35 protein-coding genes and 2 tRNA genes are annotated in these 42,082 nt (G+C 60.5%); 8 read left to right on the forward strand and 29 right to left on the reverse strand.

The features are described 5' to 3' along the window. Positions 1–3,936, reverse strand: a 3,936-nt coding sequence (gene gltB / locus AB5767_RS07665; RefSeq protein ID WP_368153312.1) for a glutamate synthase large subunit, incomplete at its 3' end; no start/stop codon positions are given. Between the two features lie 362 nt (positions 3,937–4,298). Between gltB and AB5767_RS07670 the strand changes: the two genes are divergently transcribed. Beyond that, on the forward strand, positions 4,299–5,555 hold the full coding sequence (locus AB5767_RS07670) for an Nramp family divalent metal transporter (protein WP_368131316.1): 1,257 nt from the start codon (positions 4,299–4,301) through the stop codon (positions 5,553–5,555). 151 nt (positions 5,556–5,706) lie between these two features. On the opposite strand, the gene AB5767_RS07675 is transcribed toward AB5767_RS07670, so the two are convergent. The 6 genes from AB5767_RS07675 to AB5767_RS07700 all read right to left on the reverse strand — a co-directional run bounded on the left by AB5767_RS07675 (position 5,707) and on the right by AB5767_RS07700 (position 8,291). Further along, the gene (locus tag AB5767_RS07675; RefSeq protein ID WP_035137395.1) at positions 5,707–5,850 is read right to left on the reverse strand and encodes a rubredoxin-like domain-containing protein; all 144 of its coding nucleotides are present in this window, start codon (positions 5,848–5,850) and stop codon (positions 5,707–5,709) included. Between the two features lie 88 nt (positions 5,851–5,938). Further along, positions 5,939–6,442, reverse strand: a complete 504-nt coding sequence (locus AB5767_RS07680) for a flavin reductase family protein (protein ID WP_117746556.1) — start codon at positions 6,440–6,442, stop codon at positions 5,939–5,941. 206 nt (positions 6,443–6,648) lie between these two features. Further along, positions 6,649–7,119 carry an SsrA-binding protein SmpB gene (gene smpB, locus AB5767_RS07685; protein ID WP_006235325.1) on the reverse strand — a complete coding sequence of 157 codons (471 nt, stop codon included), beginning with the start codon at positions 7,117–7,119 and terminating at the stop codon, positions 6,649–6,651. Next, complete coding sequence (locus AB5767_RS07690) at positions 7,109–8,026, reverse strand: tetratricopeptide repeat protein (RefSeq protein WP_271759129.1); 918 nt, start codon at positions 8,024–8,026, stop codon at positions 7,109–7,111. The genes smpB and AB5767_RS07690 overlap by 11 nt, the downstream gene beginning before the upstream one ends. Positions 8,027–8,123: 97 nt before the next feature. After that, a tRNA-Glu gene (locus tag AB5767_RS07695) sits at positions 8,124–8,200 on the reverse strand. A gap of 17 nt (positions 8,201–8,217) precedes the next feature. Beyond that, positions 8,218–8,291 (reverse strand) — tRNA-Gln (locus AB5767_RS07700). Between the two features lie 276 nt (positions 8,292–8,567). Between AB5767_RS07700 and AB5767_RS07705 the strand changes: the two genes are divergently transcribed. Then, a complete protein-coding gene (locus AB5767_RS07705; RefSeq protein ID WP_006235322.1) occupies positions 8,568–8,978 on the forward strand; it encodes a hypothetical protein in 411 nt (136 codons plus the stop codon). 196 nt (positions 8,979–9,174) lie between these two features. Here AB5767_RS07705 and AB5767_RS07710 read toward each other — a convergent pair whose 3' ends face one another. The 20 genes from AB5767_RS07710 to AB5767_RS07805 form a co-directional block, all read right to left on the reverse strand. Further along, positions 9,175–9,534, reverse strand: coding sequence for an arsenate reductase family protein (locus AB5767_RS07710; protein WP_006235321.1), 360 nt, complete (start codon positions 9,532–9,534; stop codon positions 9,175–9,177). 92 nt (positions 9,535–9,626) lie between these two features. After that, a complete protein-coding gene (locus AB5767_RS07715; RefSeq protein ID WP_195919690.1) occupies positions 9,627–10,679 on the reverse strand; it encodes a MupG family TIM beta-alpha barrel fold protein in 1,053 nt (350 codons plus the stop codon). 117 nt (positions 10,680–10,796) lie between these two features. Beyond that, the gene (locus AB5767_RS07720; RefSeq protein ID WP_035137407.1) at positions 10,797–12,227 is read right to left on the reverse strand and encodes a PTS transporter subunit EIIC; all 1,431 of its coding nucleotides are present in this window, start codon (positions 12,225–12,227) and stop codon (positions 10,797–10,799) included. Between the two features lie 57 nt (positions 12,228–12,284). Next, positions 12,285–13,208, reverse strand: a complete 924-nt coding sequence (murQ, locus tag AB5767_RS07725) for an N-acetylmuramic acid 6-phosphate etherase (RefSeq protein ID WP_368131315.1) — start codon at positions 13,206–13,208, stop codon at positions 12,285–12,287. Positions 13,209–13,218: 10 nt separating this feature from the next. Continuing rightward, positions 13,219–14,070, reverse strand: a complete 852-nt coding sequence (locus tag AB5767_RS07730) for a MurR/RpiR family transcriptional regulator (protein WP_055310345.1) — start codon at positions 14,068–14,070, stop codon at positions 13,219–13,221. 204 nt (positions 14,071–14,274) lie between these two features. Then, positions 14,275–14,856 (reverse strand): VanZ family protein, encoded by a 582-nt coding sequence (locus tag AB5767_RS07735; RefSeq protein ID WP_368131314.1) that lies wholly within the window; start codon positions 14,854–14,856, stop codon positions 14,275–14,277. A 104-nt stretch (positions 14,857–14,960) separates the two neighbouring features. Further along, on the reverse strand, positions 14,961–15,566 hold the full coding sequence (locus AB5767_RS07740) for a recombinase family protein (RefSeq protein WP_195919687.1): 606 nt from the start codon (positions 15,564–15,566) through the stop codon (positions 14,961–14,963). 176 nt (positions 15,567–15,742) lie between these two features. Then, on the reverse strand, positions 15,743–17,878 hold the full coding sequence (locus AB5767_RS07745; protein ID WP_368132783.1) for a ribonuclease R family protein: 2,136 nt from the start codon (positions 17,876–17,878) through the stop codon (positions 15,743–15,745). Positions 17,879–18,013: 135 nt separating this feature from the next. Then, the gene (gene ftsX, locus AB5767_RS07750; protein WP_368131311.1) at positions 18,014–18,934 is read right to left on the reverse strand and encodes a permease-like cell division protein FtsX; all 921 of its coding nucleotides are present in this window, start codon (positions 18,932–18,934) and stop codon (positions 18,014–18,016) included. Next, a complete protein-coding gene (gene ftsE, locus AB5767_RS07755) occupies positions 18,921–20,141 on the reverse strand; it encodes a cell division ATP-binding protein FtsE (protein WP_022094244.1) in 1,221 nt (406 codons plus the stop codon). Before ftsE ends, ftsX begins: the two co-directional genes overlap by 14 nt. Before the next feature lie 504 nt (positions 20,142–20,645). Beyond that, positions 20,646–21,587, reverse strand: coding sequence for a transketolase family protein (locus AB5767_RS07760; RefSeq protein ID WP_117769460.1), 942 nt, complete (start codon positions 21,585–21,587; stop codon positions 20,646–20,648). Between the two features lies 1 nt (position 21,588). Further along, a complete protein-coding gene (locus tag AB5767_RS07765) occupies positions 21,589–22,419 on the reverse strand; it encodes a transketolase (RefSeq protein WP_035137416.1) in 831 nt (276 codons plus the stop codon). Between the two features lie 207 nt (positions 22,420–22,626). Continuing rightward, on the reverse strand, positions 22,627–23,517 hold the full coding sequence (locus AB5767_RS07770) for a YitT family protein (protein WP_368131310.1): 891 nt from the start codon (positions 23,515–23,517) through the stop codon (positions 22,627–22,629). Positions 23,518–23,682: 165 nt separating this feature from the next. Continuing rightward, positions 23,683–24,831 (reverse strand): peptide chain release factor 2, encoded by a 1,149-nt coding sequence (gene prfB / locus AB5767_RS07775; RefSeq protein WP_035137418.1) that lies wholly within the window; start codon positions 24,829–24,831, stop codon positions 23,683–23,685. Further along, complete coding sequence (secA, locus tag AB5767_RS07780) at positions 24,831–27,638, reverse strand: preprotein translocase subunit SecA (RefSeq protein ID WP_368132782.1); 2,808 nt, start codon at positions 27,636–27,638, stop codon at positions 24,831–24,833. The genes prfB and secA overlap by 1 nt, the downstream gene beginning before the upstream one ends. Before the next feature lie 340 nt (positions 27,639–27,978). After that, complete coding sequence (rpmE, locus tag AB5767_RS07785; protein ID WP_006235303.1) at positions 27,979–28,404, reverse strand: 50S ribosomal protein L31; 426 nt, start codon at positions 28,402–28,404, stop codon at positions 27,979–27,981. 367 nt (positions 28,405–28,771) lie between these two features. Further along, positions 28,772–29,116 carry a hypothetical protein gene (locus AB5767_RS07790; protein ID WP_006235302.1) on the reverse strand — a complete coding sequence of 115 codons (345 nt, stop codon included), beginning with the start codon at positions 29,114–29,116 and terminating at the stop codon, positions 28,772–28,774. Between the two features lies 1 nt (position 29,117). Beyond that, entirely contained in the window at positions 29,118–30,806 is a 1,689-nt protein-coding gene (locus tag AB5767_RS07795; RefSeq protein WP_368131307.1) for an ABC transporter ATP-binding protein, read from the reverse strand. 279 nt (positions 30,807–31,085) lie between these two features. Beyond that, entirely contained in the window at positions 31,086–31,826 is a 741-nt protein-coding gene (locus AB5767_RS07800) for an ABC transporter ATP-binding protein (RefSeq protein WP_117769450.1), read from the reverse strand. Between the two features lie 5 nt (positions 31,827–31,831). Further along, complete coding sequence (locus AB5767_RS07805; RefSeq protein ID WP_349100652.1) at positions 31,832–34,054, reverse strand: hypothetical protein; 2,223 nt, start codon at positions 34,052–34,054, stop codon at positions 31,832–31,834. 135 nt (positions 34,055–34,189) lie between these two features. Here AB5767_RS07805 and AB5767_RS07810 point away from each other — a divergent pair, with 135 nt between their 5' ends. The 6 genes from AB5767_RS07810 to AB5767_RS07835 all read left to right on the forward strand — a co-directional run bounded on the left by AB5767_RS07810 (position 34,190) and on the right by AB5767_RS07835 (position 38,799). Next, a complete protein-coding gene (locus AB5767_RS07810) occupies positions 34,190–34,702 on the forward strand; it encodes a DUF2975 domain-containing protein (RefSeq protein WP_006235293.1) in 513 nt (170 codons plus the stop codon). A gap of 9 nt (positions 34,703–34,711) precedes the next feature. After that, positions 34,712–34,963 (forward strand): helix-turn-helix domain-containing protein, encoded by a 252-nt coding sequence (locus AB5767_RS07815; protein WP_006235292.1) that lies wholly within the window; start codon positions 34,712–34,714, stop codon positions 34,961–34,963. 18 nt (positions 34,964–34,981) lie between these two features. Next, on the forward strand, positions 34,982–35,689 hold the full coding sequence (locus tag AB5767_RS07820) for a site-specific integrase (protein WP_227789884.1): 708 nt from the start codon (positions 34,982–34,984) through the stop codon (positions 35,687–35,689). 396 nt (positions 35,690–36,085) lie between these two features. Continuing rightward, the gene (locus AB5767_RS07825) at positions 36,086–36,373 is read left to right on the forward strand and encodes an ACT domain-containing protein (protein ID WP_006235289.1); all 288 of its coding nucleotides are present in this window, start codon (positions 36,086–36,088) and stop codon (positions 36,371–36,373) included. A gap of 77 nt (positions 36,374–36,450) precedes the next feature. Continuing rightward, the gene (locus AB5767_RS07830; RefSeq protein ID WP_148331859.1) at positions 36,451–37,869 is read left to right on the forward strand and encodes a citrate synthase; all 1,419 of its coding nucleotides are present in this window, start codon (positions 36,451–36,453) and stop codon (positions 37,867–37,869) included. A gap of 87 nt (positions 37,870–37,956) precedes the next feature. Further along, a complete protein-coding gene (locus tag AB5767_RS07835) occupies positions 37,957–38,799 on the forward strand; it encodes a Cof-type HAD-IIB family hydrolase (RefSeq protein WP_195920061.1) in 843 nt (280 codons plus the stop codon). Between the two features lie 139 nt (positions 38,800–38,938). On the opposite strand, the gene AB5767_RS07840 is transcribed toward AB5767_RS07835, so the two are convergent. Both AB5767_RS07840 and AB5767_RS07845 read right to left on the reverse strand, forming a co-directional pair. Then, positions 38,939–39,733 carry a Cof-type HAD-IIB family hydrolase gene (locus AB5767_RS07840; protein WP_148331862.1) on the reverse strand — a complete coding sequence of 265 codons (795 nt, stop codon included), beginning with the start codon at positions 39,731–39,733 and terminating at the stop codon, positions 38,939–38,941. A gap of 198 nt (positions 39,734–39,931) precedes the next feature. Further along, a complete protein-coding gene (locus tag AB5767_RS07845) occupies positions 39,932–41,752 on the reverse strand; it encodes an adenine deaminase (RefSeq protein WP_368131306.1) in 1,821 nt (606 codons plus the stop codon). Positions 41,753–42,082 lie beyond the last annotated feature (330 nt).

Genomic DNA, 42,082 nt, shown 5'->3' on the forward strand with positions numbered 1-42,082 from the left:
GGCCGAACCATCGCAATCGATGGTGATGGAGCCGGCGGGCAGGCCCTCGGGATGCGCCTTGGTCACCGCGTTACCCAGGATGGTGCCCACGCAACGGTTGACGTTGGCGATATCGGCGCGGAAGCGAATCGGACGCAGGTGCGCACGGGCATCGGCCGTATAGGGCACAAACAACGTGGAGTCGAGCGTCTTGTCGAGCTCGCTGTCCGCGGCCATCTGCGGCAGGAAGTGACGGCCGTCGGCACCCGGGATATGGGCACCAAACTCACAGGTCGCACTCGCCAGCACGGGCGACAGATCGAGCAGGTTGGCCTTGCGGTTGCCCGGGACCTCGATCTGGCGCAAGCACTCGGGATGGCCGACCATCTCATCGATGGTGCGGAAGCCCAGGCTCGCCATGACCTCGCGCAGCTGCTCGGCAACAAAGAGCATAAAGTGCTCGACGTGCTCTGGCTTGCCGCGGAAGCCGCGACGCAGGCGGCAGTTTTGCGTAGCGATGCCGGCCGGGCAGGTATCCTGCTGGCAGTCGCGCTGCATGAGGCAGCCCATGGAGATGAGCGGCATGGTCGCAAAGCCAAACTCCTCGGCACCCAGCAGGCAGGCGACGGCGACGTCGGTGCCGTCCATGAGCTTGCCATCGGCCTCGAGCACCACGCGTGAGCGCAAACCGTTTTGCAGCAGCGTCTGCTGGGCCTCGGCAAGGCCAAGCTCCAGCGGCAGACCCGCGTGCCAGATAGAGTCGCGCGCAGCGGCACCCGAGCCGCCATTGTGGCCGCTGATCAAAATCTTGTCGGCAGCGCCCTTGGCCACGCCGGTGGCGATGGTGCCGACGCCGGCCTCGCTGACCAGCTTGACCGACACGCGCGCGCCGGGGTTGGCGTTCTTAAGATCGAAGATAAGCTCCGCCAGGTCCTCGATGGAGTAGATGTCGTGGTGCGGCGGAGGCGAAATCAGGCCGATGCCGGGCGTGGACTGACGGACCTCGGCAATCCAGGGGTAGACCTTCTTGCCGGGCAGGTGACCGCCCTCACCGGGCTTGGCGCCCTGGGCCATCTTGATCTGAATCTCGAAGGCGCTGCACAGGTAGCGGCTCGTCACGCCAAAGCGCGCGCTTGCCACCTGCTTGATGGCGGAATTCTTGGAGTCACCGTTGGCCAGCGGGGTCTCGCGACGCGGATCCTCGCCGCCCTCGCCCGAGTTGGAACGACCGTGCAGGCGGTTCATGGCGATGGCCATGCACTCGTGTGCCTCTTTGCTGATGGAACCGTACGACATGGCGCCGGTGTTAAAGCGACGGACGATGTTGAGCGCGGGCTCCACCTCGTCGAGCGAAACCGGCGTGCGACCGTTGGCATTAAAGTCCAGCAGGTCACGCAGGCGCACGGCACGGCCGGTGCGGTGCAGGCGGGCGCTGTACTCCTTAAAGGTGTCGTAGCTGTCCTCGCGGCAGGCGGTCTGCAGCAGGTAGACGGTCTGCGGGTCGATAAGGTGATCCTCGCCGCCGAGCGGGCGCCACTTGGTCAGACCCAGCGTGGGCAGCTGATCGGGAGCCGGGCTCTTGAGGATAGCGAGCGCGGCGTCGTAGTGCTCATTCTGCTCGCGCTCGACGTCCTCGACACCCATACCGCCCACACGGCTCACCGTGCCGGCGAAGTACGCGTTGACGAACTCCGGCGTAAAGCCCACGGCCTCGAAGATCTGCGCCGAATGGTAGCTCTGCACCGTGGAGATACCCATCTTGGACATGATGGAAACGATGCCGGCGGTCGCAGCCTTGTTGTAGTTGGCGATGCCCTGCTCGGCCGTCACGCCCAGGTCGCTGCGTGCCGCCAGATCGCGGATGCACGCATGTGCGTTGTACGGATAGATGCCGCTCGCGGAGTAGCCCACCAGTGCCGCAAAGTCGTGCGGAGACACGGCGTCGCCGCACTCCACCACGATGTCGGCAAAGGTACGCACGCCGGCGCGGATCAGGTGGTTGTGCACGCAGCCCACGGCGAGCAGCGACGGCACGGGCACCTCACCCGCAGCGGCGCGATCGCTCAACACCACGATGTTCACGCCGTCGCGGACCGCAGCCTCAACATCCTCTGCAAGCTGCTTGAGCGCAGCCTGCAGCGCGCCCTCGCCGGCGTCGCGGCGGTAGACGGCACGGAAACGGCGGGTCTTAAAGCCCACGCGGTCGATGGCGCAGATACGCTCGAACTCCTCCTCGCTCAGCAGCGGACGCTCCAAGCGCACCAGCTGGCAGGCCGTGCGGGAATCCTCGAGCAGGTTGCCGTGGTTGCCCAGGTAGAGCGTGGTCGAAGTCACCATGTGCTCGCGCAGGGCATCGATCGGCGGGTTCGTGACCTGGGCGAACAGCTGATAGAAGTAGTCGAAGAACGAACGCGTCTTCTTGGACAGGCAGGCCAGCGGCGCATCGATACCCATCGAGGCGAGCGGCGCCTTGCCCTGCTGGGCCATGGGACGCACGACTTCGTCAACATCATCCCAGTGATACCCGAGCTTGGCCATGCGCACGGCGGCGGGCACCTCGGCGTCCTCGGCGGGCGTGGGCGCGACGGGCTTGTCGAGCGCGTCGACGGTCAGCGTCTCTTCGGCGATCCAGTCGCGATAGGGCTTTTCCTTGGCGTAACGGGCACGCAGCTCATCGTTGTAGATGACGCGCCCGCGGGCAAAGTCGACCTCGAGCATCTGGCCCGGTCCTAGGCAGCCGCTCGTCAGGATGTTCTCGGGGCTCACCTCGATGGTGCCCACCTCGCTCGCCAGCATAAAGCGACCGTCGCGCGTCACATAGTAGCGGGCGGGACGCAGGCCGTTACGGTCGAGGGCGGCACCCAGCGTGCGACCGTCGGTAAAGGCGATGGCCGCCGGGCCATCCCACGGCTCCATGAGCATGGACTGGTAAGCGTCGTAGGCGCGGCACTCCTCACTCAGGCTGTCGTTGTGGTCCCACGGCTCGGGCAGCAGCATGGATGCGGCACGCGTGAGCGGACGACCGTTCATGACCAAAAACTCAAGCACATTGTCCAGAATCGCGGAGTCGGAGCCCTCGCGGTTGATGATGGGCATCACGCGCTCAAGATCGTGCTGCAGCACGGGGCTGTACAGGTTGGGTTCGCGGGCGCGAATCCAGTTGACGTTGCCCTTGAGGGTATTGATCTCGCCGTTGTGGATGATAAAGCGGTTGGGATGTGCGCGCTCCCAGCTGGGCGTGGTGTTGGTGGAGTAGCGCGAGTGGACGAGCGCCACGGCCGTTTTGACGGCGGCGTCGTTGAGGTCGATGAAGAAACGGCGCATCTGCGTGGCCACAAGCATGCCCTTGTACACGATGGTGCGCGAGCTCATGGAGCACACATAGAAGATCTTGTCGCGCAGGGCGAACTCAGCGTCGGCCTTCTTTTCGATGGTGCGGCGGCACACGTACAGGCGACGCTCAAAGGCATCGCCGGCGGGCGTGTCGTCCGGACGGCCCAGGAAAGCCTGCAGGATAGTAGGCATGCAGGCGCGGGCCGTCTCGCCCAGGTCGTGCGGGTCGACCGGCACCTCGCGCCAGAAGAGCAGCGGCACGCCGGCTTCGGCGCAGCCCTCCTCAAACACGCGGCGGGCATCCTCTACGCCCTTGTCGTCCTGCGGGAAGAACAGCATGGCCACGCCATAGTCGCCCTCTGCCGGCAGAATCTGGCCGCACTTTTGGGCCTCTTTACGGAAAAAGTGATGCGGAACCTGGAACAGGATGCCGGCGCCGTCGCCGGTGTTCTTCTCGAGTCCCGTACCGCCGCGGTGCTCCAAGTTGACCAGAATGGACAGTGCGTCGTCCAGAATCTGGTGATGGCGCTCGCCGTTGATATCGGCAAGCGCGCCGATGCCACATGCATCGTGGTCGAATTCGGGGCGATAAAGGCCCTGCTGCTGAGCGAAATCTGCCTGCATCGCGATCCTCCCCTAGCTATTAGACAGTCAGTTGACTAGGCATACTAGGTGCATCGCCGGCCCGTTGTGTTTCCCGCCCGTTTCGAAACAATCGCGTAACGCACGCCCTACGAGTGGACACCGCCGACCTCAAGGGCGACAACATAGGCCCCAAGTTCGGCCTGTAAGCTCACCGCTTCAAACATCTCAATCCGTAACAGTAAGACCCAATTTCCATCCCTAGTTGTTACAGATCAAGACATTTCAGCAATCCCCTTTCACCACCCTATTCAAATACAACAATTTTGTTAGTCTTAGTTAACTTTTGAGCCTAAAACGGGTATCCTTTGCGGCGTCAAACAAACGGCACGCAGGAGCTCACCATGCTCAACCATCTCAAACAACACTTTGGCTGCCGACGCACCGGTGGTCACGGAGGCCTAGACATTGCGCGGCACATCGGCCCCGGGCTGCTCGTGACCGTCGGCTTTATCGACCCGGGCAACTGGGCCTCCAATATGGCCGCGGGCTCGCAGTTTGGCTACGCGCTGCTGTGGATCGTCACACTGTCCACGATTATGCTCATTGTGCTGCAGCACAATGCGGCGCACCTGGGTATCGCCACGGGCGCCTGTCTTGCCGAGGCCACGACCCGCTTTCTCCCCCGCATCGTGGGACGCGCGGTGCTCGGCAGCGCCTATCTCGCGACCATCGCCACCGCCATGGCCGAAGTCCTGGGTGGCGCGATTGCCCTTCAAATGCTCTTTGGGCTGCCCGTGCGCGCGGGCTGCGTCATCGTGGCGGCAGTATCGATGGCGATGCTCATGACGAACTCCTACAAGCGTGCCGAACGCTGGATCATCGCCTTCGTAGGCGTGGTAGGACTCTCGTTTTTGGCCGAGCTTGCACTAGTCAAGGTCGACTGGCCGCAGGCCGCCGCAAGCTGGATCACACCCAGTATGCCCACCGGCTCGGCCGCGATTATCGTAAGTGTCCTAGGCGCGGTCGTTATGCCTCACAACCTCTTCCTGCACTCCGAGGTCATCCAATCCATGCACTTCGAAGGCCAAGGCGAGCAGATTATCGAGGAACGTCTGCGCTACGAACTCTTCGACACGCTCTTTTCGATGGGCGTGGGCTGGGCGATCAACTCGGCCATGGTCATCCTGGCCGCAACGACCTTCTTTGCGCATGGCATTGTCGTAGACGACCTCGCCGTCGCAGCGGACACGCTCTCCCCCATTCTGGGCCCGGCAAGCTCGACCATCTTTGCGGTGGCACTGCTGTTTGCGGGCATATCGAGTAGTGTGACGGTGGGCATGGCAGCAGGCACCATCACCGCGGGCATGTTCGACGAGGAATACGACATCCACGACCGACATTCCTCGATCGGGGTGGCGGCCTGTTTCGTCGGCGCAGTGACGGCGTGCCTGGTCGTCCCAAATCCTTTTGAAGGTCTCATCTGGAGTCAGGCATTGTTGTCGCTTCAGTTGCCGATTACGGTCTTTGTGCTCATACGACTCACCAGTTCGCGCCGCGTCATGGGCAAATACGCCAACTCGCGCCCGCTCAACGCGCTGCTCGTAGGGATCGGCGTCATCGTGACGATTCTCGACATCGTGCTGCTAACGGGAATGTAATTGGGATGGCGTGACTGTCCAGATATAACGTCTTAATCTGTAACACGTGAGACCGTTTTAAACCGTCAGATAAATCAAAAGGGTCCCGGCCGAGAATTCGACCGGGACCCTTGGACAGAGCTATGTTCGGCTTTCGCCGTGTGCCTGCGAGTTACTCCTCGACGAGCTCAAACTGATCGGGACCGACGCCGCACACCGGGCACACGTAATCCTCGGGCAGCTCGGGCGTGTCGACCTCAACCTCGTAACCGCAAACGGTGCACACAAACTTATACGTCTTCTTTTCCTCAGCCATGATGTTCTCCTCTCGAACGTGACTGCTGGTGTACTTACTTATTAGTATATATTCTCAATAACATAATGCAAGTATTTTTAGAACATTTCTAGCCTTGATACGACGAGGCTTTGGGCGGCGTCTTGCCCTTTAGCACCTTGTGATAGTAGTCGTACGTCAGCGGCGTCTCGTCGCTCAGGCGCTCGGCATCCTCGACCTCGCCAATAAACAGCAGATGCGTGCCCACATCCACAGTGTCGATCAAACGGCAGCTAAACAGGGCCGCCGCGTGCTCGGGCACATAGGGCATGCCCAGAGCCGTCTCGCGGGTCTCGTATTTGGCAAACTTGTCATAATCGCTGCTGGTGCGGAACCCAAAGTTACCGATGTAGAGCATGTCGGCGGTCTGATCGATCACGGTCAGCGCGAACGCTTTGGCCGATGCGATGACGCCCGAGGTGACATTGTCCTTGTTCACGGCAACCGAAATACGCGGCGGCATGGACGTCACCTGCACCGCAGTGTTGATGACGCAGCCGGCGCGCAGCCCGTCTGCCGCGGCGCTCACCACGTACAGGCCACTCGGCATGGTAAAGAACGCAGTTTTGTCCATAACGATCACTCCCCTAGCTCGGGTTGGAACCTCATGAATGTATGTACCCACAAAAAAGGCGGCACCCATAACGGACGCCGCCTTTGAGACATATGTGTCAGAACAGTAAGAAAGATAAGACGCCCGCAGTTGCGGTGAAATAGGGACTGAATAGCCCCTCAAACAGGCAAAACAGTCCGTATTCCACCGCAACTTATACAGAGTGCCTAGCGGTTGCGTTCCTTAAGGGCGCGGTCGATCTCGCGTTGGACATCACGCTTGGCCATGTCCTCGCGCTTGTCGTAGAGCTTCTTGCCGCGGCCCAGACCCAGCAGCAGCTTTACGCGGCCGTCGGTATTAAAGTAGAGTTCCAACGGAACCAGCGCATAACCACGGTTGCGAAGTTTGCCGTCAAGAAAGTCGATCTCCTTGCGGTGCAGCAGCAGACGACGCCGACGGTCGGGATCGCGATTCCACACGCCACCATGGCTATAAGGGTGGATATGCAGGCCGACGAGCCAGCACTCGCCGCCACGAATCAGCGCAAAAGTGTCAGTGATCTGACAGGCGCGCTCGCGAATCGACTTGACCTCGGTGCCGCTCAGCTCAATACCGCACTCAAACGTCTCATCGATAAAGTACTCGTGATGTGCCGAGCGATTCTTGGAAATGAGTTTGCGCTCGCGCTTACTGGGCATCGCCGGCCTCCTTGGCGCCATCGGTTCCCTTGTCGGCACCTGCGCGCTTTGCCTTGCGCTCGGCATTGAGCTCGGCATCGCTCTCGCGCACCAGTTTGATAATCGCCGCGCAGGCCTCCTCGCCCACCAAGTCGCGAGCACGCACCGTCAGGCGCGTCGCCTCCTGCTTGTCGCCGTCGCTTGCAGCATCGGTCGCACACATGATCAGGCAGATGGCGATCTCGGCCGAAGGTGAGGTCGGCACGCCCTGCAGGGCGAGCTCACCCATCACGTGGTCGTCGCTCTCATCGGCGGCATCCGGATAGGTGGTATGGATCTTGTTGAGCAGGCGCGTCGTATGCGCATCGTTGGGCGCCAGGCGCAGCGCCAGACGCGCGCAGCCCACGGCAGCCGAAACGTTCTCGGTCTCGGGCTCCAAGAAGTACTGACCTAGATTGGCGTAAGCGCGGGCGGCGCACTTGCCATCGCTTGCACGCTCCAGCACCGAGAACGAGAGCGATGCCCATTCCTGCTTGTCCTCGAGAGCGCGGAACAGCTCGGCCAGATCCAGGCGGTAGTTGCAGTTCATGGGGTCCCAGCGCACGGCCTGCATCAAGGCGTTGCGAGCACTCACATAATCCTGCTGGCGAATGTAGGCAAACGCCATGTCAGAGTACAGGCGGTCAAACGGCACCTCGACCTGCACGAGCTCGCGCGGATCCTTCTCCACGCGGCGATAGGCCAAGCGCTCAAACTTGCTATCGAAGCTAAAGTATTGACGCTTCTCCTCCGTCTTGCACTCAGCGTCGATATACTCCTCGGCGAGCTCCACCAGACGCTCCAGCAGCGGCGTCGCCGTAGCCAGGTCGCCCTGCGCCAGATAGTTCTCGGCATACGTGATGTCTTGCAAGCTGATGGGCAGATCCATGGCTACTCCTCGATCCGGGCGGCAGACTCAACGCGCGCCTTAAGCATCGGTCAATACACAAAACCCGGGTCTCTTACGAGGCCCGGGCATTCAATTTTGGTAGCCCGTACCAGATTCGAACTGGTGATCTCCGCCTTGAGAGGGCGGCGTCCTAAACCGCTAGACGAACGGGCCATATGTAGCAAATGCAATGGCTGGGATGGAGGGAGTCGAACCCCCATTGACGGAACCAGAATCCGCTGTCCTGCCATTAGACGACATCCCAATGACTGCATCGCTGCGCTCGGCTGTGCCTTTGCGCAAGAAAGAAATATACGGGAAGTCTCGCCGTGACGCAAGCCCCAATTTTGACTTTTTTGAAATTCAGTCAAATTGGCCTAATTTAGTCCAACCCGTGAAGGACCTGTGAAGCCGACCGCTGTACACGAAGGGCAAAACACCGCGAGCGGTAGCCGTCAACCGTTGGCAGATTCTACCGCGAAAACGATAGCACCAGGCAACACAATCGAAGTATCAATGATCGCGTAGATATCGAGGTACCATGGACGAAGAGCTTGATTACCTATGGGAGACCCTGGGCCTCGAGATCACTGCCGACCTTTGGCCCGAACGGGACAAAATCCATCCCACACTGCGCCCCGCCATTACTGTGGTGCAGGCAAAATACCGCCGTGCATCCTTTTTGATCATGCGGATGTCATGGCACGCGGGACTCCCCGACCTTAAGCGAATCCAGGCAAGCCTCGTCGAGTTGTCCGGTATGCCGACCGTCATATCCGAGGCGCACCTGGAGCAGCGCCAGCGCGAGCGACTGCAACAGCAGCGGATTCCCTTTATCTGCCCCGGCGTTCAGGCATATCTGCCCTTTATGGACGAGGAGTACTGGAGCGGCAAGCCCAACAAACACGTAAAGGTCTACGATCCGCACGAATGGGCACAGCTGGCGGACTGACTGGGGCAGGCCCGCCGGCGGAAAGTGCGTCCCAGATTTCAAGCTCAAACTGGTCCCCACTTTCCCGTCGAGCCCTCAACCGGAAACCGTGTCCCACAATCGAAGCTCAGAATGGGACGTGCTTTCCGCAACCGGCCACTTTGGGAAAGCGCATCCCATTCTGGAAGCGAATTCCGGGTCGCACTTTCCGCAGCCGCTACAGCAACGCCTCGGCCCAAGCCGCTTCCCTAAAGCCGGGAATCGCAAAGTCGTCGCCCACCAGCAGCGGACGCTTGACCAGCATGCCGTCGGTCGCCAGCAGCTCGTAGCACTCCCGATCCGTCATGCCCGCATCCAGACGCGCCTTCAGGCCCAGCTCTCGATATTTCATGCCCGACGAATTAAAGAAGCGCCGCACCGGCAGCCCCGAACGAGCAATCCAGGTCGCAAGCTCATCAGCCGTGGGATTGTCCAAAACGATATCGCGATCGATATACTCTACCCCATGTTCGTCCAGCCATGCCTTGGCCTTCTTACAGGTCGAGCACTTGGGATATTCAACAAACAGTACAGTCATGGGAATCCTCCGAATATAGATCGGCCAACGCAGGCACACGCCACACGAGGCGCCTTCGTATGATGGGCCAATTGTAGCCCGCGGGTCACACGTTAAACGAACCGTACCCCGAATCCGCGCTTGATAAACGGCAGCAGTTCCATTGCCTCGGGCGTGATATGGCCCGCAACGTTCATGCGCTCGTCACCGGGAAGATCGACCCGCGCAATCTCAAGCTCGCCTTCGTAGCGCCCATATCCGCTATTGCTCACAGCGATCGACCCCGCCTTTCGCGGCAGGCCGGCTCCGGCATCCGTCGGCACGGAATCCGGCTTAAGCTTCGTACGTGACTCCTGAGACCTAAAGATGAGGACACTCGAGTCGGGCCGGTCGTGATGAATCTGCCCGCGCACATAGGCATAACTGAGCTCAAGCTCGCATTGCAGGTCCACGTATCCGGCGGAAACTTGAGCAAACTGCGCCCAGCCCGCATCGGAAAGATCGGGGTCGCCGACCAACACAATGTCGCAATCGGCGCCATGTGCAAGCTCAAGCATATTGAGGGCAACCTTTGACGCGCGACCGCGCTGCGCCTCGACCGTCGGCAGTCCCTCGAATACCGGCCCGCGAACGTTAGCATCACCCGGCACAAAAGCCATGATTTCGAATCCAAGCGCCGCAAGACGAAGATTCACCCGAGCAATGTCCTCCAGAGCTAAACCGGTATAAGGCTTGGGGTAAAAATTGTGGCAGGCGGCAAAACGAGTCACATCGGCACCGGCCTCACGCCACGATGCGATTTCATCAGAACTCACTGTCGATGCATTGACCACAATGCGAAATACACCGGACAGCTCCGCGACCCGCTGGGCGCTAAAGCCATAGTCCAAACGAAGGTATTCCAACCCCAGATCGCGCAAGTCCTCGATGCGCTCAAGCCCGAGCAAATCGCACGTGCGAGGCCCCACATCGGCAATGAGCGCAATGCCGCGGGCGGAAAGCAGCGACAGCACATGACGGACCTTATCGGCATACGCCGCTCCCCCATCCTCGGGAATATGCAGCGAGGTGAACGCATAGCGCGCACCCGCCGCGGCACCACGCTCAATCGTCCGCTCAATATCCTGCAGAGGGCTGGAAAGATAAATCGAAATACCCGTTTTCACGCTTCAACGCTCCTTTAAAAAAGGCCGGCGGAGCAGTTAGCCCCGCCGGCACAACCATAGCGTCAAGAAATCTGCCGCGCACCGCGAGCCCCGAGCAACACGGCTCGCGATATCAAACTACTCGCCAAAGAACTCGTTGATCTTCTGCTCGTCGACGCCAAAGAACCACGTCAGGACAAAGCCGGCGGCATAGGCAAGCAGCATAGCGGCAACGTAGCCGAGCTGCTGGCCAGGAACAACGATCAGCAGGCCAAACAGACCGGAAACGCCCTGAGAAACCGTGCCGATGTGAAGCAGCGCCGCGAGCGCGCCGCCAAATCCGGCACCCAGGCAGGCCGTCACAAACGGACGAACGAGCGGCAGCGTAACAGCATACATCAGAGGCTCTCCCACACCCAGGATTCCAACGGGAATGGACTCTGCGACGTACTTCTTGAGCTTGGCGTTCTTGGTCTTAAAGTACAGCGCCAAACCGGCACCGACCTGGCCGCCGCCAGCCATCATAAGGATGGGAAGCAGGTAATTGATACCCTTGGTAGCGCCGTCGGGATCGTTGAGCATAGCGTGGATCGGCGTGAGCGCCTGATGCAGGCCGACGGAAACCAGCGGCAAGAAGCCTGCCGACAGGATATAGCCGCCCAGGACGCCCAGCTTCTCGAAGATAAAGGTCAAAACGCTAAAGATGGCAGTCGTCAGCCATGCGCCAACCGGCTGGATGACGAGCATCAGAGCAAAGGCGCCGATGATGAGCACCAGCAGCGGAGACAAGAACGTGTCGAGTGCGTTGGGCATAACCTTGCGAATCTGACGCTCCATCCAGGCAAAAAATGCGCCAGCGATGAGAGCCGCGATCATGCCGCCCGCTGCGGGGTTGTACTGCGCATTGGTGAGCGGCAGCAGAATGGCAGTGGCAGGATCAGCCGCGCCAGGCGCAAGCAGGGGCATGGCACTGTTGGCGATACACATCATGCCGGCGATGCCGCCCAGCGCAGCGGAGCCACCAAACTCACGTGCCGCGTTATAGCCCACCAAGATGGGCAGATAGGCAAACAGGGCCCAGCCCATGGAACGAATGCCCTGGTACCACCACTCGCCTGCAAGCGCGCCTGCCGTCGAGACGTTAATGACGTTGCAGATACCGTTGATGAGGCCAGCCGCAATGATGCCGGGAAGTAGGGCGACGAAGACATTGGAAATCTTCTTGAGGAAGGCCTGAACCGGCTTGGACTCGTACTTGGCCTTCTGCGCGGCCTTGTTTGTGGCCGCAGCGTCAACCACGCTCTCGTCAGCAACGCCTTTCGCAAGGCCGGTGAGCTTGGAGAACTCCTCGAGCACCTTATTCACCTTGCCCGGACCCAGCACGATCTGCATCGTGTCGTCCTCGACCAGGCCCATCACGCCGTCGAGTGCCTTAATGCCCTCCGTGTCGACGTTGCCCGTGTCTTTGACGGTCACGCGCAGGCGCGTCATGCACGCCGCGTTTGCGAGCACGTTGTCTTTACCGCCCAAAAGGTCCAGCAGCTTTTGAGCCAGCTCTTTGTTCGTCATAACTCCTCCTTGTATTGGGTATCTCGTCTGAATGTCATATCAGCTCACGCCGCGCACCTATTGGGCATCGGCATTGCTCTTCTCATGGCCACTCACCGCAGCACGGACATGGCCTCGCGCCCGCTCAAGAGCTACCGTAGCCTGCTCGGCATCGCAGTCCAGCAGTACCGAGACAATAGCGGTTTTTACGTGGCCGCCGGCATCTGCAAGCGCCTGAACGGCGCGCTCGCGCGTGCAGCCGGTCGCCTCCATCACGATGTTCTGGCCGCGCACCACCAACTTCTCGTTCGTCTGCTGCACATCGACCATCAGGTTTTGGTATACCTTGCCGATCTTGACCATGGCACCGGTCGAAATCATGTTGAGAATGAGCTTTTGAACCGTTCCCGCCTTGAGCCTCGTTGAGCCGGTCAGCACCTCGGGACCGGGCACGGGCTCAATGGCAAGATCTGCGCTCTCCCCGATCTTCGACCCTTGGTTGCAGGCAATTGCAATGGTCTTGCACCCAGTTGCCTTGGCGTACACAAGGCCGCCCACCACATAAGGAGTACGACCGCTTGCCGCCAGGCCAACGACAAGATCCTTGTCCGAGAGTCCACGCTCTCGCAGGTCGTTCGCGCCAAGCTCCTCGCTGTCTTCGGCACCTTCGACAGCCTTGATAAACGCCGTCTCGCCTCCGGCAATGAGCCCGACAATCAGATCGGGTGACACGCCAAACGTGGGCGGACACTCCGAAGCGTCGAGTACGCCCAGACGACCGCTGGTGCCTGCGCCCATGTAAAAGACGCGCCCGCCGCGCTCGAGTGTCTCAGCAGCCCAGTCGATTGCTGTGGCAACCTGGGGCAACACTTTCGTGACCGACTGGACGGCACGAAGATCCTCATCGTTCATCGTCGTGACGATTTGCAGCGATGTCATCGTATCGAGGTCCATTGACCTTTGATTACGCTGTTCGGTCGTGAATTTTGTTAAATCGAGCATTTCATTCACCTCATCTTTCCTGTTTCTCGATGTAGTTTTGCTTAATGACATGCGTCGCCCGTTCGTAGTCGCTGGCAACGTAAGCAGCGTACAGGGCATCGACAACCATAAGCTGGGCCATACGCGAAGCCATGGCACCGCTGCGGACCAAGGGTTCACTCGCAGCGACGCCGAGCACGGCATCGGCCATGGTGGCAAGCTTGGATGATCCATCTACTTTGGTAACGGCCACTACGGGACAGTTGTGGCGTTGAGCCTCGGCGGTGCAGTCCAGCACCTCTTGCGTCAAGCCCGAGTAACTAAAGGCGATTGCCATATCGCCCTCATGCATGTTCTTGGCACATAAGAGCTGATCATGCCAGTCGTCGTACAGATGGCACTCTTTGTCGACACGCATGAGCTTTTGCGCCAGGTCGTGCGCGACCAAACGAGAAGCACCAATACCGAACAGATTGACCGCGCGTGCCCGCTTAAGACGGGCCGCGCATCGCTCCAAGACGGTGTAATCGAGCGTTCGCGCCGTCGCCTCGATCGTGCGCACGTTGCTTTTCATCACCTTCCCCACGATGCGTTCGACGCTGTCATCCATGGAGATGTCCTCGAGAGCTACGTCTTTCTTGTCACCTAAGAGCGCCAGCTCGGCAATCAGTTCGCGCTGGAACTCCTTGTAGCCCGCAAAACCCAAACGCTTGCAAAAGCGCAAAATGCTCGAGGGCGAGGAGAACGTGACATCGGCAAGACCGCGGACGGACAGCCCGACCACCTCGTGCGGATGAGCGCTTACATATGCGATGACATTGCGTTCCGCCGGGCTCGCGCTGAGCTCACGCTCGCGAAGCCGCAAAAGCAATCCGTTTGCCATCTCAAACACCTCCGTTGAGAAGAATTAAAGACCAACGAACGATTAGTACCGGATACAAACAGCTTTTGCGGTACATTGTGCCGCATCGTGGCGCACAAAGGGCGAGCGTTCTACCGCTCGCCCCTCAAATCCGACCGCTCGGAAATACGCGCGACACAAAATAATTCAACAAGGTCGCATTATCAGAAACGGGTTTGTTACCGGCTAGCGCCTCGCATGGGCGCCGATCGGCCGAGTCGCATGGCGCACCAACGCCGCCGTCAGCAATACCAACAGCATGGCGATGACATAGCCCGCAGCATCGAATCCTAAATCGATAACGTCGAAATGCCTGCCGGGAACAAAGATCTTATGTACCTGATCGCCAACGGAGCAGGCGGCGCAAAAGAGCAATACGGGCACGCAACGGGAGCATACGCTCCACGGACGCCTGGAAAAGCAAGCCACGACCACCGAGGCGAACAATCCGACGAAGAAAAACTCTACGGTATGGGCAACGCGACGGACGTTCGTGCCCACCCACATGCGAATGGAAGCAAGTCGGCCAGACCGGACATTCGAGGCAGCCGAATCGGTGCCCCCGGTCATTCCGTTCTCCGCCTGAGCTTCACCCGTGGCATCGACAGCCTGAACGCCCGTAGCCTGACCCTCCACCACACGCGCGGTGGACTCGCTCAGCAACGACGTCTCCACCGCATTTTGCTCCGTCAGCACCCAGATGCCCGCCAGCGTTGCAGCGAACAGAACGATCGCGGTCCATCCGATTATTTGTTTTACGCGCGCCAAGGGTCAACCTCCTTTTTTGAATATCAGCGAGTGTAGCCCCAAATGGCATCGTCACCGTATCAAAATTTGAATCGCAACAGGAAGCGACAAAGCGACGCAAAACCCTACCCCGCCTCGCGCATCCAGCGATCGAACGTCCCCACGCACACGCCCAGGCACTTTGCTGCCTGGCTGCGGGTAATATCGCCCGCCTCATAGCTATCGCGCACCAGCTCAAACTGAGGAGGGCATGGCTTGCGAGGTCGACCGAAACGGACCCCTCGCGCCCGCGCCGCTGCAATCCCCTCCGCCTGGCGCCGATGGATATTCTCGCGCTCCACCTGCGCCACGTAGCTCAGCAGCTGCAGCACAATATCAGCAATCAGGGTGTTAGTCACATCCGGCGCGCCGCTGGCCCTGGCGCGCGTGTCAAGCAATGGCATATCCAACACCACAATGGCAACCCCGAGCACCTTGGTAATGCGTCGCCATTCCTCAAGAATCTCGGAGTAATTACGGCCAAGTCGGTCGATAGAAAGCACCACCAGCACGTCCCCGTCTCCCAGGACGTGCAGCAGCTCGCGATAACGCGGTCGATCGAAGTCCTTGCCGCTCGCATGGTCGGCATAAATATTCGCCGAGCCCACGCCATAGGCGCCCAGCGCATCCAGCTGCCGATTAAGATTCTGATCGCGCGAACTCACCCGCGCATAACCGTACACCGTCGCCATCTCATCCCCGCTTTCTTGTAAACCTGCCAAAAGGGACAGGTTTATTTTGGTAGGTTTTACCTCTCAAATAGCAGGTAAGCGGGCGGCCGAGCAGACGGCAAGGTAGCCACGATTCAAATGCGAAGGGCGGTCCCGAAAGGCCGCCCTCCGCTCCCCCACCATGAGTCGGGATTTGGCTAATGGATAAGCTTAAAGTCCAAGTGCCCACGCGTGGTATTGACGCGCGAGACCTCGATAATCACGCGCTGCCCCAGCTCGTAACGGGTGCCCGTGTCGGCACCTGTGAGCGTGAGCGCGTCCTCGTCGAACTCGAACCACTCGTTGCCCAGACTCTTGATCGAAACCAAGCCTTCGACCTGCGTTAGGTCCAAGCGCACAAAAAGGCCCATGCTGCTAACCCACGAGACGGTTCCGGCATAGCGCTCGCCCAGACGGTCCTCATAGTACTGGGCAATCTTGATCTTTTGCGTCGCATGGCTGGCGGCATCTGCCGCGCGCTCGGCATCGCTGCATGCGCGGCAGATCTGCGGCAGAATGCGCGGCAGTGACTCGCGCCCCTTGCCGATCAGGCGCGGCATACGGACCAGGGCGTCCTTGCCGCCCAGCTGCTCATAGGCCAACTGCAGCTTGAGTACGCGGTGCACCACCAGATCGGGGTAGCGACGGATGGGACTCGTAAAGTGACAGTAGCACGGCGCGGCGAGCGCAAAGTGGCCCTCGTTGCGCGGCTTGTACAGCGCGCGCTGCATGCTGCGCAGAAGCAGCGTGTTGACGAGCGGTGCGTTGGCCGTACCGGCGGCAGCATCAACTGCAGCCTGCAGCTCATCGGGGCTCCCCAGGGCAATACCGGCAGCACGGCGATCGTCGATGATGCCTAGCTGCGCCAGCGCAACGGCGGCACCGTGCAGGCTATCGGGGCTCGGATCTTCATGCACGCGATAGCAGGCCTCGATATCACGGTCTGCCAGCCACTCTGCAACGCACTCGTTGGCGAGCAGCATGGCTTCCTCGATAAGCGACGTGGCACACGAACGCTCACGCGCCACAATCTGCACGGGCACTCCGTCCTCATCCAATAGAGCGCGAATCTCGGCTGTGTCAAAATCGACTGAGCCGCGGGCGCGACGAATACGACGGCGAAGTTCGGCGAGTTCGTTAGCGGAGACAAGGAAATCGCCGAGGTCGATGTTGTAGCCGCGGGCGGCCTCCTCGCACGCAAGACCGCGCTCAAGCGCTTCCTCGCGCGAGGTCTCGGCAGCCGCAACATCCTCGGCTGCACCCTCCAGCACCGAATACTCAACCGCGCCGGCACGCACCAGCAGCGCCTCGGCGCCGTCATAGTCCATACGCACACGCGAGCGAATCACGCTGGGATACGGATCGTAATGCCGCACGCGACCCTGCGCATCGAGCTCGATATCGACGGTAAACGCAAGACGGTCCTCGTCAGGGCGAAGCGAGCACAGGTCACAGGACAGGCGTTCGGGCAGCATGGGAAGCACGCGATCGGCCAGATACACCGATGTCGTACGATGGCGAGCCTCAAGATCGATATGCCCGTCCCAAGCCACATAGTGTGAAACGTCGGCGATATGCACACCCAGCTTGTAGCCACCCTCGGGCGTGCGCTCCAACGAAATGGCATCGTCAAAGTCGCGCGCGTCGACCGGGTCGATCGTGATGACAAAGCGGTCGCGCAGATCGCGGCGGAGCGGGTCCTTAAGCGCCGCGGACACATCGAGCGAAAGCCCCTCGGCCTCGTCCAGCGCGGCCTCGGGATAGCTATCGGTATAGCCGTAACGCGCCATCACATATTGAACGCCCAAATCGGGCGCGTCATCTCCGCCAATGCGGCGCTCGATCGTCACGGTACCCGATTCCAGGCGCGTCGGGTAGGTCAAAATGCGCGCGACAACAGCGTCACCCGGGTGGACACCCAGACGATCCGCCGAGGTATCCTCGGGCAGAATGAAGAAGTCGGCCTTCAGACGCGAATCGAGCGGCTCGATCACACCGAGCGGACCGGCGGTCTGGTACGTGCCCACCACGCTTATGGCTGCACGCTCAACCACGCTTTCGATCACGGCGCGCCGCTCACCGTGCGGGCTGTTCTTAATGCTCACGGCAACGGTATCGCCATCCATGATCTCGCGCTTACCGCGGCCCATGACCTTGTAGTCGCCGTTTTCGGTTACAACGTAGGCGCTATGCTCATGGAGCTGCACGCGCCCGGTCAGGCTCGGACGGCGTTCGCTGCGCACCGGCCCGCGCTGATTGCGAGCTCCACGCTTATGCTTGTTATTGCGCCCCATGGCGCCTCCTAACTATCGATTGCGAACTCCAAAGAGTCTACCCAAATGATTCGCTTTCCTGCCGTCCCCTAGGGATCAAAAAACGGGCCGCCCCATAAGAGACGACCCGTTGGAAGGGATGAATTCCAAGCATGCCTACACGCGCAGGTAGCGGCGCATGGCGATGGCAGAACCAAAGAGACCGATAATCACACCGACCAGAATCAGCGCAGCATAGGTCACCAGGTAGTACTGCATCGGCAGGGCAAACGACATCCAGCCGATGCTCTCCTGCAGACGCGGAATCATCAGATTGCGCAGCAGCTCCAGAACGCCGATGGAAAGCAGCGAGCCCAAAATGGCCTGCAGCACGCCCTCGGTGATAAACGGGCCACGAATGAAGCCGTTGCTGGCGCCGACCAGACGCATAATCGCAATCTCACGACGACGCGCCGTGATGGACAGGCGAATCGTGTTGTTGATGAAGATGAATGCGATAAAGGTCAGAAGACCAACGAGCACCACGGCGGCGATGCGGATGTAGTTGGTCACCTGGAACAGGCGGCTCACTTCCTCCTGGCCGTACAGCACGCTCGCGTTGACGTCGCCGTCATCCGCGATCTTCTGGAAAACGGCATCCTTCTTGAGCTTCTTTGCCGTGCTCTCGACCTTGGACGGATCGTCCATCTCAATAGCGAAGGAAGCCGGCAGCGGGTTCTGGCCATCGAGCGCGCTCATGGTGGCGTCGGCGTTGCCCGACATCTTGCTCGTATACTCGGCCAGCGCGTCGTCCTTGTCCTTATAGGTCACGGACTTGACGTTATTCCACGTCTTAAGCTCGGCCTCAAAAGCCTGAACATCGGCCTGATCGGCGTCATCACTAATGAACGCGTTGATGACAACCTGATCCTCGACGGTGCCGATCACGGAGTTCAGCATCGCAGAGCCCATGATGAACAGGCCGATGATAAACAGCGAAAGGAAGATCGTGATGACGGCGCCGAGCGAGGTAGTCCAGTTACGGAAGAAGTGGCTGATTGCCTCTTTGAAGGAGTAGCCCACGTTAGTTGGTGCCATAGTTGCCGTAACCTCCCCTCTCCTGGTCGCGGATGACGTGGCCGCCCTCGAGGGCGATCACGCGGCGGTGCATGCTATCGACCATCTCGCGGTCGTGCGTGGCGACGATCACGGTGGTGCCGGTGCGGTTAATACGCTCAAGCAGCTTCATGATGCCCAGCGAGATCGCCGGGTCGAGGTTGCCCGTGGGCTCGTCGCAGATCAGCAGCGGCGGACGGTTGACCATAGCACGGGCGACGGCAACGCGCTGCTGCTCGCCACCGGAAAGCTGGTCGGGCAGCGAGTCCATCTGATCGGCCAGACCGACCAGGCGCAGCACCTCGGGCACCTGGCTGCGAATGACGCCCTTGGGCTTGCCGATGCACTGCAGGGCAAACGCCACGTTTTCGTAGGCGGTCTTTTGCGGCAGAAGCTTAAAGTCCTGGAACACGGCGCCAATCTGGCGGCGCAGGAACGGAACCTTGCGGTTCTTGATCTTCATGAGGTCCTGACCGGCAACCAGGATGCGGCCGCTCGTCGGCTTGACGTCGCGGTTGAGCGTCGACAGCAGCGTGGTCTTACCCGAGCCGGAGTGACCGACCAGGAAGACGAACTCGCCCGGATAGATCTCGATGTTGATGTCGTCGAGTGCAGGCTTGTTGGGCTGTGCCGGATAGATCTTGGTGACATGCTCCATAAGGATGACGGGCTCGACACCGGCCTGCTTGGCCATCTTCTTGCGGCTGGCCTGCGGATCGATGGGCGCAAACACCGACGTAAAATCGGGGTTGTTGAGCGCGTTATCGAGGCTTGCGACCTCGGCTGCCTGATCGCTCTCGACCACCGGGGCAGCAGGCTGCGTGGGGTCGGGAATAGCGGCAAAGAGACCGGACTGCGCAGGCTGAGGAGCCGGCGTCGCAGGGGCCAAGGGGTCGGGAATGCCGGCCATGGTAGGCTGCGGCGTGGCGGCACCAGCCTGAGGCTGCTCCACGCGAGCGGTCACGGCCTGAACGGGCTCAAAACCCGCCGTGCCGGAAAGCGCGACATCGCTGGTTGGATTGTAGGCAAAGGGATCGGATGCCGGCTGTGCCTGATCTGCCGGCTGAGCGGGGGCCTGAGCAACAGGCTGGCCCTCTGAATCCGGAGTGGCGAAACGACTGCCCTGGACGCCTGCCTGCGTCTTGGGGGCATCATCGCCCGCACCGGAGGTACGGAAGTGGTTACCCACTGGTGCTCCTTATCGTCGTGCGTTTAAACTACATGAGCGCTTTGTATTTTAGCAGCATTAGCTTTGCTGCACATAAGAAGCATGGCGTGGTTAGGGATCCCGTCGGCCGGACACAGGGTTACTCTCCAAATCGTCCTCGGACATGTCGGAGCCCCCGCTGCGCGCTTCGCGCGGCGGGGGCTCCTCCGTCCTGCGGAAAGATTTGGAGAGTAACCCTGTGCCCGGCCTGCGATAACTAAGGGGTCGCCGCGTTTATCTTGAGGTGCTGCATATACAAAGCTGGAAGGGTCTGAATTGCGCTTTGTCGATATATGCCCTTTTTCCTGATGGGACCGTGCTTGAGGGGCGTCTTCATGAGTTGCGGTGAAATAGGGACTGTTTTACCAGTTAAAAGGTCTAATCAGTCCCTATTTCACCGCAACTGAAACAGGGGCGCTCTCCAAGAGAGCGCCCCTGCCGGGTTTCCATAGTTCTGGCGAAGCAGTCCTTGAGATCCGCCTTGCCTTATGCCAAGAACTCCTTGGTGGTCGCCACGATGTTGGCGGCGTCCAGGCCATACTTGTGCAAGAGCTCGGCACCCGGGCCGGACTCGCCAAAGGTGTCGTTGACGCCGATCTTCTTGAGGGGCGTCGGGCACTGCTCGCACAGGACGTCGGCAACGGCGCTGCCCAGGCCACCGATTACAGAATGCTCCTCGACGGTCACGACGTGGCCGGTCTTGGTGGCGCTCTTGACGATCAGGTCGGCATCGATGGGCTTGATGGTGTGCATGTTGATGACCTCGGCGTCGATGCCCTCGGCAGCGAGCTGCTCGGCGGCCTCGAGAGCCTCGCCGACCATCAGGCCGCAGGCGATGATGGTGACGTCGGCGCCCTCGCGCATGACAATGCCCTTACCCAACTCGAAGTTGTAGGTCTCGGGGTCGTTGATAACCGGCGAGGCCAAACGAGCGAAGCGCATGTACACCGGACCGTCGCACTCGTAGGCGGCGCGCGTCACGGCGCGGGCCTCGACGTCGTCGGCAGGAACGATCACAGTCATGCCGGGGATGACGCGCATGAGGGCGATATCCTCGCAGCACTGGTGCGTGGCACCATCCTCGCCCACCGAGATACCGGCGTGCGTGGCACCAATCTTAACGTTGAGGTGCGGGTAGCCGATGGAGTTGCGGACCTGCTCAAAAGCGCGGCCGGCTGCGAACATGGCAAAGGTGCTCGCGAAGGCAACGCGGCCGGTGGTCGCGATACCGGCGGCGACGCCCATCAGGTTGCTCTCGGCGATACCCACGTCGAAGAAGCGGTCGGGGCAGGCGGCCTTGAACTTGCCGGTCTGCGTGGCGGCGGCCAGGTCGGCGTCGAGGACCACAAAGTCATCGTGCTCGTTGGCGAGCTCGACGAGGGCCTCGCCGTAGCTTACGCGCGTGGCGATTTTTTTGACGTCTGCCATCCTAGAGCTCCTCTCCGGCGGCCGTGAGCTCTGCCATGGCCTGCTCAAACTGTTCATCGTTGGGGGCCTTGCCGTGCCAACCAACCTGGTTCTCCATAAAGGACACGCCCTTGCCCTTCAGGGTCTCGGCGATAATGGCGGTCGGCTGCCCCTTGGTGGCGCGAGCCTCGGCAAAGGCGGCGCGGATCTGGTCGAAGTCGTTGCCGTCGGCGAGCTCCACCACGTGGAACTTGAACGCGCGGAACTTGTCGGCGAGCGGCATGGGGTCGTTGACCTCCTCGACGGGGCCGTCGATCTGCAGGCCGTTGTGGTCGACGATCACGCAGAGGTTATCGAGCTGCTGGTTGCCGGCAAACATGGCGGCCTCCCAGACCTGGCCCTCCTCGCTCTCGCCATCGCCCAGCAGGGCGTACGTGCGGTAAGTATCGCCCCAGTGCTTGGCGGCAACGGCCATACCCACGGCGGCGGAGATACCCTGGCCGAGCGAGCCGGTGGACATGTCGACGCCCGGGGTGTCGTTCATGTTGGGATGACCCTGCAGGTGGCTGCCGATATGGCGCAGCGTCTCGAGATCCTCCTTGGGGAAGAACCCACGCTCGGCGAGCACGGCGTACAGGCCCGGAGCGCAATGGCCCTTGGAGAGCACAAAACGGTCGCGATCGGCCTTGCGGGGATCGGCCGGGTCGACGTTCATTTCCTCAAAGTACAGATAGGTCATGATGTCGGCAGCGCCGAGCGAACCGCCCGGATGGCCGGACTTGGCAGCGTGCACGCCGGTGACGATGCCCTTCCTTACCTCGTTGGCAACCTTTTTGAGCTCTTCGTCGCTCATTGTGCCTTCCTTTCATCCTCATTAGACAAAATGCGCACGGCACCGAAGGTAATCCCAACACAGCCGCAATGCACGTACGTCATTCATTATGCTGGAAACTGATGGCTTTACCAGAGTTTTTATCATTATTTGAACAATTTAGCAGGCAGAACCGCTGATGAAACGGTTTATCAATGTGAACGTCTTTTGGATGGAACGCAGTCGACCCTACGCGCTAATGTCCTTGAATCCCTCGCCGAAGGCTTCCGTAACGTCAGCGACCGTCACAATGGCGTGAGGATCGCGCTCGCGCACGATCGTCTTGAGGGTATTGAGCTCTCGACGGCTCACGATGACCATAATCACCGGCTTCTCGGCACCCGAATACATGCCAGTCGCCTTAAACTTGGTACAACCACGACCCAGGCCATACATGATATCGGCAGCGATATCAGGGAACTTATCCGAGATGATGAGTACCATACGGCGTTTGTTGCCGCCATCGACCACGGCATCGATCACATAGCCGCTAATGACCATCGAAAGGCCTGCATATAGTGCGTTTTCGATTGAAAAGACCGGAGCCGACAGCGCACACACGGCAACGTCGATTGCCATGACGGTCGAGCCCACCGGCAGCGAGGTGTTACGCGAAATGATTTGGCCAATCGTGTCCGAGCCGCCGGTGTTGGCGCCGGCACGCAACACCATGCCGTAACCGATGCCCGTAATAATGCCGCCCCACATGGCGGGAAGCATCAGGTCCGCATCCGCCAGAGGTGCTACAGACGGGGCGAACAGATCGGTAAAGAAGCCCAGCAGCACAAAGCCCGTCGCGGTCTGCACCACGTAGAACATGCCGCCCTCGCGCATAACGACCAGCAGCAGCAAGGCGTTCATCACGATGGTCTGGATACCGACGGGAAGCGACACGCCTCGCGCCGCGCCGACCGCCTGGATAATGGTGGCAAGGCCCGTAACGCCACCGGCGGCAAGACCATTGGGAATCAAAAACAGGTCGGTCGCGATGGCGGCCAAGGCACACCCCAACATGATCTGGGGCAGGTCGTGAAAGAAGTTCATCGAAAGAATGCGCTTGATGTCCAGACGATATGCCATGCTGCCTCCCTCAAAAAAGCGCACCCAAACGGATGCGCTTTGAACTTCTTCTTGTATTCGATTCTACCGATTCGCCGGACAAAAACCACCCCTGCGCAGGGTTTATTCTGGATACAAACCCGTCCAACCGTTGGGCTTAGCATCGGTTTGAAGCCGCCCGATGTTTTAGACCTCCGAGCCTTCTGCATCGGCGTTGCCGGTGGCCCAGCGATGGTAGCCAATAACAAACGGGTCCAGGTCGCCATCGTCAAGAACGGCCTCGACATTGCTGGTCTCCACGCCCGTGCGTAGGTCCTTGACCATCTGGTACGGGTAGAGCACGTAGCTGCGGATCTGGTTGCCAAAACCAATCGTGGTCTTGGGTCCGCGAATCTCATCGAGCGCCTCGGCACGCTTCTCGAGCTCAATCTCGTACAGGCGAGCCTTGAGGATCTGCATGCACGCGGCCTTGTTCTGGATCTGGCTGCGCTCGTTTTGGCAGGTGACCACAATGCCGCTGGGGAAATGCGTCACGCGCACGGCGGAGTCGGTGGTGTTGACGCCCTGACCGCCCGGGCCGCTCGCGTGGTACACGTCCACGCGGATGTCATCGGGACTGATCTCGATGTCGATATCATCGGGTAGCACGGGGATGACCTCGACGCCGGCAAACGTGGTCTGGCGGCGCTTCTTGTCGTCGGTGGGGCTAATGCGAACCAAGCGGTGGACGCCGGCCTCGGCGCGCAGCATGCCAAATGCGTCCTTGCCCTCGACGGTAAAGGTCGCGCGGTCGATGCCGATGACCTCGGCTGCGGGACAGTCGTTGATGGTGACCTTCCAGCCGCGACGCTGGCAGTACTTCATGTACATCTTAAAGAGCATGAAGGTCCAGTCCTGGGCCTCCAGACCACCCTGTCCGGGCTTGATGGTCACAATGGCATCGCCGTGATCGAACTCACCGGTAAACCAGCTCGAAAGCTCAAGCTCATCGATGGCCCGGGCCAGGCGCTCTGCCGTAGCCGCAGCCTCCTCACGAAGGGCAGCGGCGTCGGGGTCATCCCCCATCTCCTCGGCAAGCTCCAGCGCCGCACGGGCGTCGGAAAGCTCGCCGCGCGCGGTGTCCACGGCAGCGATATCTTCCTTGGTGCGCGCAATCTCCTCCATGGTGGCACGGGCGGCGTCGGCGTCATCCCAAAAGCCAGGGGCAACACTTTTGGCCTCGAGCTCGGACACGCGGGTACGCTTCTCGTCCAAATGAAGATACGACTCGACCTCGCCGAGCCGGTCCGCAAACGCGTCCAGCTCGGCGGGCGTTACCTCTAAAGCCTCAGCCATTAACGATTCCTGCCGTGGCAGTACTTAAACTTCTTGCCGCTACCGCAGGGGCACGGGTCGTTGCGGCCCACGTTGACGTACGGATCGTCGCTCTCGGACTTGCGGTAGGTGGTCACCTTGCCACCGTTGTTGACAGCAGCCGGACCACCCTGGACAGCCGTGCGGGCCTGCACCTGCGCCTGCTTGCGCAGCACCGAGTCGCCGTTGTCACCATCGACATCGGCGGGGCCGGAGAAGCGCGCACCCTCGAGCGCGGGGTCCTCCTTGTGCTCCACGGCGTGCGGGGCGGCCTTGATCTCGATGCGCAGGACGGTGCGCAGGTAATCCTCGTACATGGTGTCGACGAGCATCTGGAACGCGCTGTAGGCCTCGGTCTTGTACTCGACCAGCGGGTCGCGCTGGCCAAAGCCGCGCAGGCCGATACCGGTCTTAATGTAGTCCATCTCCTGCAGGTAGTTCATCCAGCGGGTGTCGATGACGCGCAGCATAACCTGGGTGTTGAGCTCGCGCATCAGGTCCTCGCCCAGACGCTCGGCCTTTGTGTTGTAGCACTTCTCGACGTAGGCCAGGACATCGGCAGCCAGGGCCTCAAAGTCCTCGTCGGGGAACTTGGGCGTATCGATATGCCCGGTCAGCTCCACGACCCACTTGCGCAAGCCCTCAAGATCGCGCTCGCCATCGTGGCTGTCCTTGGTACAGAACTCCTGCACGCAGCGGTACACGGTGTCGTGCATGACCTCGGTGATGTGGTCGGTCAGGTCCTTGCCGTCCAGAATCTTATTGCGCTCGGCGTAGATGACCTGGCGCTGCTTGTTCATGACGTCGTCGTACTCAAGGACGCTCTTACGCATGGAGAAGTTGATGCTCTCGACCTTGTGCTGGGCGCTCTCGACGGCCTTGGAGATGATCTTGTGCTGGATGGGCATGTCGTCGCCCATGTCGGCCGTGACCATCATCTTGGAGACGCGGTCCATCTTGTCGCCGCCGAACAGGCGCATGAGGTCGTCCTCGAGCGACAGGTAGAACTGGGTCTCGCCCGGATCGCCCTGACGACCGGAGCGGCCGCGCAGCTGGTTGTCGATACGACGGGACTCGTGGCGCTCGGTTCCGATAACGGTCAGGCCGCCGGCGGCAAGCACGCGCTCGCGCTCGGCCTTGCAGGTCTCCTTGGCCTCGGCGTTAAACTGCTCGAGCTGCTCGGGCGTCACGTCCTCCATGGTCAGGCCCTCGTACTCCAGGCGCTCGCGCACCAGCTCGTCGGGGTTGCCGCCCAGCAGGATGTCGGTACCACGACCGGCCATGTTGGTGGCGATGGTCACGGCGCCGTAGCGTCCGGCCTGGGCAACGATGTGGGCCTCGCGTTCATGGTGCTTGGCGTTGAGGACCTCGTGCGCGATGCCGCGCTTGGTAAGGGCGGCCGACAGCTTCTCGGAGCTTTCGATGGAGACGGTGCCCACCAGGACCGGCTGGCCCTTGGCGTGACGTCGCTCGACGTCGTCGGCAACGGCGTTGTACTTGGCCTGGATGGTGCGGTACACCAGGTCCTCGTGGTCAACACGCTGAACGGGCTTGTTGGAGGGGATGACCTCGACGGGCAGCTTGTAGATCTCGCGGAACTCGGCATCCTCGGTGAGTGCCGTACCGGTCATGCCGGAGAGCTTGTCATACAGGCGGAAGTAGTTCTGCAGGGTGATGGTGGCCAGGGTCTGGTTCTCCTCGCGCACGAGCACGCCCTCTTTGGCCTCGATGGCCTGATGCAGGCCCTCGGAGTAGCGGCGGCCTTCCATGATGCGGCCGGTGAACTCGTCGACGATCTTAACCTCGCCGTTGGTGACCACGTACTGCTTGTCGCGGTGGAACATGTACTGGGCCTTCAGCGCCTGCTGCAGGTGGTTGACAAGCTGGCCGGAGAGATCGGCATAGATGTCATCGATACCCAGGCGGCGCTCGATCTTCTTAAGACCGCGCTCGGTGGCGGCGATGGTGTGCTTGGCCTCGTCCATGACGTAGTCGCCCGTGGGTTCAACGTCCTCGGTGGCGGTAAGCATGTCGTGCGACACGTCCTCGCCGCGCTCAAGGCCACGCACGGCACGCGCGAAGTCCTTGTAGGTACTGGCGGACTTGGTGCCAGCGCCCGAGATGATCAGCGGGGTGCGGGCCTCATCGATCAGGATGGAGTCAACCTCGTCGACGATGGCGTAGTTGTGGCCGCGCTGCACGCGCTGCTCGGGACGGGTAACCATGTTGTCGCGCAGGTAATCAAAGCCGAACTCGGAATTGGTGCCGTAGGTGACGTCGGCCTGGTAGGCCGGGCGCTTGAGCTCGAGCGGCATGTTGTTCTGGAGCAGACCGACGGTCATACCCAGGTACTTATAGATGCGGCCCATCCACTCGGAGTCACGCTTGGCAAGGTAATCATTGACAGTAACGACGTGCACGCCCTTGCCGGCAATAGCGTTGAGATAGCCGGCCAACGTGGAGACGAGGGTCTTACCTTCGCCGGTCTTCATCTCGGCGATGTGGCCCTCGTGCAGTGCCATGGCGCCAATGAGCTGCACGTCAAAGTGGCGCATACCCATGGTGCGCTTGGAAGCCTCACGCACGGTGGCAAAGGCCTCGGGGAGCATGTCGTCGAGCGACTCGCCGTTGGCGTAACGCTCACGGAACTTATCGGTCTGGGCGCGGAGTTCCTCCTCGGTCATCTTCTCAAACTGGGGCTCAAGACCGTTGATCTGGTCGACGATCTTGTAGTAGCGCTTAAGGTCCTTATCGGATCCAAAGGACAGCAGCTTTGACATGAATCCCATGTGGTTTTCCTTTTTGGCCATCGCCCACGCCATGCAGCCTCGGGCGAGTTAAACACAGATAAATGTACTTTAGCCAAACAGGACGCGGCCTATACGGTCGACCTCGACCGCCACGTAATAACTACGACCAACCTGCCAAAAAGGGACAGGTTTATTTTGGCAGGTTTTATCTGGGAAAACGCTGCCACTCTGCAATTTGGCGCAAGCTAACCCGTCCCCTTCGCACCAATCTGGTGCAATGGGGGCAGGCTCGTTTGCACCAATAAAAGAAAAGGGCCGCGTACCCAAATGGATACGCGGCCCTTTAGCCATGAATGCGAGTGTTTGCTCGGCGAGCTATTTACTCAGCAGCCTCGGTGGTCTCGGCCTCGGCAGCGGCCTCCTCGACGGGAGCCTCTGCGGGAGCCTCGGCGGCCTGCTTGGCAGCCTCCTCGGCGAACTTAGCGGCACGCTTAGCCTTCTCGGCAGCCTTAGCCTCAGCGGCGGCCTTGCGAGCAGCCTCGGCCTCAGCAGCCTTGGCGGCCTTGGCAGCCTTGGCCTCCTCAGCCTTCTTGAGCTGGGCGGCAGCGGCGCCACCGAACTTGTCGGCGAAGCGCTGGACGCGTCCACCGGTGTCGACGAACTTCTGCTGGCCGGTGTAGAACGGGTGGCACTCGTTGCAAAGCTCGACCTTCATCTCGGACACGGTAGCGTGCGTCTTGAAGGTGTTGCCGCAGGAGCACGTCACCGTGCACTCGACATACTGGGGATGGATACCCTGCTTCATGGTAGGACTCCTTATTGGTCAGGCGCTGGTTACCGATCAGCGCATAAGGCGTCTTGGTTTCCGACCAAGACAACAAACTCGGCTATGGTACCACGGCGCCGCGTGTCCCACAAAAGGTTCACGGTCTTTTCGGAACGACACGAATCTGACCCATCGAAACACATCTCCACCGTTCCTTCAACTGGGAAAATGCCGTCCCCGGGGCCTGAGAAGGGCCCCGGGGACGTTCGACTGACTGCGGGAACGGCCTTTCCGCTCAATGTGTTCGGCTGAGATCGGAAATCAACCAAACTGAACTAGGTTAAGTTGACATGGTTAAAAACGAGGGGCGACGCTTTTGCGTCACCCCTCGTCCCGGCCGGTTGCTTTAGTTGTACACACGGTAGTTACACTTGAACTGGGTTATGTGTCCATAGTTGGAGCGGTACCAACCCGACGTATAGCTGATTGCCTCTGCGCCTAGATAGTCGTAGCCCTTGTTGTAGCGAAGCTGACGGTAGGTCGTGTCGTACTCTGCTACGTAAAACGTGTCTCCAGAGAAGGCTTTGTACCGGTCCTTAACCGTCGAAGCCATGTACGCGGGTTCGACATCGCCTTTCTCCCCGTTGAGCGCATAGACGGGTGCCGCGATTCCGCATAAAGCCGTTGCCACGAGGATGGCGTAGACAGCCATGCGCGACGCATTGGACTTCAGCTGTTCAAATAGTTTCATGTCATTCACCTCGCTCGTATGTATCGAGGTATTCCTGCTTGAGCGTCTGCGAGGACGACTTGATCTTTTCCACGAGCGTGCCGGCCTCGATGAAGTAGAACGAGTTGGTGAGGTCTGCCAGGTCGTCGAGCAGATGGCTTGAAATGAGCACGCTTCGTCCCCGCGCCACCTCGCTGCGCATCGCGTCGCAGGAGGTTTTCCGCTTTCCCGGATCGAGGCCGTTCAGCGGTTCATCGAGGATGAGGTACGGGCAATCGGTCGCTATCGCCATGGCAAGCTTTACCTGCTGCTTCATTCCTGTCGAGAGTTTACGGGTCGGCTTGTCGAGGTATGGGGAGATTCCGAGGGAGTCGCAGAGCGAGTCGATGTCGGCGGCCGATTTCCACGCCTCCCTAACGAAAGAGAGGTGCTCGATGGCCGATAGCGTGGGATAGAGATCCGCGCTGCCCGAAGAGCTCAGGTAGACGAGTTCTGCAAATTCGGCTGATCGACGTTGGCAGATTCCGTCTGCCGCCAGGCTTCCCGAGCGGATGCGGGTGGGAAATTGGCCCGACAGCGCTTCAAGAAGGGTGGTTTTCCCCGAGCCGTTGGGAGCAACGAGGCCCGCTGCCGTTCCCGGGCTCAGGAAAAGCGATCCGATTGAAAGTATCGTCGTACTCCCGTATCCCACGCTCGCGTCTAGAAGCTCGAGCCCATGGTGCTTTTTAGCGGGTCCAGCCTGTTTGGGCGAACGTGCCGCAACGGCGCCGACCGCAAAAAGGACCGCGACGTATATCAGGGCCACGGCAAGCATCGATGCGCTGCCTGAACCGGAGCCAATGAATTCCGTCGGGAAGCATCCCACGTAACCCGTTGCCTCGATAGGCGAGAACACGGCCAGCGGCAGGAGATTGAGCGCGGCATTATGCTCCAGTGCCGAATCGGACAGTAACGGGAATGCCGGGGCCGCGACAAGCAGCGCGGAGGCAAGGGGGCCCGCGAAGACGCGCCTCGTTGCGGTCGATAGGACGACGGAACAAACGGATATCAAGGTTCCGCCCGCGAGCAGCGCGAGAAGTATGGTCGTGAAGACGTTTCCCGCGGTCGTGGTAGTGAGCGCGCCGTTATGGAAGAAGGCGATCGGGTACCCGATCTGCCCGAAGCCGTTTAGGGCCAAGGCGTAAATACTCCCGGGCGCAAGGCCGGCGAGGAGCATCGCGGTCCCCGCGCCAATTATCGAAAACACGGTTTGGATAAGGCGCCGGAATTTGGGCACGGGCGCCTTTGCCGCCAGGGTCCCGGGCCTTGTGGCGCCGAGCACGAGTATCGACGAGAGAAGGAAGGGGATGAAGGGAAGGAAGGACGGCGCCTGGGCAATGGCGTAGGGCAGGAAGGAGAGGAACGGCAGGTCGTTTGCGGAGGCCGGGATATCCGCGATGCCGGAGCTGCTCAGAGCGCGGCAATATGCGAGCTCTGCGTCATTGGTCTCCTGGTCCCCCACGATGGACCCGGATTGGAAGCCCTCGTCCATGAGCGCGTAGTAGCTCTCGGCAGAGTCGAGAAAGGCGGCGTCGGTTTGAGCGGCGAGGGCGGCGTTCGCGTATCTTGCAAGCTCAGCGTCATCTTGCTGCTCTGGCGATAGGTCTGTGCCGCTGGCCTGGGGCGCGCGCGTATTGAATGCGTCGACAAAGCCCTGCATGCCCTGCTTCATAAAGAAGGGCCCGTAGATGGGTGAATTGAACGCAATGGGAATGGAGAAGACTACAGCAAGAACGAGCGTAGAGATCCATACGGCCTTGTCTCTTAGGATTAGTTTGAGAAGAAGTCGACAGTACATTTGGAAGCACCTACGTTCCTCAAAGAATTGTTAGATTAAAAGTAACAGACCGGATGAAGATGCGTAAGATGGGGGCGAGGCGAATGGCTGAACGGTATCGATACGCGGGTTCAACGGTATTATATTGACCACATAGATTTTTAACTTGCATTTCTACCCGCCCTTTTCGTAGAGTCGCCGATACGTGCTTAGCGCACCCTCGGCGCGTCCGGCAGGCTTTGCGAAATGGGATCCAGGAGACTTCGGCGCAGCATCATCTTGCGGAATGCTTCTAATGAGCCTCCCATCCTTCAAAAACAGAATCTCATCGCACAGCCTATCGACCGAATCCAAGATGTGGGATGACATGATGATGCACGTACCAGAATCGGCCAGCTTCCTGAGAATCTCGGAATGCAAGTCCACCCTGCTGGGGTCGAGCGCGTTCATGGGCTCATCTAATAGAAGGTACCGCGCGCCCGTCGCATACGCAATCGCCAGGGTAAGCTGCTGCTTCATGCCCTGGCTCAGAGTGCGGATCCTCATCTTCGCGAACTCGCCTATCTGCGTTTGTTCCACTATCTCTTCGATATCGCGAGCATGCGGCCACATATCGCAAACCATCTTGAGGTGATCTTCCGCACGCAATCCGGGATACAGCAGCGTCCCCTCACCAGGTGCATAGAAGATCATAGAACGGACCTCTCTCGCACCCGTACCCTGCACCTCATCCAGAACGATGCTCCCGTCCACGCGAGGACCCGGCAAACCTGCCATCGCACGCAGCAACGTCGTCTTTCCATGCCCGTTCGGAGCGACGAGACCGTAGACCGTACCCGGGGCAAACTCAGCGTTCACCGAATCTACGAGCACCTTCTTTCCATAAGAGATCGTCAGCGTTTGAAGGTCAATCATCGAGATCATCCCCTTTCGATCTTTGGAACACTCAGGCGCACCATCAACGGAGATACGGCGCCCAAGACCACCAGCAGAGCGCCCGATGCGCCGACGACCTCTCCAAAAGGCATCGCGTTCGTCCCTCGCCCAAGGAACCCAATCGTCCCCACCTGGGAAGCGGGATCAAACGAGGCGAATGGAGCCAGCAGCGCGACGCCCATGCCCACGCTTTCAACATGAGCGCTCAACGAACCCAACACCAAGAGAACCGCGCAAACCATTCCGGTGACAACGGGGTTGCGGCTAATCGCTGCTGTCAACGCAGCGACGACGGAAATCACGCCGTATGCCATGACCAGCAACGGAATACTGCACAACACCGCCTCCCCCACCGTGGACGTTGTCGAAGCTCCCGCCCGAATGAGAGCGACGGGATACTCCGATCCACCCGCACCGTTCTTAATCACGGACACAACGACAGCGGGAACCATCGACACCAAAAGCAGCACCAAGCCAAGCAGGAGAGCCAGCGCAACAGCCGTCAGAAAACGCACATGCGCTGTTGCGGGGATCTGGAGAACCAGAAGGGAACGACACTGCAGGTGGGTGCACGCGAGCGATGTGACAACCACGGGCAACAGCAAAAATAAGGAGGGAAGCGCTGCCTGGAGATACGAAAGGAGGATTAATGGGGGCATCTTCGTACTTAACTCGTAAACCTTGGGGTCCGGCAAGCTCGCGATCGACTCAAGCAGAAGGGCGCGCGCCTCCGCACGAGAAGGAGTCTCCGGCTCGATTCCGATCGATTGCAGGAGAGTCGCATCTGCCGCGCCCAGCTCACCTCGAGCGCGCTCGTACGTCGCAAGGCTTCGAAACCCCTCCGCAGGCATAGGCGCGTACACGAAACCCGAAAGAGCATCCCGCATGTCTTCCAGGGCCGCTTTGCCCTCGACGTCCATATTCGCAGCGTTCTGCTCTAGATACCGATCTATTGAACGGAGCTCCCCATCCCTATACCGAACAGCGGAAACGTTATCAGCGTCAGGAAACATCTCGACCAGAGCCGGGGCCAGCATCGTCGTCGACATTGCAATCGCGCATACGGCGAGGGTAGGAGAACGCAGGAGCAGTTTCCCCATCGTTCTTACGTATGCAACGGCGGAGGCACAAGCGCTCGAACGAGTTGCCGTTCTCGATGCAGTGAAGGAACCTCTCTCAAGACAAATCGGGGATATCGGGCACGCGCAGCCGCTCTTTCCAGCAACGCAAAGCAGGCTAATTGCCAGCACCTCGATCCCGATTGCGCATACGAGGGCAATCGCGCCACGCTCGAAGCAAAGTCCAGGTAGATTCACTATCTGCGTTGTCGGGTACGGGCTATAGGCGCCGACGGTCAACTCAGTGTTCGCATACGTAAGGGGATTCAACAGGGCGAACTCACGTAAAGCGATGGATCTTCCGTAATACCCGGGAACCATCGTCACCCCCATCAGGGCACATACGAACACGATTCCAAGCGTAGGGTTATTGGCAATCTTCACGGCAAGGTGAACGACAAGCGAGATGAACGCTGCCACCAAGAATTGCAAGATGGCCGTCTGCGCGAACACCAGCCAAGCCGGTTTGATAACCGGAGTCGCATATTGAATGTAGCCTATCGGATAGAACGGCGAGCCCGGGCCATTCTTCACAAGCGCGGCGATTATCCCTGGAAGATTGATGGCGAGGACGGCAAGCATTGCAAAAACACTCGCCCATACGCTCGATGCAACAAGTCTACCCAGCTCGCCCATCGGTGCCTGGATGATGAGCTTTTCACGTTTGTTAAGACGCGCGGCAAGGAACGAGACGGCAACGGCCGTTGCGACCCATAGCAAGTACTCCTTCGATCCGTCATAATAGGTGTACTCTCCATCCGATATCTGCAGAAACGGAAGTAGGGGAGAGAGCGGTGCCAAGATAAGACGTCCCGCGGCAAGAGGGTACAGAAGCGCGGGCATGCTTGATGAAGAGGTATAGACACCGTCCTCCCCCGCATTCACAAGCGCATCCGCATAGGATGCTGACAATTCCTGCTCAACACGGGTTATTCCCGACTCGAGGTATTCGACCCGTCCGTCGATGCCAGCCGCGCTCCTGAAGACGGGCAGAGCACAAAGAACCATCAACGCAACAACGACAACACAGAGCGACCTGGAGGAGAGAAGCGACCTAAAGATCGCCTTCGAGATTTTGAGCATATTCATCGCCAACCTTAACCTCATCCAGTCGGAACAGAGGGGCCGAACAAAATGCTCGGCCCTTATTACTTGCCGGCAAAGTCAATTTAACATAAACTGTTAAAAAGTAACCTGAGTTTTTTAAATTCTTCGGAGGTTATTATGAGTTCCGACAATCGCACTCCCCGGCTTCATTCCTTCCGCATCGCATGTGCGATAGCCTCTGCGACCCTTTGCGCCACCGCCATCGCACAAGTGGCGTTCTCCTTAAAGCCAGCAATCGAAGTGCTCGACAACCCTGTAATTGCAGACTCCCCCGCGTATCCAGCCCTTGCGATCTCGACATTGGTCCCTGCCGTCATCGGTATCGCTACGACCATCCTCAGCGCCGTTCTCGTGTGGACGATCAAGAGCGGAGACCCCTTCAAGAAAGGGTCTGCGACATGCTTGAAGGTGCTCGGCATTCTCTTCGTTGTTCAAGCTGCCACCAGCCTCTACGCCGGCTCACTCAAAACCTCCGTTTCGATGTTTGGCGGCGAGGGGGCCGTCGGCGCCCAAGAGATCGCTTCATCATTCGATTGGACCTCTCTGGTTCTCGGCATCGTCCTGTTCATGCTTTCCCAGCTCTTCTTGTACGCCCGAGAGCTATACCTCGACTCCGACGAGATTGCGTAAGGAAACGCCATGCCCGTAATTGTTCGCCTCGACAAGATCATGGCCGAGCGAAAGATTTCCTCGAACGAACTTGCCGAAAGGATTGGAACCACGCCCGTGAACCTGTCCCGTATTAAAAAAGGGCATATTCGCGGCATTCGCTTCAACACACTCGAGCAGCTATGCCTCGCCCTTCGTTGCCAACCCGGAGACCTTCTCGAAGTCATGAGCGAAGAGGATGCCCGAAAGGAGTTCGGACTCGATTGGTCCGCCGAGGATTAGAGGGCGGTCGTACTCGCCCTGCACACGGGGATGCGAATCGGCGAGGTCTGCGGCCTTCGGTGGTGCGATGTGGATTTCGAGACGGGCCTGATCTCGATCAGACACTCGGTGGCGTACGCGAAGGGAATGGGTTCGTTTATCAAGGACACCAAGACCCATGACGCCAGGGGTATCCCCATCGACCCGGTCGGCCTACTCCCCTTCCTGAAGGAGACCCACGAGATCGACTGCGGAAAGCTGCGCTTGCGCGGCCTTACCGGGGCGGTCGAGATCGGGGACTGCTACATCCTGTCGGAGCCGGGCGCGACCTTCGCGACGACAAGCTATATCCGCAGGGCGTTCAAGACGTTCTCGGAGACCAACGGCCTCATGGGCACCAACGACGAGCTGATCACGTTCCACGGCCTTTGCCACACGTTCGCAACGCAGTGGATCCGCCAAGGCGGCGATATCAAGGCGCTCCAATCGATCCTCGGCCACAAGGACGCCATGGCGACGCTCAACGTCTACGCCGACATCGAGCCCATCTCCAAAATCCATAACATGCTGCGCGCCACGCCGTGCCTTTGGCGCGGGCACCTCGGGCCGAGGGTCGATCCGGGTCCCATGTTCCAACAGAGGATCCAGGAGTCCATCGAGACGCTCCAGGCGTTCGGCTACGGCATCACCGAGCCGGACGACCGAAATATCGCCATACGCGACGTGAAGACGAACAGTTGGCTCTAGCTCACCGAGTACGCGGCAGTGCTGGGCCCATCCCAACTGAGGTCACGGTGGTCCGATAGGGGCGCCGCCCGCGGCATGCGCCACGGAGCGGTATCCCCTACCGAAGGGCGGGGATGCCCTCCGCTTCCAGTTCGGAATCAGCCGTCGGAGGCGTTCGGCTGACTGCGGGAACGGCCTGTCCGCTCAATGTGTTCGGCTGAGATCGGAAATCAACCCAACACGAGCCGGACACGCGCCAGACGGCTCTTCCCCGTACGGCCTTCCCCCTTACGCTCATGTTGCAGGCATGTAACGCCGCAGCGAGCGCGCCTTTTTTGCGCCAGACAGGTACAATGATGAACACTGTACCGTAGCGGAGCGCCCCGCGCGCGCCGCAATCACGCGAAAGGGTTTCCCATGGCCGAGATCTCGTCCTCCCGTATCGTCATCACCGTCCTTGGCAAGAACCGCCCCGGTATCGTCGCCGGCGTCACCCGTGTTCTGGGCGAGGCCAACGTCGACATCCGCGACATTACGCAGTCCATTATCGAGGACATCTTTACCATGACCATGCTGGCCGACACCGCCGAGTCCAAGCTCGACTTCGCCGAGCTGCAGAAGGCCCTGGCCGAGGCCGGCGAGCTTTCGGGCGTCAACGTGTCCATCCAGCGCGAGGACGTCTTTAACTTTATGTACCGCCTGTAGCGAACAAGCCGCTCGGGGCAGCTTGACGTCATATCGTCCAAGCGCGCGGCCCCAAAGCGGACCGGAGAGGAGCGCGCATGGCCTACGACGCCAAGAAAATCTACTACCGCTTCGACGATCACCTGAGCCGCCTGGTTCTGGATTACGAGGCGAGCCGTCAGATTTCGCCCGAAAGCGAAAACCTCTACCACGGCCTGCCGACCGCCCCGTACGACGAGGGCCTGTTCGTAGAGCATAACGTCAAGCGCGGCCTGCGCAATGCCGATGGCTCGGGCGTGGTCGCGGGCCTTACCCGCATCTCGGACGTGCACGGCTACAACAAGGTCGACGGCAAAGTCGTGCCCGACCAGGGCAAGCTTACGCTGCGCGGCTACAGCATCGAGGACCTGGTCAACAACGCCCAGGCCGAGAATCGCTATGGCTACGAAGAGGTCGCCTACCTGCTCATCACGGGCTCGCTGCCCAACAAAGAGGAGCTCGACGGTTTTTGCGGACGTCTGGGCGCTTTTAGGCACCTGAGCGATGAGTACGTCAAAGAGTTCCCCATGACCACGGTGTCGTCGAGCATCATGAATGTGCTTCAGCGCGCCGTGCTGCTGCTCTACGCCTTCGACGCCGAGCCCGACGCCATTACGCCCGAGCACGAAATCGACGTCGCCATCTCCATGCTCGCCCGTCTCCCCCGCATCGCCGCCTTCGCGCATATGGCCTCGGTCGCCAAGCGCCGCGGCTCCGAGGTTCATGTACCGCACCCCACACCCGGTCTCTCCACCGCCGAGACCATCCTGCAGGTGTTGCGCGGCGGCATGGCATTCACCCGCGACGAAGCCATGCTGCTCGACGTGATGCTCATGCTGCATGCCGAACACGGAGGCGGCAACAACTCCACGTTTGCCTGCCGCGTGCTGTCCTCCTCGGCCACCGACCCGTATTCCGCCTACGCCGCGGCTATCGGCTCACTCAAGGGCCCGCGCCACGGCGGCGCCAACGCCAAGGTCGTGTCCATGCACGAGGACATCCGTGCGCACGTCTCCAATTGGGAGGACGAGGACGAGGTCGCAGCCTACCTGGGCAAGATCCTCGACAAGCAGGCCTTCGACGGCACGGGTCTCATCTACGGTATGGGCCACGCCGTCTACACGCTGAGCGACCCGCGCGCCGAGGTCTGCCGCCGTTACGCGCGCACGCTTGCCGCCAAGAAGGACCTGGGCGAGGAGTTCGCGCTCATCGAGCGCATCGAGCGCCTGGCACCGCAGGTGATGCGCGACCACGGCATGACCAAGCCCATCTGTGCCAACATCGACCTGTACACGGGCTTTATCTACAAGATGCTCGGCGTACCCGAGACGCTTTTTACGCCGCTATTCGCCGTCGCCCGCATGGCCGGCTGGTCGGCACACCGCATGGAAGAGCTCTTCTGCGCGCACCGCATTATTCGCCCCGCGTATCGCCCGGTTATCGAGCCGCTGGAGTACAAGCCGCTCGCCGATCGCTAGGACGCGGACCGTTATAGAACCCGAGCGTGGCCAGGGCATCATCGCCCTCGGCCACGCTTTTTATGCCAGCAGAAAGGGCTGCATCAAATGATTGTGTTTTCCGATATGGATGGAACGCTGTTGACGAGCGATAAGCAGATGAGCGATGCCACCTGGGCGATGCTCGACGAGCTCGCTCGACGCGGGATTGAATTTGTGCCCTGCACGGGACGTCCGCTGTCGGGCATCTTTGAGCCCATCCTCGCCCATACCGCCGTGCACTATGCCGTTTGCGCCAATGGCGCCAGCGTCTGGCAGCTCGACGACGATGTGCCCACCGACGCCTCGCGCGCCACGTGCATCTTGAGCCGTCCGCTCGATTGCGGCATTGCCCATCGCATCCATCGCATCGCCGCCGGCCACGATGTGACCTTCGATATCTTCGCGGATGGGCAGTGCTTCCTCCCCCGCTCGCTCTACACGCGCCTGGACGAATTCTGCGGCGGCGACCCCCACATCGCGGCTTCGCTCAAGCGCACACGAACACCGATCGACATGGATATCGACAGCAAGATCGACGAGGTCGAGACGCTCGAGCGCATCGCCATGTACTGGCACAACCCGGCTGATCGCGACGCCATCGCGGCGGAACTCGACACGCTCGGAGGCATTGAAGTCACGCGTTCGTACGCCATGAATATCGAGGTCATGGGCGAGGGCGCCACCAAGGGAACGGCCCTCACGTGGCTCTGCGAGCACCTGGGCGAGCGTCTCGCCGACGCTTGGGCGTTCGGCGACAACATCAACGACATCCCCATGCTGCAGGCAGCGGGCCACGGCATGGCCATGATCAACGCCGAGCCCGAGGACCGCGAGGCCGCCGACGCCATCACCGAATACGACAACGACCACGACGGCGTCGCCCGCACCATCATGGCCGCTCTCGCCTAGCAGCAGCAACCCGGCAGGGTAGCTAAAACAGTCATTGGGGACGTTCTTGAATGACTAGTCGTTGGGGACAGTCTTCGCGAAAAAGCTGCAAGGACTGCCCCCCACTGCCGGCAGAAAAGGAACGTCCCCATCTGCCGGATTAAGCGAGACTCTCCAGCACGCGACGGAGCTCCTGCTGGACGGCGTGGTCGCGATTACAACCCACCACGCGATCGGCCACTGCCTTGAGCGCGGGGCGCGCGTTTTCCATCGCGCAGCCCGTACCGACAAAGCGAATGATCTCGTAGTCGTTCATCGAGTCGCCAAACGCCATAACCTCGTCGCGTTCGACTCCATAGTGCTCCATGAGCTGTGCGATGCCCGAGGCCTTCGACACGCCGGGCTGCATGGCATCGATCCACGCGTTGCCCGAAGGCGCAAAAGTAAAGAGCTGACCGAGTTCGCGCTGTAGTACGTAAGCGCTGTCCATAACGGCACCGTCATCGCAAAAGATACTCGCCTTGATGATATTTACGCTGGGATCGGGCAGCTCCCAAATGCGCTCGGCATTGGGAAGGTCCTTATCGACCTCACGCACGAACTTGCACTCGTCATCGAGCAAGAAGGACTTGGTTCGGTCAAAAAGTGCAAGATGCAGATTGGGAAACGTCGCGACGGCCTGGGCGAGCCTTCGAATCGCCAGGTGCGAATACACCTCGCGGTCTACCATCTTACCGTCGGCGTAGACCTGGGCGCCGTTAGCGGCGACAAAGTCCATCTTGTCGCGAACAGGTGCAAAGAACTCGCACAGGCGGTCGTAACGACGGCCTGACGATGCGGCGAAATGCACGCCATGCTCGTGTAGCGCCAGAATCAGTTCGTAGGTCTCGGGAGGCACCTGGCCGTTTTCGTCAAGCAACGTGCCGTCCATATCGGATGCAATCAGTTTAAACATAGAAAAGCTCCCTTCGGGCTTGATGGAATCGGACGTATATCCAATTCCAACGTACCCAAAGGGAGCTCAAATAAGACTCTGCGGGCGTAAACGTTACAAGGACCTAGCAAATAGCTCACACATGCCAGAGGTCTCACGGTCGCGGCGTCAGGCGACACGCCACCCCGACGACTAGTCGTTTAAGAACGTCCCCGATGACTAGTCGGCGTAGGTGAAGGTCGTGACGTCGAACATGCCCTCGGGGCGGATGCGGAGCGTCGGGATCACCGGCAGGGGCAGGAAAATGATGCCCATGATGGGGTCGAGCGGCGGCTCGATGCCCATGGCACGCGCCTTGACCATAAAGTCGTCGTGCTGCGCGGCAACGTCCTCGGCCGTGCCCTCGCTCATCAGGCCACCGAGCGCCAGCGGAATGCGCGCCACGACCTCGCCGTTGCGCACCAGCACGTGACCGCCCTGGCCCACGGCATCAACGGCGGCCATCATATCGGCGGCGTTGTCGCCCACGACGCACACGTTGTGCGAGTCGTGTCCGATCGTCGAGGCGATGGCACCACCCGTGATGGTAAAGCCGCGCACCCAGCCGCGGCCGATATGCTTGCCAACGAGTCCCAGGCCAGCGGGGCCGTCACCGTCGGCGCCCTCGGCCTGCAGCGACACGCCGCGGCCGTGGCGCTCGATCAGCATAATACGGCGCAGGCCCTCGGCGCTCTCGGGACGAACCATGCCCGTGATGGCCTTGCCCGGCACCACGTCAATCACGGCCTCGCCCGGCTTAAAGGCATAGTCGAATACGTCGAGCGAAAGCTTCGGCAGCTTAACGGAGGCGCGCAGCTCATCGGCAAGGGCCGCAACCTCGGCCATCTCGGGTGCGATCTCGCCCACAAAGGTGCCGTCCTGCGCCACCAGGGCACCGGCGGCATATACACGATGCGGAGCCGTGGCAAACGTCAGGTCATTGAGCACCAGCAGGTCGGCACGCTTGCCCGGGGCAATCGCACCGCGGAGCTCGTGCGGGTCGCGGCAGCCGTGATCCAGGCCAAACGCCTCGGCCGTGGAGAGGGACGCCATAGAGATAGCGACCACGGGGTCGATACCGGCCTCAATCGCCACGCAGCAGGCATTGTCGATCATGCCGGTTGCAAGCGCATCGGAAGGAGCGCGGTCGTCAGTCGCAAAGCAGCAGCGGCGGGCGCGCGCGGGATTCTCCAGCAGCATCGGCGACAGGTTGGCCAGATCATGGCTGCACGTACCCTCGCGCAGCATCACGTACATGCCGCGAGACAGCTTGTCGAGCGCCTCCTCGGGAATCGTCGACTCGTGGTCGGCAATAATACCCGCCGCGGCATAGGCATTGAGGTCCTTGCCGGCAACGAGCGGCGCATGGCCGTCGACCTGCTTGGACGGCGTCTGGTTGGCAGCATCGATGCGAGCGCAGGTCTCGGGATCGGCCATAAAGACGCCCGGCAGGTTCATCATCTCGCCCAGGCCAAAAACGTCGCCCGGATGCTCGGCAAAAAACGCCTGCATGTCAGCAGCGGTAATCACAGCGCCCGCTTGCTCATCGGGCAGCGCGGGCACGCATGAGGGCATCATGTACTTGATGGAAATGGGCGCGCGGCGACCGTCCTCGATCATAAAGCGCAGGCCGTCGAGCCCCGCCACGTTGGCGATCTCGTGGCTGTCGGCAATGGCGGTGGTGGTACCGCGCGTCGCCGCCATGCGCGCATACTCGGCGGGACGGATGTTCGAGGACTCAATGTGCAGATGTCCGTCGATAAAGCCGGGGGCGAGATAGCGGCCCTGGCAGTCAATGACCTCGGCAGCCTCGTAGGTGCCGGCGGCATCGTCGCGACCATCGTAGAGCACGCCGACGATCACACCGTCCTTGACGGCAACGCTGCCGGGCGCCACACGCTGGCCATACACGTCGACAATCTGCGCATTGATAAACAGCGTGTCGACGGGCACGCGGCCCTCGGCGGCCTCGATCACAGACCTCATGACCTCAACGGACATACATACTCCTTTAACCGTAGAAAAAAGCTGCGGAGCGGACAGACCTTCACCGCAGCAGACCAATAGCCATTGTATGCCCAAACGATGGGTCAACAATACGCCTCTCCGCTTAACGGCACACGCCACTTGGTGCAATGAGGAGAGGTTGCTTTGCACCAATGACAAGGAGTGTCCCAAAGTGCCGGCACAAAAGGAACGTCCCCAAGTGCCAACCACGGAAGCGCCGATGTTTTGGCATCGCCAGCGAGCGGGTCGCATTTGAGACAAGGTGACGTGAAACGAAAGGGCGCTGACCTTCTGGTCGCGCCCTTGAAGTTGAACGTCAGATTG

The sequence above is a fragment of the Collinsella aerofaciens genome, assembly GCF_040926265.1.
Lineage (GTDB): Bacteria > Actinomycetota > Coriobacteriia > Coriobacteriales > Coriobacteriaceae > Collinsella > Collinsella aerofaciens_BB.

Excerpts from the sequence above, each read along its gene's own strand:
- AB5767_RS07670 (WP_368131316.1), top strand. The coding sequence starts at position 4,299 with ATGCTCAACCATCTCAAACAACACTTTGGCTGCCGACGCACCGGTGGT.
- AB5767_RS07675 (WP_035137395.1), bottom strand. The coding sequence starts at position 5,850 with ATGGCTGAGGAAAAGAAGACGTATAAGTTTGTGTGCACCGTTTGCGGT.
- AB5767_RS07680 (WP_117746556.1), bottom strand. The coding sequence starts at position 6,442 with ATGGACAAAACTGCGTTCTTTACCATGCCGAGTGGCCTGTACGTGGTG.
- smpB (WP_006235325.1), bottom strand. The coding sequence starts at position 7,119 with ATGCCCAGTAAGCGCGAGCGCAAACTCATTTCCAAGAATCGCTCGGCA.
- AB5767_RS07690 (WP_271759129.1), bottom strand. The coding sequence starts at position 8,026 with ATGGATCTGCCCATCAGCTTGCAAGACATCACGTATGCCGAGAACTAT.
- AB5767_RS07705 (WP_006235322.1), top strand. The coding sequence starts at position 8,568 with ATGGACGAAGAGCTTGATTACCTATGGGAGACCCTGGGCCTCGAGATC.
- AB5767_RS07710 (WP_006235321.1), bottom strand. The coding sequence starts at position 9,534 with ATGACTGTACTGTTTGTTGAATATCCCAAGTGCTCGACCTGTAAGAAG.
- AB5767_RS07720 (WP_035137407.1), bottom strand. The coding sequence starts at position 12,227 with ATGACGAACAAAGAGCTGGCTCAAAAGCTGCTGGACCTTTTGGGCGGT.
- murQ (WP_368131315.1), bottom strand. The coding sequence starts at position 13,208 with ATGCTCGATTTAACAAAATTCACGACCGAACAGCGTAATCAAAGGTCA.
- AB5767_RS07730 (WP_055310345.1), bottom strand. The coding sequence starts at position 14,070 with ATGGCAAACGGATTGCTTTTGCGGCTTCGCGAGCGTGAGCTCAGCGCG.
- AB5767_RS07740 (WP_195919687.1), bottom strand. The coding sequence starts at position 15,566 with ATGGCGACGGTGTACGGTTATGCGCGGGTGAGTTCGCGCGATCAGAAT.
- AB5767_RS07745 (WP_368132783.1), bottom strand. The coding sequence starts at position 17,878 with ATGGGGCGCAATAACAAGCATAAGCGTGGAGCTCGCAATCAGCGCGGG.
- ftsX (WP_368131311.1), bottom strand. The coding sequence starts at position 18,934 with ATGGCACCAACTAACGTGGGCTACTCCTTCAAAGAGGCAATCAGCCAC.
- AB5767_RS07760 (WP_117769460.1), bottom strand. The coding sequence starts at position 21,587 with ATGGCAGACGTCAAAAAAATCGCCACGCGCGTAAGCTACGGCGAGGCC.
- AB5767_RS07765 (WP_035137416.1), bottom strand. The coding sequence starts at position 22,419 with ATGAGCGACGAAGAGCTCAAAAAGGTTGCCAACGAGGTAAGGAAGGGC.
- AB5767_RS07770 (WP_368131310.1), bottom strand. The coding sequence starts at position 23,517 with ATGGCATATCGTCTGGACATCAAGCGCATTCTTTCGATGAACTTCTTT.
- prfB (WP_035137418.1), bottom strand. The coding sequence starts at position 24,831 with ATGGCTGAGGCTTTAGAGGTAACGCCCGCCGAGCTGGACGCGTTTGCG.
- secA (WP_368132782.1), bottom strand. The coding sequence starts at position 27,638 with ATGGGATTCATGTCAAAGCTGCTGTCCTTTGGATCCGATAAGGACCTT.
- rpmE (WP_006235303.1), bottom strand. The coding sequence starts at position 28,404 with ATGAAGCAGGGTATCCATCCCCAGTATGTCGAGTGCACGGTGACGTGC.
- AB5767_RS07790 (WP_006235302.1), bottom strand. The coding sequence starts at position 29,116 with ATGAAACTATTTGAACAGCTGAAGTCCAATGCGTCGCGCATGGCTGTC.
- AB5767_RS07795 (WP_368131307.1), bottom strand. The coding sequence starts at position 30,806 with ATGAAGCAGGGCATGCAGGGCTTTGTCGACGCATTCAATACGCGCGCG.
- AB5767_RS07800 (WP_117769450.1), bottom strand. The coding sequence starts at position 31,826 with ATGATTGACCTTCAAACGCTGACGATCTCTTATGGAAAGAAGGTGCTC.
- AB5767_RS07805 (WP_349100652.1), bottom strand. The coding sequence starts at position 34,054 with ATGAATATGCTCAAAATCTCGAAGGCGATCTTTAGGTCGCTTCTCTCC.
- AB5767_RS07810 (WP_006235293.1), top strand. The coding sequence starts at position 34,190 with ATGAGTTCCGACAATCGCACTCCCCGGCTTCATTCCTTCCGCATCGCA.
- AB5767_RS07815 (WP_006235292.1), top strand. The coding sequence starts at position 34,712 with ATGCCCGTAATTGTTCGCCTCGACAAGATCATGGCCGAGCGAAAGATT.
- AB5767_RS07825 (WP_006235289.1), top strand. The coding sequence starts at position 36,086 with ATGGCCGAGATCTCGTCCTCCCGTATCGTCATCACCGTCCTTGGCAAG.
- AB5767_RS07830 (WP_148331859.1), top strand. The coding sequence starts at position 36,451 with ATGGCCTACGACGCCAAGAAAATCTACTACCGCTTCGACGATCACCTG.
- AB5767_RS07835 (WP_195920061.1), top strand. The coding sequence starts at position 37,957 with ATGATTGTGTTTTCCGATATGGATGGAACGCTGTTGACGAGCGATAAG.
- AB5767_RS07840 (WP_148331862.1), bottom strand. The coding sequence starts at position 39,733 with ATGTTTAAACTGATTGCATCCGATATGGACGGCACGTTGCTTGACGAA.
- AB5767_RS07845 (WP_368131306.1), bottom strand. The coding sequence starts at position 41,752 with ATGTCCGTTGAGGTCATGAGGTCTGTGATCGAGGCCGCCGAGGGCCGC.